Raw genomic sequence first — 56,731 nt, 5'->3', positions numbered from 1 at the left:
GCCGGCTGTTCGGCCGGACGCGGGGTACGAATGCTACGACGCGGCCTTGTGCGCAGACGGGAGCCGGCAGCGGTGAGCGGCGATGCGAATCGAGGGTCGCGGTGCATGCGCTTCGGCAAGCGCGACGCGGGTGGTCGTCTTGGCAGGTGGAGCGCCGGCTGTTCGGCCGGACGCGGGGTGCGAATGCGACGACGCGGCCTTGTGCGCAGAGGGGAGCCGGCAGCGGTGAGCGGCGATGCGTATCGAGGGTCGCGGTGCATGCGCTTCGGCAAGTGCGACGCGGATGGTCGTCTTGGCAGGTGGAGCGCCGGCTGTTCGGCCGGACGCGGGGTACGAATGCTACGACGCGGCCTTGTGCGCAGACGGGAGCCGGCAGCGGTGAGCCGCGATTCGATCCGTATCGAGGGACGCGGCCATGCGCTTTGGCAAGCGCGACGCGCATGGTCGTCTCGGCAGGTGGAGCGCCGGCTGTTCGGCCAGGCGCGGGGTGCGAACACTACGACGCGGCGTTGCGCGCGGGCGCCAGCCGGCGAAGGCGGGCAGCGACGCGCGGCGGATCGCGTCGCCGCTCGGACGCTTCAGCGCGCAAGCGCGAGCGGACGCGGCGCGCTCGTATCGGCAAGCGCGACGCGCTCGGCCGCCGATTCGATGATGCCGCCGCCGAGGCACACGTCGCCGTCGTACAACACGGCCGACTGGCCCGGCGTGACCGCCCATTGCGCGGCGTCGAAGCGCAGCGAGAACTGGCCGTCGCCGTCGGCGGGGCCGACCGTGCACGGCGCGTCGGCCTGCCGGTAGCGCGTCTTCGCGCCGCACGCGAGCCCTTCGGCGGGCGCCTCGCCGGCGACCCAGCTCGGATTGCCGGCGACGAGCGTGGGCGACAGCAGCCACGGATGGTCGTGGCCCTGCACCACGTACAGCGTGTTCGACGGAATGTCTTTGGCGGCGACGAACCACGGTTCGCCGCTGCCGTCCCGGCTGCCGCCGAGGCCGATGCCCTTGCGCTGCCCGAAGGTGTAGAACGCAAGCCCGATGTGCTCGCCGACGATCTTGCCGTCGGGCGTTTTCATCGGGCCGGGCCGGGTCGGCAGATAGCGGTTCAGGAAATCGCGGAACGGCCGCTCGCCGATGAAGCAGATGCCGGTCGAATCCTTCTTCTTCGCGTTCGGCAGGCCGATCTGCGCGGCGATCTCGCGCACCTGCGTCTTCGGGATCTCGCCGAGCGGGAACAGCGTCTTCGACAGCTGGGCCTGGTTCAGCCGGTGCAGGAAGTACGACTGATCCTTCGTGTGGTCGTGCGCCTTGAGCAGCTCGAAGCGGCCGTCGCGCTCGCGCACGCGTGCATAGTGGCCGGTCGCGATCGTTTCCGCGCCGAGCGACATCGCATGATCGAGGAACGCCTTGAACTTGATCTCGGCGTTGCACAGCACGTCCGGATTCGGCGTGCGGCCGGCCGAGTATTCGCGCAGGAATTCGGCGAACACGCGGTCCTTGTATTCGGCCGCGAAGTTCACCGCTTCCACGTCGATGCCGATCAGGTCCGCGACCGAGACGACGTCGATCCAGTCCTGCCGGGTCGAGCAGTATTCGCCGTCGTCGTCGTCCTCCCAGTTCTTCATGAACAGGCCGATCACCTCGTAGCCCTGCTGCTTCAGCAGCCACGCGGTCACCGACGAATCGACGCCGCCCGACATCCCCACCACCACGCGACGCCCGCTCATTTGGCCTCCATCGGATTCAACCCGACGACGTCCGCGCGCGGCGCGACCGAATGGGTGTGCAGGACGTCGAGCGGCACCCGGCGTCCGGCCAGGTAGTCGTCGACGCCGCGCAGCACCGCCGGCGAACGATGCCGGTCGACGCAGGCGCGCAGTTCGCCGGCGTCGAGCCACAGCGTGCGCACGATGCCGTCGTCGAGCCGGTGGCCGGGCAGCGGCTCGCCCGCCGTGCCGCAGAACGTGAAGCGCAGGTAGGTCGCGCCCGCGCTCGCGGGGCGGTCGTAGTGGGCCAGGTAGACGCCGACCAGCGCCGACGGCTCGAAGCGGCAGCCGGTTTCCTCGAGGGTTTCGCGGATCACGGCGTCGACGAGGGTTTCGCCGGCTTCGAGATGGCCGGCCGGCTGGTTGATGCGCAGGCCGGCGGAGGTGTGTTCTTCAATCACGAGAAAGCGCCCGTCGCGTTCGACGATCGCGGCGACCGTCACGTGCGGGGTCCAGATTTCGGGTTTCATAGCCGCGCATTTTACCGGTTGCGCGCGGGACCTGCCGGCCGCGTGCCGCCGCATTGCTCTGACCCCATGATGAACGACCCAGGCACGGACCGCGCGGTTTGTCCAGAGGGCTGTGGTGCATCAAAGGGTCGGACTCCGGCGCGGCGTACGCTTTCGGTTAAAGTGGCGCGTGAAGAAACCAGCCGTTGCCTCGAGCCGGTCAGTCCGCAGTTGCCGTTCCGGCTCGCTTTCGCAGTCGAATACGAGAAACAGGAGGATCGACGATGCATATCGGAGTGCCTGGCGAGACGCGGGCGAACGAGGCGCGCGTGGCCGCGACGCCTGAAACGGTCAAGAAATACGTGGCCGCCGGCCATCGCGTGACGGTCGAGCGCGGCGCGGGCGAGCGGGCCAGTTTTCCGGACGCGACCTACGAGGCGGCCGGGGCGGCGCTGGGCGATGCGGCGGCCGCGCTGGGCGCCGAGCTGGTGCTCAAGGTCCAGGCGCCCACCGACGCCGAACTGGCGCACGTGACCCGCGGCGCGACCCTGGTCGGCATGCTCGACCCGTTCAATGCCGAGCAGGCGGGGCGGCTCGCGGCGGCGGGCGTGACGGGCTTCGCGCTGGAGGCCGCGCCGCGCACGACGCGCGCGCAGAGCCTGGACGTGCTGTCGTCGCAGGCCAACATCGCGGGCTACAAGGCGGTGCTGGTCGCGGCGGCGCTCTATCCGCGCTTCCTGCCGATGCTGATGACGGCGGCGGGCACCGTGAAGGCGGCGCGCGTGCTGATCCTCGGCGCGGGCGTCGCGGGCCTGCAGGCGATCGCGACCGCGAAGCGGCTCGGCGCGGTGATCGAGGCGTCCGACGTGCGGCCGGCGGTGAAGGAGCAGATCGAGTCGCTCGGCGCGAAATTCCTCGACGTTCCCTACGAAACCCAGGAAGAGCGCGACGCGGCGGAAGGCGTGGGCGGCTACGCGCGGCCGATGCCGCCGTCGTGGCTCACGCGCCAGGCGGCGCTGGTCCACGAGCGCGCGAAGCAGGCGGACATCGTGATCACCACAGCGCTGATTCCGGGGCGGGCCGCGCCGACGCTGATCTCGGCGGAGACGGTGCAGGCGATGAAGCCCGGCTCGGTGCTGGTCGACCTCGCGGCCGGCCGCGGCCCCGAGACCGATGGCCGGCGCGGCGGCAACTGCCCGCTGACGGTGGCCGACGAGGTCACGCGCACGCACGGCGTGACGATCGCGGGCTACACGAATCTCGCCGCGATGGTGCCGGCCGACGCGTCGGCGCTGTACGCACGCAACCTCGTCGATTTCCTGAAGTTGATCATCACCCAGGACGGGGCGCTCCAGATCGATCTGAACGACGACATCGTCGCCGCGACGCTTGTGTGTCGCGACGGCGAGGTCGTGCGCAAATAACGGGGAGGCGGCGATGGAATTGATCAATCACACGGTGATCAACGTGATCATCTTCGTGCTGGCGGTGTATGTCGGCTACCACGTGGTGTGGAACGTGACGCCCGCGCTGCACACGCCGCTGATGGCGGTGACCAACGCGATCTCGGCGATCGTGATCGTCGGCGCGATGCTGGCCGCCGCGCTGACGGTCGGCACGACCGGCAAGGTGTTCGGGGTGCTCGCGGTGGCGCTCGCGGCGGTCAACGTGTTCGGCGGCTTCCTCGTCACGCGGCGCATGCTCGAGATGTTCCGCAAGAAGGAGCCGAAGGGCGGCAAGGAGGGCGCGCGATGAGCATGAACGTCGTCACGCTGCTGTACCTCGTCGCGTCGGTGTGCTTCATCCAGGCGCTCAAGGGCCTGTCGAATCCGAAGAGCGCTAGACGAGGGAATCTATTCGGCATGACCGGCATGGCGATCGCGATCCTCACGACCGTCGCGCTGATCGTCAAGCAGGCCGCCTGGCTCGGCGCGAACCTGCCGCTCGGGCTCGCGCTCGTGCTCGGCGCGCTGGTGGTCGGCGGCGCGGTGGGCGCGGTGGTCGCCGCGCGCGTCGAGATGACGAAGATGCCGGAGCTGGTCGCGGCGATGCACTCGCTGATCGGTCTCGCCGCGGTCTGCATCGCCTACGCGGTGGTGTCGGAGCCCGAGGCGTTCGGGCTCGTGCCGCAGGGCGCGGACGCCGCGAACTTCATCCCGTACGGCAACCGGATCGAGTTGTTCATCGGCACCTTCGTCGGCGCGATCACGTTCTCGGGCTCGGTGATCGCATTCGGCAAGCTGTCGGGCAAGTACAAGTTCCGGCTGTTCCAGGGCGCGCCCGTGGTGTACGCGGGCCAGCACCTGCTGAACCTGCTGCTCGCGCTCGCGATGCTCGGCTTCGGCATCCTGTTCATGCTGACCCAGTCGTGGCTGCCGTTCATCGTGATGACGGCGCTCGCGTTCGCGCTCGGCGTGCTGATCATCATCCCGATCGGCGGGGCCGACATGCCGGTCGTGGTGTCGATGCTGAACTCGTACTCGGGCTGGGCGGCGGCGGGCATCGGCTTCTCGCTGAACAACCCGATGCTGATCATCGCGGGCTCGCTGGTCGGCTCGTCGGGGGCGATCCTGTCGTACATCATGTGCCACGCGATGAACCGCTCGTTCTTCAACGTGCTGCTCGGCGGGTTCGGCGCGGAGCCCGGCGCGGCGGCGGCGAGCGGCGGGCAGGAGCAGCGGCCGGTGAAGTCGGGCTCGGCCGAGGACGCGTCGTTCATGCTCGGCAATGCGGAATCGGTGGTGATCGTGCCCGGCTACGGCCTCGCGGTCGCGCGCGCGCAGCATGCGCTCAAGGAACTGACCGACAAGCTGATCGAGAAGGGCATCGACGTGCGCTACGCGATCCACCCGGTCGCGGGCCGGATGCCGGGGCACATGAACGTGCTGCTCGCGGAAGCCGAGGTGCCGTACGAGATCGTGCACGAGATGGAGGACATCAACGGCGAGTTCGGCCAGGTCGACGTGGTGCTCGTGCTGGGCGCGAACGACGTGGTGAATCCGGCGGCGAAGAACGATCCGAAATCGCCGATCGCGGGGATGCCGATCATCGAGGCGTACAAGGCGCGCACGGTGATCGTCAACAAGCGCTCGATGGCGGCCGGCTACGCGGGGCTCGACAACGACCTGTTCTACATGGACAAGACGATGATGGTGTTCGGCGACGCGAAGAAGGTGATCGAGGACATGGTGAAATCGGTCGAGTGACGCTGGGCGCCCGGCTAGCCGCGACGGCTGGCCGGGCCGCGCAGCAGCAGCACGGCTGCGTATGCGAGCACGCACAGCCCGGGGAACACCCCGAGCGGATACAGCGGAATATCCTCGAGCGGCAGCGCGACGCGGATGCCGGTGTCGTTCGTGATGCCGGTGAAGGCCGTCGCGCGGGCGTGCAGCACCACGAAACACAGCGCGCTCGCGCCGCCCGCGATCAGCGCGAGCCCCAGGTAGGCGTAGAGCGCATCGCGCGCCGCCTGCGCGCGCCGCCGGCAGGCGACCAGCGCCGCGCCCACCGAGAAACCCAGGAATCCGAACGATGCCAGCGTGGCGGAGCGGTGCGCGAACACGCCGTTCGGCTCGTCGGTGATGAACGAGACGCTGCCCGCCTCGGCGTCGATGAGCGCGGCGAGCAGCCCGTCGTACATCAGGTTGCCCGCGAGCGGGAACAGCGCGGCGAGCGCGATCGGCACCAGGGGGGCGATGCTGGGATTCGATTGGGTCATGGCGACGTCGCGGCTTGGTTGGGTGGCGGAAGCGGGCTGCCGGCCGGGCCGCGCGCGCCCGACGCGCACGGCCGGCGCGGCCGGTCGGGAGGCGCGGGCGCGCCGAAGCCCGGCCGCCAGCATACCGTATGCGGAGGGCGGGATCGCGTTGTCGGGACGGGGCGGCAGGGTATGGCCATCGCGATGGGCGTTCGCAAAGGAGCTTTCCTTTTAGGCTCTTGCGCGATCGAGATAAATGGGACCGGTCTTAAATCGTCGCCCGCGCCGGCCGTGCGTGGCCGGTCCGCCGCGCGTGCTTCAGTGCATCGGCGGCGCGTCGGCGGCGCGCAGGAAGTCCGCGAGCCGGCGGCCGGGTTCGTCCGGGTAGGGCTCGTGCACGGTCACGTCGCCCATGCGCGCGACGTCGAAGTTGCGGAACGCCCCGCGCAGCTCGCACCACGCGCAGATGGTCCAGCGGCCGCCCCAGTACACGAGCCCGAGCGGCCAGACGCGCCGTTCCGTGTGGGCGCCGAGCCGGTCGCGATAGGGGAAGCTGACCACGCGGCGCCGGTCGACCGCCTCGTGGATCGCGTCGACCTTCTCCGAGAACGCGCGGTCGACGTGGAACGACGGTGCGAACACGGCGAGGCGATCGAGCGCGGCGCGCTTGTCGGCGGGCATCGCCGACGCGATCTTGGCGAGCGCGGACCGCGCGCCGCCCGCGAAGCGCGCGCCGCCCCAGGTTTCGAGCATGCGCGCGCCGGCCGCGAGCGCGGCCAGCTCCTCGGCGGTGAAGGTGAGGGGCGGCAGGCTCGCGGTGCGGTTCAGGCGGTAGCCGATGCCCGCCTCGCCTTCGATCGGCACGCCGGACAGCTGCAGATCCCGCACGTCGCGGTAGACGGTGCGCAGCGAGACCGACAGCCAGTCGGCGAGCTGCTGCGCGGTCGTCAGCCGGCGGCCGCGCAGCAGCTCGGCAATCTGGAACAGGCGGTCGGCGCGGCGCGTCATCGCAACGTCTCGGTGGGGGCGGCGGGGGAACTGCCGCGATGATAGCGCCCGGCGGCGGGGTTCAGCTGCATTTCGGCGCGTGCAGGCCGACGCGGTTGCCTTCCGTGTCGATCAGGTAGCCGATGTAGCCGTACTGGTTCGGCAGCTCGACCACCGCGCCCTGCACGAGGCCGCCCGCGCGCTTCGCGCGCTCGAGCGCGGGCGTGACCGCCGCGCCTGCGTTCAGGTAGATGATCGCGCCGTCCGCGCCGGGCTTGAAGTGCTGCGGGTCGTAGACGATCGAGCCGCCGGTCGTCGCCTCCTCGTGGCCGAACACCGCCATCGGCACGCCGCCGATCACCTCGCGCTGCAGCGTGGTCTGGAGCACGGTCTCGTAGAACCGGATCGCGCGATCGAAGTCGATCGACGGAATATCGAACCAGGCGATCGCGCGTTCGGGGGTGGCTGCTGTCATGGTGAACTCCTTGGAGGTGGGGCGCTCGCCCGGGAAACCCGCTTGGCACGGCGCCGGATGCGCAGTGTGCGTGGGGGCTGCTGACAGCGTGGTGTCAGCAGCATGCGGCCGCGCGTGGGCCGCCCGGACGCGTGGCGTCGACCGTCCGACGGGCGTATGCGACTAACGGGCTAGTGCCGAATCGACGGGATGGCGCTGCGCATGGATTGCAGCAAAGAAAGGCAGGTGTAAGCGAGCGAAAAGTCGCAGGCGGGGCGTGTCCTGGTCGTCGCGCATCGCGCGGCGTCGCGGCCCGGCAGGTGCGCGACGCGGCAAGCGGCGTGCGCTGTCCGGAGGGGGCCGGAGCGGCGGTTTCGCGCGAAACCGCCGCCGGGAGAAGGCGGGCTTGGCCGTGCGCCGCTCACGTCCCGAGGACGCGCGGCGCGCGCGCCGTTACGCCTCGCTGTCGGCCGCGGGCCGTTGGCGCACGCTGCCCGCGATCAGGTCGAAGCGGAACAGCCGGCATTCGAGCGCGCCGTTGAAGAGCGGCGTCTTCGCCGATTCGCGCAGGCGCAGCTGGCCCGGCAGCGTCCGGTCGGAGCTCAGCAGGAAGGCGCGCCAGCCCGTGAAGCGCTGCTTGAGCGCGTCGCCGAGCGCCTGGAAGAACTCGGCGTCGGGTTGTTCCTCGTGCGTGCGGCGGAACGCGTCGTCGCTGCCGCGATTGCGGCCGGTCTCGCGTGCATCGCCGCGCGGGCCGCGGCCGCGCACCTCGATCCGCTCGCCGTACGGCGGGTTCGCGATGATCAGGCCGGCGTCCGCGCACGGCGGCGTCATGCCGCGCGCATCGACCTGCTTGAGCCACAGCGACGGCACGCCGGCCCGCTCGATGTTCGCGCGCGCCTTCTCCAGCATGTCGCCCGAGATGTCGCTGCCGAAGATCGGCACGCTGTCGCGCCGTCCGCGCGCCGCGCGCTTGGCGTCCTGCGCGGCGACCTTGAGGCCCTGCCACGCGCCGATGTCGTACTGCTTGAGCTTCTCGAAGCCGAAGCGGCGCTCGACCCCCGGCGCGACATCGAGCGCGATCTGCGCCGCCTCGGCGAGGAAGGTGCCGCTGCCGCACATCGGGTCGTAGAGCGGCGTGTCGGGCGCCCAGCCCGCGATCCGCAGGATCCCGGCCGCGAGGTTCTCGCGCAGCGGCGCCGCACCCTTGTCGAGCCGCCAGCCGCGCTTGAACAGCGGCTCGCCCGAGGTGTCGAGGTACAGCGTGCACTCGGTCGCGGTCAGGAACGCGAACACGCGCACGTCGGGCTGCGCGGTGTCGATGCTCGGGCGCGCGCCGGTCTTCTCGCGCAGCCGGTCGCAGATCGCGTCCTTGACGCGCAGCGTGGCGAATTCGAGGCTCTTGAGCGGCGACTTGATCGCGGTGATGTCGACCCGCAGCGTCTGGGTGGCCGCGAACCAGCGCTCCCACGGCTGCTCGAGCGCGAGGCCATAGATGTCCTGTTCGCTCCGGTAGGGCCGGTGGGCGATCTTGAGCAGGACCCGGCTCGCGATCCGCGAATGCAGGTTGGCGGCCATTCCGGCCGCCCAGGTGCCGCGGAAATGGACGCCGCCCGGCACCTGGGCGCCCGCCTCGAACGGCGCGCCGCCGAGGCGGCGCGCGCCGATCTCGGCGATCTCGGCGGCAAGCACCGCTTCGAGCCCGCGCGGGCAGGGGGCGAAGAAATCGAACAGGGAAGGGGAGGACATAGGAGGGGACGGGACGGACAAAAGTACGCCATTGTACGCGGGGCGGCGGCCGTCCCCGCGCCGCCGCCCCGCCGCCCGCTCAATGCGAGCCGGATTCGCGCGCGGGCGCGCCGCGCGGGCCGGTCGGCCAGACGAGGCTCAGCGGATTCGCGAGCACGGCGCGGCCGACCGCGGCGACGAGCGCGCGCACCTTGGTCGGGCGCAGCGCGCGCGAACGCACGGCCATCGTGAAGGCGAGCGCGAAGCTCACCGCGACGTTCAGGATCGCCATGCTGAACACGCCGGCCACGGCCCACCACAGTTCGGCCGTGTGCAGCGTGTTCTTGCCGAGCACGCCGAGCGCGACGCCGATCGAGCCCGCGCTCAGCGTCACGTGGCGCACCTCGAACGAGAACGCGAAGGCGCTGATGATGGCCGGCACGAGGCCGAGCATCAGGCCGAGGCCGACGTTGCCGATCACGCCCGCGACGTTCGAGCGGCAGAAGTGCGCGAGCTTCGCCGCGCCCGCGACCCCGAGGGTCATGCGCAGGCGGCGGTTGTAGGTCAGCGCGTCGCCGACGCGGTGCAGCACGAACCAGTTGTCGGCCCAGCCGGCGAGCAGGCTCGACGCCCACAGCAGCACGCCGGTGAGCGCCGCGTAGATCGGCGTCGGGCCGAACAGCGAGAACGACTGCAGGGTCGCGTGCGCCTTCTGCGGCGAGATCACGTTCGCGTGCAGCACCGTGCTCGCGAACATCTGCACCGCGAAGCACACGGGCAGCACCACCAGCACGTTGCCCGAGATCGCGGCCGCCTGGGTGCGGATCAGCGCGACCACCGACGCGACGAACTGGCGGATCCCTTCCTCATGGCCGATGTCGTCGAGTTCGCGCGCGATCGTCGGCGCGGTCATCGCGGGCTGCTTGGTCGCGAGCGAGAAATGCAGGAAGTGCATGAGGATGAAGCTCGCCGCGTAGTTGATGCCGGCCAGCATGCCCTCGAGCATCGACTGCAGGTGCGCGCCCGTGATCCAGAACTTGATGCACACCGTCGCGACCGTCACGAGGCCGCCGCCCGCCGCCATGCGCAGCATCTTCAGGTACTCGTCGCGGCCGCGCGAGATGTAGTGTTCGCCCGTGTCGGCATTGGTCTCGACCAGCTTGCGCGCGAACAGCGAGAAATTGCTGCGCACCAGATGCGAGACGCTCTGGCTGTTCTGGTTCGCGTCGACCAGCTCCGCGGTCAGGTGCGCGAGCCCGCGCAGATCCTCGCGCGCCATCCACGCGTTGAGCAGCGATTCGGCGCGCTGGATCCGCATGCGCATGCGCTCGACCTGGAACACGATGTCGACCGACACGCCGTTGCGATACAGGTGCGCGAACACGTTGTCGACCGCGCGCCGGCAGTCGTCGAGCAGCACCCGCAGATAGTTCACCTCGTGCAGCAGCTTGCTCGCGTCGCCGCCTTCCTCGACGGTCGCATGCGCGGTCTCGACCGCGAGCATCGCGCGGGTCAGGCGGTAGAACGGCTGGGCTTCGAGCGGCGTCTGGTCGTCGTCGTCGGACAGCCGGCTGCGCACCGTCTGCGACAGCCCGGTCGAGCTGATCTGGCAGGTCAGGTTGTGCAGCGCGGTCAGCAGATCGCGCGAGAACGAGCCCGGCTGGTGGCGCTCCTTGTCGGTCACGTCGTGCTCGAACAGCTCGCGCAGGCGTGCGAGCAGGTCGTCGGGCAGCGCGTCGATCCACGCGGCGTCGTCGGGCGCGGGGAACATCAGCGTGAACAGCGCGGACAGCTCGCGCCGGTTCGGCGCGGGCGGGATCAGCGATGAGTCGATCCGCTCGAACAGCGCGCCGAAGAAGCCGGAATGCACGGGCATGCCGGCGTCGCACAGCAGCGCGATGCCGTCGCTTTCGCGCAGCGCCGCGCGAAGGATGCGCGCGACATTGCTCTTCCATTCGGGATTGCGGTCCAGCACGTGGAACACGTAGCGTAGCCGCGCGTGCGCGACGTAGCTGCGCTCGGCGTCGTCGCCGGCGCCGGACGCGGCGGACGGCGTGCCGCCGCTGCTGCGATGCAGCCAGTGCGCCAGCTCGATCAGCCATTCGCTGCGTTCCGCGTAGGCCGCGTCGGCGTTCGCGGTGGCGAGGAGCGCATCCAGCTGGTGGCCGGCATTGCGCGACGCGCGCCACTTCTTGATCAGGGTCGTCAGGGAACGAAACATAAACGGGAGAGGTCGGGGGCCCCGGAGGGCGGGATGCTTCGGACGTCGCGCCGGGCGTGGCCGGCGCGGTGGGGGGCGGCGTCGCGGCCCGGCCGGGGGCCGGATCGTGCGCGGGCGTCGACGGATTGTCGCCCCAAGGCGCGTAGGATCGTCAATCGCGCCGAAAAACGCAAGGCGACCGTTTGGCCGCGCATGCGTTCGGCGTCAGTCCGAAAAAATTGCAGAACATGGACGCCGGCGCGTCCGGGCGTCATTGCGGCGCGGCGGGGCCGCCTTCGGGCGCCGCCGGGCAAGCGGCGCGGGGCGCGGCCGAAGCGCCCTTCGCGGGCGTCGGCGCGGCCGCGAGCGTGCGCACTCCGAGCGCGATCTGCGCGGCCAGCGCGCCGAGCGCCTGCCGATGGCCGCCGACGAGCGCGTCGAAGCCCGGCTTCACCGGCTCGGCGAACACGCTGCGGCAGGTCATGACCGCCTGGCCGGGCAGCGCGCGCACGCTCCACACCGCATCGAGCACGGTCTGCTCGCCGGGCCACGATTCGAAGCGCTGCACGTCCACGCTGACGCGGTAGACCGGCACGCCGGGCGGGGCCGCCGAGCCGGCGACATCGATCGTGCCGAGCCGCGCGGTGAGCGCCGCCGACAGCGCGCGCCGGATCTCGTCGGCGGGCGGCGACGCCCAGCGTTCCTGTTCGAGCACGTCGACCTGCGCGACGCTCTTCTGCACCACGAACTGGCTGCGCGCCACCTGCTCGGGCACGTTGACGGCCGGCACCTGGATCAGGAGCGGCGGGTTCGCGGGCAGGCTGCGGCCCGCCGTGACGGTGTCGGGCGTCAGCGTATAGAAGCGCGCGGGCGGCGAGGAACAGGCCGACAGCGCCGCGCCGAGCGCGGCGGCGGCGAGGGCGCGCGCGGCGCCGCGGGCAAGCCGGTCAGGATGGCGGATCATTTCTTGTCTCCGGGTTTGCCTTGCAGCAACGATTCGGGGTGCCGTTCGAGGTAGTCGGACAGCGCGTTCAGCGATTGCAGCGTGCGCGTCAGCTCCTTCAGCGCGCCGCGCACGTCGGACTGCAACGGCGAATCCTGCTGCAGCGTCGCCTCGGCGGTCGCGAAGGTCTGCTTGGCGGCCGACAGCGTGTCGCGCGCCTCGGGCGCGACCTGCGTGTCGAGCTGCTTGAACAGCTTGTCGGCGTTCTTGAGCGTCTCGTTCAGGTTGTTGCCGATCTGGTCGAACGGCACCTTGTTGAGCTTCTTCGCGATGTCGGCGACCTGCAGCTGCAGCTCGTCGAGCGTGTTCGGCACGGTCGGCAGTTCGACCGGCTGGCGCGTCGGATCGATCTTCACGGGCGCGGCCTTCGGGAAGAAGTCGAGCGCCACGTACAGCTGGCTCGTCAGCAGGTTGCCGGTGCGCAGCTGCGCGCGCAGGCCGTGCTGGATCAGCCGCCTCAGGATCTCGCCGCGCTCCGCCTCGCCGCGCTTCTGGATCGCATCGCGGAAACGCTTGCCGAGCCGCTCCGGATAGAGATTGAGCGTGACCGGCATCATGAACGACCGGGTGGCCGGATCGAAGTCGATCCCGATGCTGGTCACCTGGCCGAGCTCGATACCGCGGAAGTCGACCGGCGCGCCCACCGCGAGCCCGCGCAGCGACTGGTTGAAGTTCAGCACCACCTGGACCGGCGCGCCGTCCGGGGCGCGCATCGCGTCCGCCTCGTCGGAGCCGAGCCGGAAGGTCGTGTTGTTCGGCGCGTTCGCGCCGGCCGTCTGGTCCGCGGGCGCCTGGAACGCGATGCCGCCGAGGATCACGGTCGCGAGCGACTGCGTGTTGAGCTTCAGGCCGCTCGAATCGAGCCGCAGGTCGACGCCGCTCGCCTGCCACCAGCGCGAGTTCAGGCCGACGTACTGATCGTACGGCGCGTTCACGAACACGTTGAAGGTCACGCCCGTGCCTTCCTTGTCGAGCGAGAAGCCGACCACCTGGCCGACCTGCACGCGCCGGTAGTAGACGGGCGAGCCGATGTCGATCGAGCCGAGCGAATCGCCGCGCAGCACATAGGAGGTGCCCTTCTGGTCGCCCGTGACGGCGGGCGGGGATTCGAGCCCGCTGAAGTTCTTCTCGGTGTCCTGCGAGCGGCCCGCGTCGACGCCGATGTAGGCGCCCGACAGCAGGGTGCTGAGACCCGACACGCCGCTCGCGCCGACCCGCGGCCGCACGACCCAGAAGCGCGAGCCCTTCACCGCGAAATCTTCCGACTCCTTCTTGAGCTGCACGTCGACGAGCACGTGCGACAGGTCTTTCGACAGCGTGATCGCCTTGACCATGCCGATCTCGACGTCCTTGTACTTGACCTGGGTCTTGCCGGGTTCGAGGCCCTCGGCGTTGCGGAAGCTGATCGTGATCTCGGGGCCGCGTTCGAGGACCGACTTGACGACGAGGCCGATGCCGATCAGCGCGGCGACGAGCGGCACGAGCCAGACGAGCGACGGCAGCCAGCCGGAGCGGTGCGTGATGACGGGCTCGGGCGGGGGCGTCGGTTGGCCGCCCCCCGCATTCGGCGCCTGGTGCGGGTCTTGCGGACTATTCATGATGATTCCCTGAGGTTTCGACGGGGTCCCAGATGAGGCGGGGATCGAACTGCATCGAGGCGAGCATGGTCAGGATCACGACCGCGCCGAAGGCGAGCGCGCCGGGGCCGGCGGTGATCACGGCGAGCGAACGGAAGTGGACCAGCGCGACGGTCATGGTGACGACGAAGACGTCGAGCATCGACCAGCGGCCGATGCGTTCGACGAGCCGGTACAGCTTGATGCGCTGCATCGGCCGCCACGCCGAGCGGCGCTGCGCGGTGGTCGCGAGGATCACGAGCACGCCGAGCTTGAGCATCGGCACGAGCACGCTCGCGACGAACACGATGACGGCGAGCGGCCACTCGCCGGACACCCAGAAATAGACGACGCCGCTCATGATCGTGTTGTCCTGCACGCCGACGATCGAGGTGGTGCGCATGATCGGCAGCAGGTTCGCGGGGATGTAGAGGATCACCGCGGCGAGCAGCAGCGCCCAGGTGCGGTTGATGCTGTTCGGGATCCGCAGGTGCAGCGCGGCGCCGCAGCGCGCGCAGGGCTCGCCGGCGGGGTTGCGCAGCTTTTGCACGTGGCCGCACGCATGGCAGCTCGCGTGGCCCGAGCGGGCGGCGCTCAGCGGGCTCACCGGACGGCTGCCTTGCCGCCGCCGGCGGCGGGCGCGGCGCGGCGCGCGTCGAGGTCGTCGGCGAGATCCCACAGGGTGCGCGGGTCGAACATCACGACGACGGCGAGCATCAGCGTCAGCGCGGCGAAAGCAAACAGCGCCGCTTCGGGGATCACGCGCGCGAGGCTCACCATCTTGACGATGGTGACGAGAACGCCGAGCATGAAGACCTCGATCATCCCCCACGGGCGGACGAGCTGGATCGCGCGCAGCACGCGGTTGAAGCCGGGCGGCACGTAGCCCGCGCGCAGCGGGAACAGCAGATAGAGCAGCGCGGCCAGCTCGATCAGCGGGAACAGCAGCGTCGAGCAGAACACCATCGCGGCGACGATCCGCATGTCCTGGTTCCACAGCGTCTCGAGCGCGCCCATCAGCGTGGTGCGCACGCGCATGCCGTTGAGATCCATCTCGAGAATCGGGAAAGCCTGCGCGATCAGGAAGGTGATCAGCGCGCCGAGCGTGAGCGCGCAGATCTTTTCGATCTGTGTCGAGGTGTTGCGGTAGAGCAGCCCGTCACAGCGCGGGCAGCGCGCGATCTGTTTGCCGCTCAGGCGCGGTTTGTGCAACAGTGCGTCGCATTCGTGACAGGCAATCAGGTCGTTTCTATCCATATGGAGCATGGTTGCGCGGTGTCGTGGGCGACGGGCGGGCAGGCTGGAACCCGCGCCAATCTTACCAAATGGCGCTTTTCGCGGGGCTGGAGGCGTGCTTCGGCCGCCCGCCCGGGCAGCGGCCTGGATGACAGAATCGTCATTTTTGCATGCCTGCTGCTGCCCGCAGGTTGAGGTAGCATGGCGGCCTTGACCTTGTGCGGCGCGGCTGCGCTCCGCCGGTCCGGCTTTTCGCTCACCTGAGGAACCCATGGCATCGAGTCCCGTCCCCGCGCCGACATCGTACACGCGCACCGCGATCGCGCTGCACTGGCTGATCGCGCTCCTGATCGTCTGCGGCTTCGCGCTCGGCTGGGTGATGACGGACATTCCCGGCTTCACGCCGACCAAGCTCAAGTACTACTCGTGGCACAAGTGGCTCGGCGTGACGGTGTTCGCGCTCGCGATCCTGCGGCTGCTGTGGCGCGCGACCCATGTGCCGCCGCCGCTCGCGAACACCATCCCGGCGCTGCAGCGGTTCGGCGCGCATGCCGTGCACGTCCTGCTGTACCTGCTGATGTTCGCGATCCCGCTGAGCGGCTACCTGTACAGCTCGGCGTCGAACATCCCGGTGGTGTACCTCGGCATCGTCCCGCTGCCGCGCCTGATCGACCCGGATCCGGCGCTCAAGGAACTGCTGAAGACGCTGCACGTGACGCTCAACTACGGCCTGCTGGCGCTCGTCGCGCTGCACGCGGCGGCGGCCGTCAAGCACCAGTGGCTCGATCGCGACGGCGTGCTGTCGCGCATGCTTCCCTTTCTCAAGTAAGGATCGTCCATGAAAACTCCGTTCGTCCGCCCCCTGGCCGCGCTGTTCGTCACCGCCGCGCTCGTCGCCTCCGCCTCCGCGCTCGCGCAGGTCGACCTGGCGAAGAGCAAGGTTTCCGCCGTGTCGAAGCAGATGAACGTGCCGACCGAAGGCGTGTTCAAGAAGTTCAGCGCGCAGATCAAGTTCGACCCGGCCAAGGCCGCGCAGGGCAGCGCGCAGGTGACGATCGACGTCGCGAGCTATGATCTCGGCGACAAGATGTACAACGATCAGGTCGCGGGCAAGGAGTGGTTCGACGCGAAGACGTACCCGCAGGCGACCTTCGCGTCGTCCGCGATCGCGCCCGCGGGCGGCAACAAGTACAACGTCACGGGCAAGCTGACCATCAAGGGTCACGCCGGGACGATCACGGTGCCCGTGACCGTCACGCAGAACGGCGCGACGCAGACCTTCGACGGCGTGCTGCCGATCAAGCGCTCGGCGTACGCGATCGGGACGGGCGAATGGAAGGACACGTCGGTCGTCGCCGACGAGGTGCAGATCAAGTTCCACATCGTTGCCGCGAAGTAATCGCGCGGCGCGCATTTGCAGCAACCGTTGCGCCGTTCGAGAGGCGGCGCCGTCACAAGGAGAGAGAGTTGAAGAAACATCTGATGATCGCGGCCGGTGCGCTCGCCGCTGCGCTGTCGTGCTCGGCGTTCGCTGAATCGGCCACCTACCAGTTCGATCCGAGCCATACGTATCCGAGCTTCGAGGCCGATCACTTCGGCGGCCTGTCGGTGTGGCGCGGCAAGTTCGACATCTCGAGCGGCACCGTGACGCTCGATCGCGCGGCGAAGACGGGCACCGTCGAGGTGACGACCAAGATCGCCTCGATCCATACCGGCAGCGCCAAGCTCGACGAGCATCTGCAGACCGCGGACTTCTTCGATGCCGCGAAGTACCCGGACGCGGTCTACAAAGGCACGATCAAGTTCGAGGGCGACAAGCCGTCGAAGGTGGTCGGCAACCTGACGCTGCACGGCGTGACCAAGCCGCTCACGCTCGACATCGAGTCGTTCAAGTGCATGCCGCATCCGATGCTCAAGCGTGAAGTGTGCGGCGTCGACGCGGAAGGCGAATTCAACCGCGACGACTTCGGTCTCGATTACGGCAAGCAGTACGGCTTCAAGATGAAGACGAAGCTGCTGATCACGGCCGAGGCGGTCAAGCAGTAAGCCGCATCGCGCCCGCCCAGCGCCGCCGCGTCCGGATCCGGACGCGGCGGTTTGCTTTTGGGGCGCGGAATATTGCCGCTCGGCCGGCGTGGGGCGCCCTTATAATTTTTGCGCGGCGCGATCCGCCACGACACACCCAACGACACACCCATACACGATCCAGGAGACCCGCATGCGCGTCACGCCCGTCGCTGTCCCATCCGTCGTTGCCGTTTCGCCGCGCGTGTGGCGCGCCGTCGTGGCCGCGTCGATCGGCAATGCGCTCGAATGGTTCGATCTCGTCGTGTACGGTTTCTTCGCCGTCACGATCGCGAAGCTGTTCTTCCCGACGGGCGACGACACCGTATCGCTGCTGCTGACGCTCGGCACCTTCGGCGCGTCGTTCGTGATGCGCCCGCTCGGCGCGATCGTGCTCGGCGCCTACGCGGACCGCGTGGGCCGCAAGGCGGCGCTCACGCTGTCGATCCAGCTGATGATGGCGGGCACCCTGATCATCGCGGTGCTGCCGACCTACGCGACGATCGGCATCGCCGCGCCCCTGATCCTGGTGTGCGCGCGGCTCTTGCAAGGCTTCTCCGCCGGCGGCGAGTTCGGCAGCGCGACCGCGTTCCTCGCCGAACACGTGCCGGGGCGGCGCGGCTTCTTCGCCAGCTGGCAGATCGCGAGCCAGGGCCTGACGACGCTCCTGGCCGCGCTGTTCGGCACCTTCCTCAACGCCGGGCTGTCGGGCGCGCAGATGATGGCGTGGGGCTGGCGGGTGCCGTTCTGCTTCGGGCTGCTGCTCGGGCCGGTCGCGTACTACCTGCGCAGGCGGGTCGACGAGACGCCGGAATTCCTCGCGGCGGCCGGCAGCGCGCGGCCGCTGCGCGATACGCTGGCGTCGCACAAGGCGCGGCTCGCGACGGCGGTCGGCGTGATCGTGCTCGGCACCGTGGCGACCTACCTCGTGCTGTTCATGCCGACCTACGGCGTCAAGGAGCTGAAGCTCGCGCCGTCCGCCGCGTTCGCGGCGATTCTCGTCGTCGGCGTGATCCAGACCGTGCTCGCGCCGCTCGTCGGCCACTGGTCGGATCGGCACGGCGCCGTGACCGTGATGCTCGCGCCCGCGTGCGCGCTCCTCGTGCTGATCTATCCGGCGTTCGCGTGGCTCGTCGCGCGGCCGTCGTTCGCCACGCTGATCGCGGTGCAGGCGGGGTTCGCGGTGCTGATGACCGGCTATTTCTCCGCGCTGCCGGGGCTGCTGTCCGAACTGTTCCCGGTCGAGACGCGCACCACCGGGATGTCGCTCGCGTACAACCTCGCGGTCACGCTGTTCGGCGGCTTCGGGCCGTTCATCATCGCCTGGCTGATCGGCGCGACGGGCCTGCCGACCGCGCCGAGCTTCTACCTGATGTTCGCGGCGGTCATCAGCATCGCGGCGCTCGCGGTGCTGCGCAGGCGCTTCGGCATGCGTTGAGCGCGGGGCGGGCCAAAGAAAAAGGCCGGTTCGCATCGAACCGGCCTTCGGGGACCCGGGTGGGGGCGGCGCTTAAACCTGCGCGCCCGCGTTCGGATCGTTCGGATCGTGCGCGGACTTCCTGTCCTTCACGAGATCCTCGCGGCGGATGCCGAGCCACATCGCGAGCGAGCCCGCGACGAACACCGACGAGTAGATGCCGAACATGATGCCGACCGTCAGCGCGAGCGCGAAGTAGTGCAGCGTCGGGCCGCCGAAGAAGAACATCGACAGCACCATCATTTCCGTCGAGGTGTGCGTGATGATGGTGCGCGACATCGTGCTCGTGATCGCGTGGTTGATCACTTCCGGGACCGTCATCTTGCGCTCGCGGCGGAAGGTCTCGCGGATCCGGTCGAAGATGACGACCGACTCGTTGACCGAGTAGCCGAGCACCGCGAGGATCGCGGCCAGCACCGACAGCGAGAACTCCCACTGGAAGAACGCGAAGAAGCCGAGAATGATCACCACGTCGTGCAGGTTCGCGATGATGCCGGCGACCGCGTACTTCCATTCGAAGCGGAACGACAGGTAGATCACGATGCCGATCACGACGCAGAGCAGCGCGAGCATGCCGTCGGTCGCCAGCTCCTTGCCGACCTGCGGGCCGACGAACTCGACGCGCTGCAGCTGCACGTCGGCGTTCTGCGCCTTCAGGCCCGCCATCACCTGATCGCTCTGCTGCGCGGACGTGAGCCCCTGCTTGAGCGGCAGGCGGATCAGTACGTTGCGCGAGGTGCCGAAGTTCTGCACCTGCGCGTCCGGGTAGCCGAGCGAGCCGAGCGTCGCGCGCACCGGTTCGAGCTGCGCGGTCTGCTGGTACTGCACTTCGATCACGGTGCCGCCCGTGAACTCCACGGACAGGTGCAGGCCGCGATGGAACAGGAAGAACACGGCGGCCAGGAACGTCACGAGCGAAACCACGTTGAAGACCAACGCGTGCCGCATGAACGGAATGTCTTTACGGATGCGGAAAAATTCCATGTGCGTCTCCGGCGCTTATTGGGGCGAACCCGGTTTCTTCGGCGGCAGGCCGGCCTCGGTGCGGCGCCGGGCGACCGGCTTGCCGGCGCGCGGCGCGCTCTTGCGGGCGGCGTCGGCGAGCGCGTTCACCGCCTCGGCGGCGTCGCTGTTCGCGTCCTGGCCGAGATAGGGGGCGGCGCCCGCCGCGTCGGCCGGCTTCCACACCTGGCCGATCGCGAGCGACTTGAGCTTCTTGCGGCCGCCGTACCAGAGGTTCACGAGGCCGCGCGAGAAGAACACCGCGGAGAACATCGAGGTCAGGATGCCGAGGCAGTGCACGATCGCGAACGCGCGGACCGGGCCCGAACCGAACGCGAGCAGCGCGAGGCCGGCGATCAGCGTCGTGACGTTCGAGTCGAGAATGGTCGCCCACGCGTGCGCGTAGCCCTGCTGGATCGCGATCTGCGGCGATGCGCCGGCGCGCAGCTCCTCGCGGATCCGCTCGTTGATCAGCACGTTCGAGTCGATCGCCATGCCGAGCGCGAGCGCGATGGCGGCGATGCCGGGCAGCGTGAGCGTGGCCTGCATCATCGACAGCACCGCGATCAGCAGCAGCAGGTTCACCGACAGGCCGATCACCGACACGATGCCGAACAGCATGTAGTAGGCGGCCATGAACACGGCGATCGCGACGAAGCCCCAGATCACCGAATGGACGCCCATCTTGATGTTGTCGGCGCCGAGGCTCGGGCCGATCGTGCGTTCCTCGATGATCTCCATCGGCGCGGCGAGCGAACCGGCGCGCAGCAGCAGCGCGAGGTCGGCCGCGGCCTGCGGGGTCGGCTGGCCGGTGATCTGGAAGCGGTCGCCGAGTTCGGACTGGATCGTCGCGACCGTCAGCACCTCGCCCTTGCCCTTCTCGAACAGCACCATCGCCATCGGCTTGCCGATGTTGTCGCGCGAGGTCGAGCGCACCGAGCGGCCGCCCGCCGCGTCGAGGCGGATGTTGACGGCGGGGCGCTGGTGATCGTCGAAGCCGGCCGACGCGTCGATGATGCGGTCGCCGGTGAAGATCACCTGCTTGCGCAGCAGCACGGGCGTCTGGCCGTTCTGCATGAACAGCTCGTCGCCCGGCGGGACCGGATCGGTCGCGCTCTTCGGATAGGTGTTGAACGGATCGGCGAGGCGCGCCTCGAGGGTCGCGGTACGGCCGATGATGTCCTTCGCCTTCGCGGTGTCCTGCACGCCCGGCAGCTCGACCACGATGCGGTCGGCGCCTTGCTGCTGCAGGATCGGCTCGGACACGCCGAGTTCGTTCACGCGGTTGTGCAGCGTGGTCAGGTTCTGCTTGAGCGCGGCGTCTTCGACCGCCTTCTGCACCGCCGGCGCGAAGGTGCCGACCACCTGGTAGCTGCCGTTGCCCGAGCGGGTCGCCCATTGCAGTTCGCTGACCGACGAGGCGAGCAGCTTGCGCGCGTCCTCGGCCGTGTCCTGGTCGGCGAAGTTCGCGACCACCGACTGATCGACGCGGTTCACGCCGCCGTCGCGCAGGCCCTTGTCGCGCAGCAGCGTGCGGGCGTCGGAGGCGTCGGAGTCGAGCTTCTTGGTGAGCGCGCCGGTCATGTCGACCTGGAGCAGGAAGTGGACGCCGCCGCGCAGGTCGAGGCCGAGATACATCGGCAGCGCGTGCAGGGCGGTCAGCCAGCGCGGCGACGCGCTTTGCAGGTTCAGCGCGACGACGTATTGCGGATCGCTGGGATCGGCATTGAGCGTCTTTTGCAGCAGATCCTTCACGCGCAGCTGGGTATCGGTGTCCTTGAGCCGCACGCGGATGTTCGCGTTGCTCGAGCTCGTGTCGAACGTGATGTCGTCGGGGGTGACCTGGTTGGCCTGAAGCGCCGCTTCAACCTGGGCGAGCGTGCCCGCGTCGAGCTTGATCGTGGCCTTGCCGCTCGACACCTGCACCGCCGGCGCTTCGCCGTAGAAATTGGGCAATGTGTACAGAAGGCCGATGGCGAGCGCCACGACCATCACGACAAATTTCCAGAGTGGGTAACGATTCATGAGGGACCCGGACGGGATGTTGGCTGGAAAGCATCGCGTCCGGCGCCGCGGCGCCCGGTGGGGCGGCGCGAGGGCCGGACGCTCGGGAAGGGCTTACAGCGCCTTGATCGTGCCCTTCGGCAGGATGGTCGTGACCGCGGCCTTCTGCACCGTGATCTCGGTGCCTTCGGCGATCTCGACGCCGATATATGCGTCGGTGACCTTCGTCACCTTGCCGACCAGGCCGCCGCTCGTCACGACTTCATCGCCCTTGGCCATCGCGGAGAGCATGTTGCGATGCTCCTTCTGACGCTTCATCTGCGGGCGGATCATGATGAAGTAGAGCACCGCGAACATCAGGATGAGCGGCAGGAAGCTCATCAGGCTCGATTCGGCGCCGCTTGCGGCGCCTTGCGCGTAGGCGTTGGAAATGAACGACAAGGACACGTTGGTCTCTCCGTTAGGGAAGATCTGAAAAATAAGCCGATTATTCTACCACCGGCCCCTACCGCGACGAACCCGCAAATGGGCTTGCGGATCAAGCTGTTAATGCCTCGAACGCCGCAGTAAGTGCTTGCGTGGAAAGCATATTGTAATATTCGGCCGGGTCGGCGGTGGAAGGTATCCCATCAAAAATAGTACAAGTCTGAAATTTCAATGGGATGGCGGGCGGGACGGCATGCGCGAGGGGCGCGGCGCCTCGGATGCCGCGGGCGGGGCGGCTACGGTCCGGGGTCAAGGTCGATTCAGGGGGAACGGGGCGAAGCGTCGCGGGCCGCCCGCGCGGCGGGTGATCGAGGCCGTTGAAGTGGAATTCCCGCGCCGTCGCTTCGGGCGGTCGATGCGGCCGGGCCCGGCTTGACGGCCGCGCATCCCGAGCAACAGGAACGGAACAGTCTCGAAACCCGGAAGGGGCATGCCCCTCCGTCTCCCGCGCGAGGCGTCCGGGCCCCGTCAGTCGACCCCTCTCGCCCGATCCTCCGCGAAGCGCCGGCGGAACGCGTCGAACGTGTGCGTCTCGATCGCCTCGCGCATCTCGCGCATCAGTTCGAGGTAGTAGTGCAGGTTGTGGATCGTGTTCAGCTGCGCGCCGAGGATCTCGCCGACCCGGTGCAGGTGATGCAGGTAGCCGCGCGAGAAGTTGCGGCACGTGTAGCAGCCGCAGGTCGCGTCGAGCGGCTTCAGCGAATTCTTGTGCGTCGCGTTGCGGATCTTCACGTCGCCGAAGCGCGTGAACAGCCAGCCGTTGCGCGCGTTGCGGGTCGGCATCACGCAGTCGAACATGTCGACCCCGGCCGCGACGCCCGCGACCAGATCCTCCGGCGTACCCACGCCCATCAGGTAGTGCGGCTTGTCGGCGGGCAGCTTCGGCGCGACGTGCTGCAGCACGCGCATCATGTCCTCCTTCGGCTCGCCGACCGAGAGCCCGCCGATCGCGAGGCCGTGGAAGCCCAGCTCGGACAGCCCCGCCAGCGATTCGTCGCGCAGGTCCTCGAACATCCCGCCCTGCACGATGCCGAACAGCGCGTTCGGATTGCCGAGGCGCTCGAACTCGTCGAGCGAGCGCTTGGCCCAGCGCAGCGACATCCGCATCGAATCGGCCGCTTCCTGGTGCGTGGTCGGCACGCCGTCGGTCGCGTAGGGCGTGCACTCGTCGAACTGCATCACGACGTCCGAGTTCAGCACCTTCTGGATCTGCATCGACACTTCCGGCGACAGGAACAGCCGGTCGCCGTTGATCGGCGACGCGAAAGTCACGCCGTCCTCGGTGATCTTGCGCAGGTCGCCGAGCGAGAACACCTGGAAGCCGCCCGAATCGGTCAGGATCGGCCGGTTCCAGCCCATGAAGCGATGCAGGCCGCCGTGCGCCTCGATGGTTTCGAGGCCCGGACGCAGCCACAGGTGGAACGTGTTGCCGAGGATGATCTGCGCATGCATCTCTTCCAGTTCGCGCGGCTGGGTCGCCTTCACCGTGCCGTAGGTGCCGACCGGCATGAAGATCGGCGTCTCGACCACGCCGTGATTGAGCGTGACGCGGCCGCGGCGCGCGTGGCCGTCGGTCGTCAGCAGTTCGAACTTGAGGCCGTTGTGCGGACGGATGTCCGCGGACGTATCGTGGGATGAACCTTCGGTCATCGCTGGAACTCCTTGCCACCGGAAGATGCTTTGCATGGGACCGGAGTATGCGCTGAAGCGCCCACTCCGGATCGACACGTCCGGCGCAGTTTGAGGAACGCCGCCGGTGGACCGGCGGCGGGGAAAGCGGGAGGGATCGGGCGACGCGCGACACGCGCCGTCCGGCCCCGGATATCAGGCCGGCTCCGCGCGCGTGAGCAGCATCGCGTCGCCGTAGCTGAAGAAGCGGTAGCGCTCGGCGATCGCGTGGCGATACGCCGCGCGGATCGTCTCGACGCCCGCGAACGCGGACACCAGCATCATCAGCGTCGACTTCGGCAGGTGGAAATTCGTCACGAGCCGGTCGACCACGCGGAACCGGTAGCCGGGCGTGATGAAGATGTCGGTCTCGGCGCGCACCGGCGCGAGCGGCCGGCCGGCCGCCTCGGCGTCGCGCGCGGCCGATTCGAGCGCGCGCATCGAGGTGGTGCCGACCGCGATCACCTTGCCGCCGCGCGCGCGCGTGGCGGCGAGGCGGTCGACGAGCGGCTGGCCCAGCTCGTACCACTCGCTGTGCATCTTGTGCTCGGCGATGTTGTCGACGCGCACCGGCTGGAACGTGCCCGCGCCGACGTGCAGCGTCAGCGTCGCGTGCTCGACGCCCAGCGCGTCGAGCCGTTCGAGCAGCGCGGCGTCGAAGTGCAGGCCGGCGGTGGGCGCGGCGACCGCGCCCGGCTGGCTCGCGAACACCGTCTGGTAGCGCGTCTCGTCGGTCGCGTCCGGGTCGTGCTCGATGTAGGGCGGCAGCGGCAGCCGGCCGTGGCGCTCGATCAGGGTCAGACAGTCCTCGGGGAAGTGCAGCGTGAAGAACGGCTCGACCCGCTCGCCGACCGTCACGTCGAACGCGTCGGCGAGCCGCAGCGTGGTGCCGGCGGCCGGGCTCTTGCTCGCGCGGATCTGCGCGAGCGCCGTGCGAGCGCCGGTGATGCGCTCGACCAGCACCTCGATCCGGCCGCCGCTCGCCTTGTGGCCGAAGAAGCGCGCTTTCAGCACCTTGGTGTCGTTGAACACGAGCAGGTCGCCCGGCGCGAGGCACGACGGCAGCTCGGTGAAACGGCGGTCGACGAGGCGCGGGGGCGCCACCTCCAGCAGGCGGCTGGCGCTGCGCTCGGGCAGCGCGGTCTGGGCGATCAGCTCGGGCGGCAGATCGAAATCGAAATCGGAAAGCGTGAACATACGGACTGGTTCGAGGCGGCCGGGCGCGCCGCGCATGGGGCGGGCGCCGCGCGAGCCGCTATGATGGCGGGGTTGCGCGGTTTGCCGGCGTCGCTCGTTCGGACGACGGGAAAGCCGCTATTGTACTTGCAAGCGATCTGCCCGATGCCCGTATCCGCCCGCCGTTCCGCCACCGCTGTCGATGCCGCCGATGCCGTCGCGCCCGCCGAGGCCGACGGACCCGCCGACCTGGCCGGGTCCGCGGCGACGGATCCGCCCGCCGCGCCCGCGCCCGCGCCGCGCCGCCGGCGCACCGCCGACGGCCGCCTGGAGCCCGCCGCCGCAGCCGTTCCCGCGAAGAAGGCGAAGAAGGCGGCCCCCGCCAAGCCGGTGCGCACCGCCGACAAGCTCGCCAAGCTCGGGCTCACGCGCTCGATCGACCTCGTGCTGCACCTGCCGATGCGCTACGAGGACGAGACCACGCTCACGCCGATCGGCGAGCTGCTGCCGGGCGAGATCGCCCAGGCGGAAGGCGTCGTGGTCGACAACGAGATCACCTACCGGCCGCGTCGCCAGCTGGTCGTGAAGCTGCGCGACGACGCGGGCGTGGAACTGGCGCTGCGCTTCCTGAATTTCTACGGCTCCCAGGTCAAGCAGATGGCGGTCGGCCAGCGGCTGCGCGTGCGCGGCGACGTGCGCGGCGGCTTCTTCGGGCTCGAGATCGTGCATCCGGCGGTGCGCGTCGTCGACGAGGACGCGCCGCTGCCGCAGGCGCTCACGCCCGTCTATCCGAGCACGGCGGGGGTGTCGCAGGCGTATCTGCGCAAGGCGATCGACAACGCGCTCGACCACACGCCGCTGCCCGAGCTGCTGCCCGCCGCGGTCGCCGACGCGTACCTGAAGCCGCTCGCGGTGCCGCCGCTCGCGGACGCGGTGCGGATGCTGCACCACCCGGGCGTGGACGCCGACGAGACCGCGCTCATCGACGGCACCCACCCGGCCTGGGTGCGGATCAAGTTCGACGAGCTGCTCGCGCAGCAGCTGTCGCTCAAGCGCGCGCACGAGGAGCGCCGCACGCGCGCGGCGCCGGCGATGCCGACGCGCGCGCGCGACGACGCGGCGTCGCTGAGCGCGCGCCTGTACGCGGCGCTGCCGTTCTCGCTGACGAACGCGCAGGAGCGCGTGGTCGCGGAGATCGGGCGGGACTTGACCGAGCCGCATCCGATGCAGCGGCTGCTGCAGGGCGACGTCGGCAGCGGCAAGACCGTGGTCGCGGCGCTCGCGGCGGCGCAGGCGATCGACGCGGGCTACCAGGCCGCGCTGATGGCGCCGACCGAGATCCTCGCGGAACAGCACGCGCGCAAGCTGCGCGCGTGGCTCGAACCGCTCGGCGTGTCGGTCGCGTGGCTCGCGGGCAGCCTCAAGGCGCGCGACAAGCGCGCGGCGATCGAGGCGGCCGCGCTCGGCACGGCGCAGCTCGTGATCGGCACCCACGCGATCATCCAGGACAGCGTGACGTTCGCGCGGCTCGGCCTCGTGATCGTCGATGAGCAGCATCGCTTCGGCGTCGAGCAGCGCCTCGCGCTGCGGGCCAAGGCGGCCGGCGCGGCCGACGGCGCGCAGGGCTTCCAGCCGCACCAGCTGATGATGTCGGCGACGCCGATCCCGCGCACGCTCGCGATGACCTATTACGCGGATCTCGAGGTCTCGACGATCGACGAGCTGCCGCCCGGCCGCACGCCGATCATGACCCGGCTCGTCGGCGACGCGCGCCGCGAGGAGGTGATCGGCCGGGTGCGCGAGGCGGCGCTGGCGGGCCGCCAGGTGTACTGGGTGTGCCCGTTGATCGAGGAAAGCGAGACCCTGCAGCTGCAAACCGCGGTCGAGACCTTCGAGACGCTCGTCGCGGCGCTGCCCGAGCTGCGCGTCGGCCTCGTGCACGGGCGGCTGCCGCCCGCCGAGAAGGCGGCGGTGATGGACGCGTTCTCGCGCAACGAGGTGCAATTGCTGGTCGCGACCACGGTGATCGAGGTCGGCGTCGACGTGCCGAACGCCTCGCTGATGGTGATCGAGCACGCCGAGCGCTTCGGCCTCGCGCAGCTGCACCAGCTGCGCGGGCGGGTCGGGCGCGGCACCGCCGCGTCGGTGTGCGTGCTGATGTACAGCGGCCCCTTGTCGCTCGCCGGCCGCGCGCGGCTGAAGACGATGCGCGAGACCACCGACGGCTTCGAGATCGCGCGGCGCGACCTCGAAATCCGCGGCCCGGGCGAATTCCTCGGCGCGCGCCAGTCGGGCGCGGCGATGCTGCGTTTCGCCGACCTGGAGCAGGACGGCTGGCTGATCGAGCCGGCCCGCGAGGCGGCGGCGCGGCTGATCGCCGCTCATCCCGAGGTCGTCATCCAGCACCTCGCGCGTTGGCTCGGCGCGCGCGAACAGTACCTGAAGGCCTGATCGGCATGCGCGCCGCAACAGCGCTTTTCGTCGTGGAAGGTTGGCGAATCGGCTCAACCGGTGTATAAATTAAATCTATCGCTCGTTTATTATTGATTGACCCACAATGACGCTTACTGAATTGAAGTACATCGTCGCGGTTGCGCGCGAGCGGCATTTCGGCCGCGCGGCCGAGGCCTGCTTTGTCAGCCAGCCGACACTGTCGGTGGCGATCAAGAAGCTCGAGGACGAGCTCAATGTGCAGATCTTCGAGCGCGGCGCCAGCGAGGTCAGCGTCACGCCGATCGGCGACCAGATCGTCACCCAGGCGCAGCGCGTGCTCGAGCAGACCTTCGCGATCAAGGAGATCGCGAAGCAGGGCAAGGACCCGCTCGTCGGCCCGTTCCGGCTCGGCGTGATCTATACGATCGGGCCCTATCTGCTGCCGACGCTCGTCAAGCAGATGATCCACAGCGTGCCGCAGATGCCCTTGATGCTGCAGGAGAACTACACGCTGAAGCTGCTCGAACTGCTCAAGCAGGGCGAGATCGACGCGGCGATCATGGCGCTGCCGTTCCCCGAGACCGGCCTGATGGTGCGGCCGCTGTACGACGAGCCGTTCGTCGTCGCGCTGCCGTCCGGGCATCCGTGGGAAAAGCGCCATACCATCGACGCAGCCGATCTGAAGCAGGAAACCATGCTGCTGCTCGGCAACGGGCACTGCTTCCGCGACCACGTGCTCGGCGTCTGCCCCGAGTTGATGCGCTTCTCGCAGACGGCCGACGGGATCCAGAAGACCTTCGAGGGCTCGTCGCTGGAAACCATCCGCCACATGGTCGCGAGCGGCGTCGGGATCACCGTGCTGCCGCGCATGTCGGTCGCCGAGGTGCGCCCGCATACCCGCGCGCAGGATGCCGACCTGCTGTCCTACGTGCCGTTCGACGAGCCCGCGCCGGACCGGCGCGTCGTGCTGGTCTGGCGCAAGAGCTTCACGCGCATGCCGGCGATCGACGCGATCAGCGATGCGATCGTCGCGTGCGGGCTGCCGGGCGTGACGAAACTCGACATGCCCGCGACGCTCAACTGAGCGCGTCTTGCGACCGGGGTCCGCCCCGGTTTTATTTTGCCTATTTGATAGATAAATTTTATAGATTTGTATGTATCGATAGTTTTATATAAGATGCCTGACATGTTCCAACCCACGGCGACCGGCAGCGAAGGCCGCCCGACCACGACAGAGAGGAGGGGTGCCATGACCGACATCATGACCTGGGCCGCGCGGCGGAACCCTTGGCCGCGTTCGACGCTCGTCATCCAGGCGAAGCGCGCGATGCGGGGCTGGGAGCCGATCGCCTGCGCCTTCCTCGCGGATCGCGCGCTGGCCCACTGAGCCCGCGCACCGCCGCGCTCCCCGATACCGTTTGCCCATTGAGCCTCATGAAAGGAGTACCAGGATGACCGACAACAAGACCCTCACGAGCGCCGCGGGCGCCCCCGTTGCCGACAACCAGAACTCGCTGACGGCGGGCCCGCGCGGCCCGGTTGCGCTGCAGGACGTATGGCTGCTCGAAAAGCTCGCCCACTTCGACCGCGAGGTGATTCCGGAGCGGCGCGTGCACGCGAAGGGCTCGGGCGCGTTCGGCACGCTGCGCGTCGAGCACGACATCTCGAAGTACACGAAGGCGAAGCTGTTCGCGCAGGTCGGCAAGGAAACGCCGCTGTTCATGCGCTTCTCGACCGTCGCGGGCGAGCGCGGCGCGGCCGACGCCGAGCGCGACGTGCGCGGCTTCTCGATCAAGTTCTACACGGAAGAGGGCAACTGGGACGTGGTCGGCAACAACACGCCGGTGTTCTTCATCCGCGATCCGCTCAAGTTCCCGGACTTCATCCACACGCAGAAGCGCGATCCGTACACGAACCTGCGCAGCAACGTGGCGGCGTGGGACTTCTGGTCGCGCCATCCGGAAGCGCTGCACCAGATCACGATCCTGATGAGCGATCGCGGCATCCCGAAGAACTACCGGCAGATGCACGGCTTCGGCTCGCACACGTTCTCGTTCTACAACGCGGACAACCAGCGTTTCTGGGTGAAGTTCCATTTCAAGTCGCTGAACGGCATCGAGAACTACACCGACGCCGAGGCCGCCCAGGTGGTCGCGGGCGACCGCGAGAGCGCGCAGCGCGACCTGATCGATTCGATCGACGCGGGCCGCTTCCCGAAGTGGGCGTTCCGGATCCAGGTGATGCCCGAAGCCGACGCGGCGAAGCTGGCGTACAACCCGTTCGACATCACCAAGGTGTGGCCGCACAAGGCGTACCCGCTGATCGACGTCGGCACGATCGAACTGAACCGCAACGCGGCGAACTATTTCGCGGACGTCGAGCAGGCCGCGTTCACGCCGGCCAACGTGGTGCCGGGCATCGGCTTCTCGCCGGACCGCCTGCTGCAGGGCCGCCTGTTCTCGTACGGCGACACGCAGCGCTACCGGCTCGGCGTGAACCATCACCAGATCCCGGTGAACGCGCCGCGCTGCCCGTTCCACGCGTCGCACCGCGACGGCGCGATGCGCACCGACGGCAACCTCGGCGGCACGGTGAACTACGAGCCGAATCGCTTCGGGCAGTTCGCGCAGGATCGCAACGCACTGGAGCCGGCGCTCGCCGCGGGCGCGGTCGATCACTACGACCACCGCGAGGACGGCGATTACCACAGCCAGCCGGGCGCGCTGTTCCGTCTGTTCGACGCCGCGCAGCGCGAGCGCCTGTTCGGCAACATCGCCCGCCACATCAACGGCGTGCCGGCCGAGATCATCGAGCGGCAGCTCGAACACTTCGCGAAGGCCGACCCGGCCTACGCGGCGGGCGTGAAGGCCGCGCTCGCGAAGCTGGCGAAATAAGCGCCGCGCGGCGGGGCCGCATGGCGACGCGGCGCGGCCCCGCCGCGCAGCCTGACGGAGAAACGACCATGACTGAACTGATACTCGAACGCCGCGCGCTCGCCGCGCAAGCCCTGCCGGCCGTCGCGCTGCGTCGCCTGGTCGGCTTCGCGGTGGTCGGCGGCGGCGCGGTGGTGCTGCTCGCGCAACTGGCCCGGCTGCTGGCGGGCGGCTGAGCGCGGCAGCGTGCCGCACGCCGCCGCATCCGGCGGCGCGGCGCGCGCACGCTACACTGCGCAGGCTCGCGACGCGCGCCCGCCGGCCGCGTCCGAGGCGTGTTCCCTGGTTCAACCGATTGCTCAAGGAGTCCGGAAGATGGCCAAGAAAGGCACCGCAACGCAGATCAACATCGGCATCAGCGACAAGGATCGCAAGAAGATCGCGGACGGTTTGTCGCATCTGCTCGCCGACACGTACACGCTCTATATGAAGACGCACAACTTCCACTGGAACGTGACGGGCCCGATGTTCAACTCGCTGCATCTGATGTTCGAGACGCAGTACAACGAACTGTGGCTCGCGGTCGACCAGGTGGCCGAACGGATCCGCACGCTGGGCGTGGCCGCGCCGGGCACCTATCGCGAGTTCGCGAAGCTGTCGTCGATACCCGAGGCGGAGGGCGTGCCGGCCGCGGAAGACATGATCCGCCAACTGGTCGAGGGCCACGAGGCGGTGGTGCGCACCGCGCGCGCGATCTTCCCGACCGCCGACGCCGCCAGCGACGAGCCGACCGCCGACCTGCTCACGCAGCGTCTGCAGATTCACGAGAAGACCGCCTGGATGCTGCGCTCGCTGCTCGCGTGACGCGCGGATTCCCACGCCACGCCTCCCGCGTTCCGGGAGGCGTTTTTGCAGGTCGCGACGCGCGCGCCTTGGCGTCGCGCTTCGACAGTTTTAAAATGCAACCGATATGGGCGCGTGGTCCGGCCCGTCCCGGCCGGCTGCGACCCGACCGCATCCCTTCGACGAGCGAAACCGGTATGGCACAACGTAGAGACATGAGCGGCGAAACCTGTCCGGTGGCGCGCACCGTGGACGTGGTGGGCGACCGCTGGTCGCTGCTGATCCTGCGCGATGCGTTCGACGGGGTACGCCGCTTCGGCGAATTCCAGCGCAATCTCGGCATCGCGCGCAACATGCTGACCGACCGGCTGCGGATGCTGGTCGATGCGGGCGTGCTCGCGGTCGCGCCCGCCTCCGACGGCTCGGCGTACCAGGAGTACGTGCTGACGGCGAAGGGCGGCGAGCTGTTCCCGATGATCGTCGCGATGCAGCAATGGGGCGAGGCGCACCTGTTCGGGCCCGGCGAAGCGCATTCGACCCTGGTCGAGCGGCGCAGCGGCCGGCAGGTAGGCGCGATGACGCCGCGCACCCACGGCGGCCGGCCGTTGCGACACGAGGACACGGCCGTGCGGAAAATCGGGTCGGACGATCTCGGGGGCTGAGCGGCCGCCGATTTTGCCGGCGGCGGCGCGCGGTTCTACAATGCCGGGGTTATCCGTTCCCGCGCGAACTCTCGCCCGTTTCCATGCTCGCCCGTTTCCCTCTCTACTGGCGGCTCGTCCGGATGGACAAGCCGATCGGCACGCTGCTGCTGCTGTGGCCCACGCTCAACGCCCTGTGGATCGCGTCGGACGGCCATCCGCCGCCCGCGTATGTGTTCATCTTCGCGCTCGGCACGCTGCTGATGCGCTCGGCCGGCTGCGCGATCAACGACTACGCGGACCGCGACTTCGACCGCCACGTGAAGCGCACGGCCGACCGGCCGCTGACCTCGGGCAGGATTCGCGGCTGGGAGGCGCTCGCGATCGCGGTGGGCCTCGCGCTCGTGTCGTTCCTGCTGATCCTGCCGTTCAACGGGCTCACGAAGGCGCTGTCGGTGGTCGCGGTGTTCGTCGCCGCGAGCTATCCGTTCATGAAGCGTTTCTTCGCGATTCCGCAGGCGTATCTCGGCATCGCGTTCGGCTTCGGCATCCCGATGGCGTTCGCCGCGGTGCAGGACACAGTGCCGCCGCTCGCCTGGGTGATGCTGGTCGCGAACATATTCTGGTCGGTGGCGTACGACACCGCGTACGCGATGGTCGATCGCGACGACGACCTGAAGATCGGCATGCGCACCTCGGCGATCACGTTCGGCCGCTATGACGTGCTGGCGATCATGCTGTGTTATGCCGCGATGTTCGCGATCTACGCCTGGCTCGGCGTGCGGCTCGGCTTCGGGGCGCTGTACTGGCTCGGCTGGGCGGGCGCGGTGGGTTGCTCGATCTACCACTACACGTTGATCAAGGACCGCGAGCGCATGCCGTGCTTCGCGGCGTTCCGCCACAACAACTGGCTGGGCGGCGTGCTGTTCGCGGGGATCGCCGCGCATTACTACGCGGCGGCGTCGTTCTGATCCGCGCCCGGCGCTGACGCCGGTCACGCACCCCGGCAGGCCGCGCGCCTCCCGGGGTGTTTTTTTGCATCGGGCATCGGGCATCGTGACGTCGGGCGTTTCCACGCCGGGCGTCGCTATGCCCGGCGTCATGCCGCACGCGTCACGCCGCGCCCAGTTCGTCGCCCATTTCCTGCGCGCGCGTGCGCGCCGCGAGTACGCCGCGCACGATCGCTTCCTGCACGTGCTGCGCGTCGAACGACGCGAGCGCGGCGGCCGTGGTGCCGCCCTTCGAGGTCACGCGCTCGCGCAGCACGCCGGCCGGTTCGCCCGACTGCGCCGCCAGTTGCGCGGCGCCGGTGAAGGTCGCGACCGCGAGCGCGCGGCCCTGCGCCTCGTCCATCCCGAGCTGGCGCGCGGCTTCCTGCAGCGCTTCGATGAAATAGAACACATAGGCGGGCCCGCTGCCCGAGATCGCGGTGACCGCGTCGAGCTGCGCCTCGTCGTCGAACCAGACGATCTCGCCCACCGCGCCGAGCACCTGCCCGGCCAGCGAGCGGCCGGCCGCGTCGACGCCCGCGAGCGCGGCGAGGCCGGTCACGCCCATGCCGACGAGCGCCGGCGTGTTCGGCATGGCGCGCGCCACGCGCGGATAGCCGCCGAGCCAACGCGACAGGTCCGCGCCGCGGATGCCGGCCGCGATGCTGATCACGAGCTGCCCGGACAGATGCGGCGCGAGCGCCTGCGCGACGTCCTTCAGCACCTGCGGCTTCACCGCGAGCACGAGCGCGTCGTAGCCCGCCAGCGTCGCGTCGATCGCGGCGCCGGTGCGTGCGCCCAGCTCGGCCGCGAGGCGCGCGCGCGCCGCTTCGTTGGGGTCGACGGCGTACAGGTCGTGGGCCGCGACGCCGCGCTTGACGAGGCCGCCGAGCAAGGCGGCCGCCATGTTGCCGCCGCCGATGAATGCGATTTTCATGATGAAGGTCGGAAGTGGAAGAGATCGGGAAAAGAGGGGCTCAGTGCGCGTAGTCGCGCGCGCCGAAGATCGCGGTGCCGATGCGCACGATCGTCGCGCCTTCGTGGACCGCGGCCTCGAGGTCGGCCGACATGCCCATCGACAGCGTGTCGAGCGCGAGACCGTCCGCGCGCAGCTGCTCGAACAGCGCGCGCAATGCGCGATGCGGCGCGCGCTGCGCGTCGGCGCCGCCGGCGGGCTCGGGGATCGCCATCAGCCCGCGCAGCCGCAGCGTGGGCAGCGCGGCGACCGCGTGTGCGACCTCGGCAAGCCGGCCCGGCGCGACGCCGCTCTTCGAGGCCTCGCCGCTGATGTTGACCTGCACGCACACGTTGAGCGGCGGCAGGTGGGCGGGGCGCTGCTCGGCGAGCCGTTGCGCGATCTTCAGGCGGTCGACCGAATGCACCCAGTCGAAGCGCTCGGCGACCGGGCGCGTCTTGTTCGATTGCAGCGGGCCGATGAAATGCCATTCGAGCGACGCGCGCAGATCGGCGAGCGCGTCGATCTTGTCGAGCGATTCCTGCACGTAGTTTTCGCCGAACGCGCGCTGGCCTGCCGCATGGGCGGCGCGCACGTCGTCGGCCGGGAAGGTCTTGGAGACGGCCAGCAGCGCGACCGTGTCCGGCGCGCGGCCGGCCGCGCGCGCGGCGGCGTCGATGCGTTGATGGACGGAGGCGAGGCGGGCGGCGAGATCGGGCATGGCAGGCGGAAACGGAAGCGCCGCGCGCGGGCGGCGGATCGTTTGGATTATACGGACCGCGCGCGGCGGCTGTCGCGCGCTCAGCCGTACAGCAGATGCTCGACGAGCTGGATCCAGTGCGCGACGGGCACTGCCGCGCCGCTTTGCAGATGAGCGATGCAGCCGACGTTGCCCGACACGATCATCTGCGGTTCGAGCGCCTGCAGCTGCGCGAGCTTCTGCTTGCGGAGCCGGTACGACAGCGACGGCTGGGTCAGCGAGTAGGTGCCCGCCGAGCCGCAGCACAGGTGGCTGTCGACGGGCAGGTGCACCTCGATGCCGAGCGTCTCCAGCAACTGCTCGACCTTGCCGCGCGACTGCTGGCCGTGCTGCAGCGTGCAGGGCGGATGGTAGGCGACGGTATGCACCGCGCGCCGCCGCGCGAGCGCGGCCAGCTCGCGCTCGAAACCCGTGAGCAGATCCGACAGGTCGCGCGTGAGCGCGACGATGCGGCGCGCCTTGTCGGCATAGGCGGGATCGTCGCGCAGCAGGTGCGCGTATTCGAGCACGGTCGCGCCGCAGCCGGTGGCGTTCATCACGATCGCCTCGGCGCCCTGTTCGATGTGCGGCCACCAGGCGTCGATGTTGCGGCGCGCGTCGTCGAGCGCGTCCGCGTGATAGTTCAGGTGCAGCCGGATCGCGCCGCAACAGCCGGCCTCGGGCGCGATCACGGCCTGCACGCCGAGCGCGTCGAGCACCCGCGCGGTCGCGATGTTGACGTTGGGCAGCATCGACGGCTGCACGCAGCCGGCCAGCATCAGCATCTTGCGCGGATGCTGCGCGGTCGGCCACGCGAGCGGCCGGGTCTTGGCGGGCACCTTGTCGCGCAGCCGCTTCGGCAGCAGCGGGCGCACCTGCTGGCCGAGCCGCATCACGGGCGAGAACAACGTGGCGTTCGGCACGAGGCTCGCGAGCGCGCGGCGCATCAGGCGCTGCGACGCGGGGCGCGGCACCTTCGCGTCGACGTGGCGGCGGCCGATCTCGACGAGCCGCCCGTACTGCACGCCGGACGGGCAGGTGGTCTCGCAGCTGCGGCAGGTCAGGCAGCGGTCGAGGTGCTGCTGGGTGCTGCGCGTGACGGGCGCGCCCTCGACCATCTGCTTGATCAGGTAGATCCGGCCGCGCGGGCCGTCGAGCTCGTCGCCGAGCAGCTGGTAGGTCGGACAGGTGGCCGTGCAGAAGCCGCAGTGCACGCACTTGCGCAGGATCGCGTCGGCTTCGTCGCCGTCGGGGGTGCCGCGGATGAAATCAGCGAGATTGGTCTGCATCGCGCATTCAGAGATCGAGATAGAGCCGGCCGCGGTTGAAGATGCGCGCGGGATCGAAGGCCGCCTTCAGGCCGCGGTGGATTTTCATCTGCGGCGCGGACAGCGGCGTGAACACGCCCGCGCTGCGATCGTAGCCGTGATCGGCGCGGAACAGCGTCGCATGGCCGCCCGCCTGCTTCGCGCTCATGCGCACGGTTTGCGCGTCGGCGTCGGTGATCCACCAGCGCTGCGCGCCGCCCCATTCCATCATCTGGCTGCCGGGCAGCAGCAGCGGCTCGGTGATCGACGGCATCGACAGGCGCCACAGCGCATGGCCCGCCGGGATCGCGGAGAAGAACGGATCGTTCTGCTCGCGCACGCCGGCCCAGAAGCGCTCGGCCTCGACCGCGTCGACCACCTCGCCGCCGAGCACCATCTTCGCGCTCTTGATCGCGGCCTCGGCGCCCGACACGCGCAGCACCAGCGTGCCGTTGCGCCACGCGCTCGCGCTCACGGGCAGGGGCCGGCCCGCCCATTCGTTGAGCTTGCGCACCGCGTCGGTCGCGCTCATGTCGAAGCGCAGCGTGATCTCGGCGACGGGGCGCGGCAGCACCTTCACCGACAGCGACAGGATCAGTCCGAGCGTGCCGAGCGAGCCGGCCAGGAGGCGCGACACGTCGTAGCCGGCGACATTCTTCACCACCTGCCCGCCGAAGCGCAGCACTTCGCCGCGGCCGTTCATCACGGTGGCGCCGAGCACGAAGTCGCGCGGCGCGCCGGCGCTCGCGCGGCGCGGGCCGGCGAGGCCGGCCGCGAGCGCGCCGCCGAAGGTGGCGTCGCGTCCGAAGTGGGGCGGTTCGAACGGCAGCATCTGGCCGCACTCGGCGAGCGCCGCCTCGACCTGCGCGAGCGGCGTGCCGGCGCGCGCGGTCACGACCAGCTCGGCCGGATCATAGGAGGCGATGCCCTGATAGGCGCGCGTATCGAGGATCTCGCCTTCCAGCGCCTGGCCGTACCAGTCCTTCGTGCCGCCGCCGCGGATCCGCAGGGCGCGGCCGTCCGCGCTGGCCTCGCGGATCCGTTCGGCCCAACCGGCGACGATGTCGTCCTCTTCCATGCGTTCTGTCTCGTTGTGTTTTTCTGTCCGGTCGATTGTACCGGCGCGGCGGCGCCGCACATCCCCGGCTATCCCTAGGATTGGCTTACAGCAGGGACGCGAATCGCGCATTCATGCCGGGGAAATGCCCGAAATCGCCCGCATGGCGGCGGCGCGCGCCGTTTGTCCGGCCCGGCGGCGCGCCGAGCCGGGTGCTCCGCGCCCCCGCAGGAAGGCGCTCGGAGGCGCGCCGTGCCGGGCCGGGCCTTCGCAGGCGCGTTCCATAGGTAAACAGCGTCCGGGCCGCGCGCCTCAGAAGCGCGGCAGGTCGGGGTGCGGCAGCAGGCCGCCGCGCACGTGCAGGCGGCCGTATTCGGCGCAGCGCGCGCGGGTCGGGATGCCCTTGTCGGGATTGAGGAGCCCGGGCGGATCGAAGGCCCGCTTGACCGCGAAGAACGCATCGCGCTCCTGCGGCGAGAACTGCACGCACATCGAGTTCAGCTTTTCCGTGCCGACGCCGTGCTCGCCCGTCACCGTGCCGCCGAATTCGACGCAGGTCTCCAGGATGTCCGCGCCGAACAGCTCGGCGCGGTGCAGCTCGTCGGGATCGTTGGCGTTGAACAGGATCAGCGGGTGCATGTTGCCGTCGCCCGCATGGAACACGTTGATGCACCGCAGCCCGTAGCGCCCCTCCAGCTGCTCGATGCGCGCGAGCAGCGGCCCGATCGCGCGGCGCGGCACGGTGCCGTCCATGCAGTAGTAGTCGGGCGAGATCCGGCCCGCCGCCGGGAACGCGTTCTTGCGCCCGGACCAGAAGCGCAGCCGCTCGGCCTCGGTGCGCGACACCTGGATCCGCGTCGCGCCGTGCTCGCGCAGCACCGCGGTCACGCGCACGACCTCCTCCGCGACCTCCTCGGGCGTGCCGTCCGATTCGCACAGCAGGAGCGCCGCCGCGTCGAGGTCGTAGCCCGCGTGCGTGAACGACTCGACCGCCTGTGTCGCGGGCTTGTCCATCATCTCGAGGCCGGCCGGGATGATGCCGGCCGCGATGATCGCGGCGACCGCCTCGCCACCCTTCACGACGTCGTCGAAGCTCGCCATCACGAGCTGGGCGGTCTGCGGCTTCGGGATCAGGCGCACCGTGACCTCGGTGATGATCGCGAACATGCCTTCGCTGCCGATCGTCACGGCGAGCAGGTCGAGGCCGGGCGTGTCGAGCGCGAGCGAGCCGAACTCGACGATCTCGCCGTCGATCGTCACCGCGCGCACGCGCAGCACGTTGTGGACGGTCAGCCCGTACTTGAGGCAATGGACGCCGCCCGAATTCTCCGCGACATTGCCGCCGATCGTGCAGGCGATCTGCGACGAGGGATCGGGCGCGTAGTAGAGGCCGTAGGGTGCGGCGGCCTCGGAGATCGACAGGTTGCGCACGCCGGGCTGCACGGTGGCCGTGCGCGCGTACGGGTCGACCTCGACGATCCGCTTGAAGCGCGCGAGCGACAGCACGACGCCGAGCGCGATCGGCAGCGCGCCGCCCGACAGGCTCGTGCCCGCGCCGCGCGGCACGATCGGCACGTCCATGCGCCGGCAGATCTGCACGATCCGCTGCACCTGCGATTCGGTTTCGGGCAGCGCGACCGCGAGCGGCAGGCGGCGGTAGGCCGACAGTGCGTCGCATTCATAGGCGGCGGTGTCCTCGTCGCGGTACAGCAGACAGTGCGTCGGCAGCACCGCCATCAGGGCCTGCACGACTTCGCGCTGGCGCTGGGCGCGCGCGTCGGCCGGCAATGCGTCGGGGGCGTTCATGTCTCCTCCTGGGTGGGCGCGGCGCGGGCCGCGGCCCGTCATGCGTCGGTCGTGAAGATCTTGCCGGGGTTCATCAGGTTGTGCGGATCGAGCGCGAGCTTGATCGCGCGCATCGCGTCGAGCGCGTTCTCGCCGTGCTCGAGCGCGAGGAAGCGCATCTTGTGCAGCCCGACGCCGTGCTCGCCGGTGCAGGTGCCGCCCATCCGCAGCGCGCGCTCGACGATCCGCTGGTTGAGCGCCTCCGCCTCGGCCAGTTCCTCGGGCCGCGCGGGATCGATCAGGATCGCGACATGAAAATTGCCGTCGCCGACGTGACCGACGATCGGGCACGGCAGCGACGAGGCGCGCAGGTCGAGTTCGGTTTCCTCGACGCAGGCGGCGAGCTGCGAGATCGGCACGCAGACGTCGGTGGTCACGGCGCGGCAGCCGGGCTTCAGTTGCAGCATCGCGAAGAACGCGTTGTGGCGCGCGGCCCAGAGCCGGCTGCGCTCCTCGGGGCGCGTCGCCCAGGCGAAATCGCGGCCGTCGTGCTGGGCGGCGAGCGTCTGCACGGTCTCGGCCTGCTCCTTGACGCCGGCCTCGGTGCCGTGGAATTCGAAGAACAGCGTGGGCGCCTCGGCGAGCGACAGGTGCGCGTGGCGATTGATCGAGCGGACCGCGAGCGCATCGATGAATTCGACGCGCGCGATCGGCACGCCGAGCTGGATGGTTTCGATCACGGTGCGCACCGCCGCGCCCATCGACGGGAACGCGCAGACCGCGGCCGATACGGCTTCGGGCAGCGGGTGCAGGCGCAGCGTGATCTCGGTGATCACGCCGAGCGTGCCCTCGGAGCCGACGAACAGGCGCGTCAGGTCGTAGCCGGCCGACGACTTGCGCGCGCGCGTGCCGGTTCGCACCACGCGGCCGTCGGCGAGCACCGCGGTGAGCCCGAGCACGTTTTCACGCATGGTGCCGTAGCGCACGGCGTTGGTGCCGGACGCGCGGGTCGCGGTCATGCCGCCGATGCTCGCGTCCGCGCCCGGATCGATCGGGAAGAACAGGCCGGTGTCGCGCAGCGCGTCGTTGAGGGTCTTGCGGGAAATGCCGGGCTCGACGGTGACGGTCAGGTCCTCCGCGTCGATCGACAGCACCCGGTCCATGCCGGACACGTCGAGCGACACGCCGCCGCGCACCGCGAGCAGGTGGCCTTCGAGCGACGAGCCCGCGCCGTACGGAATCACCGGCACGCCGTGCCGCGCGCACAGCCGCACCACCTCGCGGACCTCGTCGGCGCTGCGGGCGAACGCGACGGCGTCGGGCGGCACCGGATCGAACGGCGATTCGTCGCGGCCGTGCTGGGTGCGCACCGCCTCGGCGGTCGACACGCGTTCGCCGAGCGTCGCGACGAGCGCGTCGAGGAGGGCGGGCGGGAACGGAGGGCGGGGCCGGGCCGGGGGGGCGGGGTGATTCAATCGAGTCTCCTGTCCAGCTTGTAGGCGTGCACCGCGGCGAGGCGGCCGGGTCATTCTACGCCGGAAAGCCGCGCGCCCGTCGCGCCGCGGGCTGCGATAATCGGCGTCTGCCGCGCCCGCGCATCGCGCGCCGCGGCCATCTGCAGCCATGCTTACCAAGGGGACAGGGATGGGCAACCGCCTGAGCAAGATCGCCACCCGCACCGGCGACGACGGCACCACCGGCCTCGGCGACGGTCGCCGGGTGCGCAAGAGCGACGCGCGGATCGCCGCGATCGGCGACGTCGACGAGTTGAACTCGCAGCTCGGCGTGCTGCTCGCGGAGCCGCTGCCGGACGACGTGCGCGCGGCGCTGGAGACGATCCAGCACGACCTGTTCGACCTGGGTGGCGAGCTGTGCATCCCCGGCCACCGGGTCGTCGGCGATACGCATCTCGCGCGCCTCGACGCCTGGCTGGCCGACTACAACGGCCGGCTGCCGCCGCTCAAGGAGTTCATCCTGCCGGGCGGCGCGCGCGCGGCGGGGCTCGCGCACGTGTGCCGCACCGTGTGCCGGCGCGCCGAGCGCGCGATCGTTACGCTCGGCGAGACCGAGGCGCTCGACGCCGCGCCGCGCCGCTACGTGAACCGGCTGTCGGACCTGCTGTTCGTGCTGGCCCGGATCCTGAACCGCTCGGCGGGCGGGACCGACGTGCTGTGGGTGCGCGGCCGCGCCGATTAGGCGCGCGGCGGACCGGGGTCCGCCATTATTTTGAGATGCGACAATTTGCCCGGGACAAGCCACGCCTTTAAACATGTACTGTGTGTGCATCTTTAAAGGAGAAAGAATCATGACGCAGATCACGGCAGAGCAGATGGCGCGGGTGAAGGCGACCGCACCGGTTCTCGCGGAGCACGGCGCGACCATCACGCGGCATTTCTACCAGCGCATGTTCGAGCGGCATCCCGAGCTGAAGAACCTGTTCAACCAGACCCACCAGAAGACCGGCAGCCAGCCGGAGACGCTCGCGAAGGCGGTGTATGCCTACGCGGCGAACATCGACAACCTGGGCGTGCTGGGCGGCGCGGTGACGCGGATCGCGCACAAGCACGCGAGCCTGAACATCCGGCCCGAGCACTATCCGATCGTGGGCGAGAACCTGCTCGCCTCGATCGTCGAGGTGCTCGGCGACGTGGTCGATCCGGAGACGCTCGAAGCGTGGCGGGTGGCCTACGGGCAGCTCGCGCAGCTGCTGATCGGCGTCGAGGCCAATCTCTACGAAGGGGCGGCGTGGAGCGGCTACCGGCCGTTCCGGGTCGCGCGCAAGGTGCGCGAGAGCGACGTGATCACGTCGTTCTACCTGAGCCCGGCGGACGGCGGCGCGGCGCCCGACTTCGAGCCGGGCCAGTACGTGACGGTCAAGCGTTTCGTCGGCGAGCTGGGCGTCGATCAGCCGCGCCAGTACAGCCTGTCCGACGCGCCGCACGGCCGCTGGCTGCGGATCTCGGTGAAGCGCGAGGCGGGGCAGGGCGAGGCGATTCCGGCGGGGCGGGTGTCGACGCTGCTGCACGACGGCGTCGAGGAAGGCGCGATCGTCGAGGTGACCGCGCCGATGGGCGACTTCACGCTGGCGCGCGACCGCGCGACGCCGGTCGTGCTGATCTCGGCGGGGGTGGGGATCACGCCGATGGTGTCGATGGCGCAGACGCTCGCGGACGAGGGCAGCGCGCGCGAGGTCCGCTTCATCCACGCGTGCCGCTCGGGGCGCATGCATGCATTCCGCGACTGGCTCAACGCGCTGGCCGCTGCGCATCCGAACGTCACGCGCACGGTGTTCTACGAGCTGGTCGGGCCGGACGACCGCGCGGGCGTCGAGCACGACGCGGAAGGGCGGCTCACGCTGGCGCGGCTCGAGCGGCATGCGCTCGTGGCGGACGCCGATTACTACATCTGCGGGCCGGTGGGATTCATGAAGATGCAGCGCGATGCGCTCGTCGCGCTCGGCGTGGCGCCGGCACGCGTGCATACCGAGATCTTCGGCTCGGGCGCGCTGGAGTGAGAGGGTGGGCGACGGCTCAGGGGCGCGCCCCGCGCCGTCGCCAGCGCGTGGCCAGGCCGACGGCCAGCGTCGCGAGGGCCAGGGCGATCACGAAGCTGAGCAGCAGCCAGACCGTGGTGATGATGTCTTCGTGCTGCTCGCCGCCGACCGAGTTCAGGGCGCGAAACAGCGGCTGGAACGCGGCGTAGGATGCGTTGCTGGCAGACCAGGCGCGCACCGGCTCGCTCGTGACGAGCAAGAGATAGACGGGGACGGTCATCAGGAGCCCCAGCAGCAGGCACGCCCATGTTTTCTTCATCGTACGATCACCCGACCGTAGTATCGGATCGAGGTGCCTGGAACCGTGCCGGTAGTCTGAGCCTTCAGGTCAGTCCGCAGCCGGGAGAATTGGACGTGGCTCGGCGGAGTGATGCAACCCTCACTGACGCTCTGGTCCCGGTTGGGTGAAGGCGAAACGCGCCTTGCTTTACCCCGTTGATAAAGGTGTGATCATCTATTTTTCCATCGATTCGATAGAGTGCGAACCATTCCGCGCGATGCGTGCCGGCACGCACATCTTTGAAGAAATCCCAGAGCATGCCGAGATGCCCGCCACTTTGGCGATCCACGATGTAATAAGTCCCATGGGGAATGGGACCTTTGTCTACAACTGAAACTGCAGATGGGTCGTTTTTGTAGGGGTGGCTGCCAGAAAATGCAGGGACACTACCGAATCCCGGGCAAATGAACGATGAAATGCTACGCCTGTTTAACGTATAGGTGCACTCTACTGGCAAGATAACCTCCGGGGAAATAATCCGCCGTGGTTTTCAATAACGCAGACATTGAAATGTCTGGTGAAAGACTTTCTGCGGAGACGGAGTGGGGCTATCGATGCAACGAGATCCCTGTATATGAGAATGGTCTCAAATGAAAACAGACTCTTTTTCGGGATGAAGGACGGATGACCCGTCCTTCATTTTTGCGTGAGTCAATTCGTGACCCGCTCGAACGCACAAAGCGTGTTCCAACTTGCCGGCTCCGGCGCACGGACATCGTCTCGATCGACGACCTCCGTGCGCATCGCCCGCCCCCGTGTCAGTTCCCGCTGCCGCGCGCGATGCGGCGCGCCTTCACCGCTTCCGCGAGGCCTTCGAGCACCTTCACGCTCTCGTCCCAGTCGATGCAGGCGTCGGTGATGCTCTGGCCGTAGGTCAGCGTGCAGCCTTCCTGCAGGTCTTGGCGGCCGGCCACCAGATGCGACTCCACCATCACGCCGACGATCCGCTCGTCGCCGGCCGCGAGCTGGCGGCCGATGTCCGCGCACACGGGAATCTGGTTCTCGTGCCGCTTCGAGCTGTTCGCGTGGCTCGCATCGATCATCAGGCGCGCGGCGAGGCCCGCCTTGCCGATGTCGCCGCACGCGGCGTTCACGCTGTCCGCATCGTAGTTCGGGGTCTTGCCGCCGCGCAGGATCACGTGGCAATCCTCGTTGCCCGCCGTCGACACGATCGCTGAATGGCCGCCCTTCGTCACCGACAGGAAATGGTGCGGCTGCGACGCCGCCTTGATCGCGTCGACCGCGATCTTCACGTTGCCGTCGGTGCCGTTCTTGAAGCCGACCGGGCACGACAGCCCCGACGCCAGCTCGCGATGCACCTGCGACTCGGTGGTGCGCGCGCCGATCGCGCCCCACGAGATCAGGTCCGCGATGTATTGCGGGCTGATCATGTCGAGGTATTCGGTGCCGGCGGGCAGGCCCATCTCGTTGATGTGCATCAGCAGCTCGCGCGCGATGCGCAGGCCGTCGTTGATCTTGAAGCTGTTGTCGAGGTGCGGATCGTTGATGAGCCCCTTCCAGCCGACCGTGGTGCGCGGTTTCTCGAAGTACACGCGCATCACGATCTCCAACTCGCCCGCGAAGCGCTGGCGTTCCTTGGCGAGCCGGCCCGCGTATTCGAGCGCCGCCTGGGTGTCGTGGATCGAGCACGGCCCGATGATCACGATCAGGCGGTCGTCCATGCCGTGCAGGATCCGGTGCAGCGATTGACGCGCGTTGTAGATCAGCTCGGACGCGGCCTCGCTGCACGCGAACTCGCGGATCAGGTGGGCGGGCGGCGTCAGTTCCTTCAGTTCGCGGATACGGACGTCATCGGTATTGTGCGGGGGCATGCTAGTTCTCCAGGACGGGGCGCCACGGGGGCGGCTATCGATCAGTTCTGCAATTCGGGTTGCGTCAATTCGGTTGTGCGGGCGGCCGGTTCGTCGGGGCAAAAAAAAACCGCCGGGTTTGCCGGCGGTTTTTCAGGAATTTCGTGTGCGCTTGGTGCGCCATCACTCCTCTCGATCCGCCAGGGGTCTGAGATGCCAGAAAAAGTAAAAGTAAAACTTGGCGGACATGACGGAGAGGTTCGGTGCGTTGAAAACGTGATTGCGATTTATACCCCGACCTGGCGCGCTTGGCAATCCGGCTGGGTCAAAAATGCGGACAATCCGCATATCTCGATGAAGATGTGCAGACTATCCGCGTAACTATCTCAATGACCATGCACTCAGACGGTGCCGCCGACGGTCATCCTGTCGATCCGCAGGGTCGGCTGGCCGACGCCCACCGGCACGCTCTGGCCTTCCTTGCCGCAGACTCCGACGCCGCTGTCGAGGCGCATGTCGTTGCCGATCATGCTCACGTACTTGAGCGATTCCGGGCCGCTGCCGATCAGCGTCGCGCCCTTGACCGGGTAGGTGATCTTGCCGTCCTCGATCATGTAGGCCTCGGACGCCGAGAACACGAACTTGCCGTTCGTGATGTCGACCTGGCCGCCGCCGAAGTTCACCGCGTACAGCCCGTGCTTGACCGATTCGATGATCTCGCGCGGATCCTTGTCGCCGTTCAGCATGTAGGTGTTGGTCATGCGCGGCATCGGCAGCGCCGCGTACGATTCGCGGCGCGCGTTGCCGGTGACGGGCATTTTCATCAGGCGCGCGTTCAGCGTGTCCTGGATGTAGCCCTTCAACACGCCGTCCTCGATCAGCGTCGTGCACTGGGTCGGGTTGCCTTCGTCGTCGATGTTGAGCGAGCCGCGGCGGTTCGGCAGCGTGCCGTCGTCGACCACCGTCACGCCCTTGGCCGCGACCCGCTCGCCGATCCGCCCGGCGAACGCCGACGAACCCTTGCGGTTGAAGTCGCCCTCGAGCCCGTGGCCGATCGCCTCGTGCAGCAGCACGCCCGGCCAGCCCGAGCCGAGCACGACGGTCATCGCGCCCGCCGGCGCGGGGCGCGCGTCGAGGTTGACGAGCGCCGCGTGCACCGCGTCGTCGACATAGCGCGCGAGCACTTCGTCGGTGAAGTAGCCGTAGTCGAAGCGGCCGCCGCCGCCGCCCGAGCCGATCTCGCGGCGGCCGTTCTGCTCGGCGATCACCGTGACGGACACGCGCACGAGCGGGCGGATGTCGGCCGCGAGCGCGCCGTCGCTGCGCGCGACCAGCACGACGTCGTATTCGCCCGCGAGGCCCGCCATCACCTGCGTGATGCGCGGATCGCGGCCGCGCGCCATCTGCTCGACGCGTTCGAGCAGCTTGACCTTGGCGGTCGCGTCGAGCGACGCGAGCGGATCGGCGGGCAGGTACAGGTCGCGGCCCGAGATGCCCTTCAGCGTCGAGGCGACCTGCACCTTGTGCTTGCCGCCGCCCGCGCGGGCGATCGCCTTGGTCGCGGCCGCGGCCTGCGCGATCGCTTCCGGCGACAGGTCATCGGAGTACGCGAACGCGGTGCGTTCGCCCGCCACGGCGCGCACGCCGACGCCCTGGTCGATGCTGAAGCTGCCCGACTTGACGATGCCTTCCTCGAGGCTCCAGGCTTCGCTGCGGGTGGCCTGGAAATACAGGTCGGCGTAGTCGACCCGGTGCGTGAAGATATCGGCGAGCGTGCGCGTCAGCAGGGTTTCGTCCAGGCCGTACGGCGTGAGCAGGATGTCTTTCGCGAGCGCGAGGTTGCGGATGCCGGGTTCGATGATGTTCATTCAGGTATCGGGGAATCTCTAAAAAGCGGTTAGCGAACGCGCGTGACAGGGTATCCGGTCAAATTCAGATGGTGGGCGGCGGGCCGGTTTTCAAGCGGGCGGGCTCAGGCCAGCACGCGGTGGCGCCAGGCGGGCAGGCTCTCGCGCACCTCGGCGAGCCGGGCGGGATCGAGCGCGCCGCTCACGACCCCGGCGCCCTCGTCGCGCACCGCGACGATCTCGCCCCACGGGTCGATCAGCATGCTGTGTCCCCAGGTGCGGCGGCCGTTGCCGTGCTTGCCGCCCTGCGCGGCGGCGAGCACATAGCACTGATTCTCGACCGCCCGCGCGCGCAGCAGCGTTTCCCAGTGCGCGCGGCCCGTCGTATACGTAAACGCCGACGGCACGACGATCAGCGCGCAATCGCCCATCCGCCGGTACAGCTCCGGAAAGCGCAGATCGTAGCAGACCGACAGCCCGACGCGCCCGAACGGCGCCTCGAAGGTGCGCACGGCATCGCCGGGGCGGATCGTGCGCGACTCGTCGAACGACTCCTCGCCCTTCTCGAAGCTGAACAGGTGGATCTTGTCGTAGCGCGCGGCCTCGCGGCCCTGCGGATCGAACACGAGCGTGGTGTTCAGCACGCGCGACGGCTCCGGCGCGCGCAGCGGCAGCGTGCCGCCGATCACCCAGACGCCGTGACGCCGCGCGGCGTCCGCGAGGAAGCGCTGCAGCGGGCCGTCCTGGTGCGGTTCGGCGAGCGCGAGCTTGTCGGTGTCCTTGAAACCCATGAAGCAGAAGTACTCGGGCAGCAGCACGAGGCGGGCGCCGTCGGCGGCCGCCTCGGCGATCAGCCGGTCGGCCTCGGCGAGGTTGGCGGCGACGTCGGGCGCGCTCACCATCTGCAGCGCGGCGACCCGGAAGGGGGAGGCGGAAGCGGATCGGTCGGTCATCGCAAGTCCGGTTGCCTGGAAAAAGGGTGCGGGCCCATCGGCGGCCGAATCAGTGACCGGCCGCATCGGCGGGCGCGTGGATCATCTTACCGCGATCGCCGCGCACCCGCTCGATGTGGGGATGCGCCCACGAACCGGTGATCGCGTAGTCGACCGCGAACGCGCGCGAGAGGGTCTGCGACAGCGCGACGTCGGCGGCCAGCACGCCCAGGCCGAGCAGCGGATTGATCACGGCGGCCGCGATCGCGGCCGCGCCGGCGCTGACCTTGGGCGCGACGTGCGCGTGCAGGTCCTGGGTCTCGTGCGCGAGATCGACCGCGCCCGCGAGCGTGACCCGGGCCGGCGCGGTGACCATCTCGAAGTCGCCGAGGCGGGCGATGCCGTTCGCGATCTGGCCGTTGCCGCTGATCTTCTCGAACGGCAGGCCCTTGCCGATCACGTCGCGGAAATCGAGCGTCAGGAAGCGCGCGAGGCTTTGCAGGCTCAGCACGCCGAGCAGCTTCGCCGCACCCGGGTCGACCTTCAGGATCTGGCCGTGCTGCAGGTCGAGCGACAGGACGCCGCCGAGCGTCGGGTAGTCGATCGCGGTCGGGCCGCCGCGCCAGCCGACCTTGCCGGTCAGCGTGCCTTTGCCGTCCGCGATGGTGCGCGGCAGCCCGACCCGGTCGAGCAGGGCGCCGGCATTGTCGATGTCGAGCCGGAAGTCGAACACGGTGCGGCGCGGCGCGTCGTCCTCGTCGACGCCGCGCGCGAGCGCGCGGCGCGAGGTGCGCCAGTTCGCGGTCGCGGTCAGCTTGGCCGCCGGGTTCGCGAGTTCGAGCTTGTCGAGCTGCCAGACCGGCACGCCGTTCTCGTCGAGGTTGCGCGCGTTGACTTCGAGCCGGCCGATGTCGTGGCCGCGCGCCACCACCTGATCGACCACCAGGTCGATGGCCGGCATCGCGTGGTCGGCGGGCGTCGGCAGGTCCATCGCGCGGCCGACCAGGTCGTGCTCGGCGCTGTCCGGGATCACGAGCTTCGCGAGCCGCGCGTTGAGCACGCCGGCCGCGTGGGCGCCGCTGCCCGGCGCCCACGACAGGTAGCCCGACACCTGGTTCGAGGCGATGTTCGCCTGCCACAGGTCGTCGACGTGCGAGGCGCCGACGATCACGTTTTCCCAGTTGCGCTTGAGCAGCTTGAGCGTGCCGAAGTGCAGCGCGAAGCGCTTCGGCGCGAAGCTCGCGAGGTCGACCCGCGGTTGCGCCTGCGGGGCCGGCGCGCTCGAACCGGTGCGCAGCGTCTTGGCGAACGCGAGCCACGCGTCGGCGTCGAGTTCCGGCACGTCGACGGCGGCCGTCACGCCGTCGTGCGGCAGGTCGGGCATGCGGTTCATGCCGAGCGCGCCGCGCACCGCGCTGACCGGCTGGTCGCGCGTGAGGTCGAGCACGTAGCGCGCGCCGATCGGCCCGAGCTTCAGGTCCGCGCGCACGCGCTGGCGGTCGCCCGGCTCCGCCTCGGGCGCGAGCGTGAAGTCGAACGGCAGCGGCTCGCCCGCGGGCTTCGCGAACGGCGCGGGAAAGTGCAGCGCGACATCGGTCAGGTCGGCGTGCGCGGTGATCTCGGGCGGGCCGTCCTTCTTCATGCCGCGCACCGTGATCTGGTAAGGCGCGTCGCCCACCACCCGGCCGAGCAGGGTCGCCGCCGCGCCGCGCAGGCCCAGGTTGCGCGCGGCGTCGAGCGCGATCCGGCCATCGACGTCGAACGCGTAGCGGCCGTCCGCCTCGAGCCCGCCGCGCGCGCTCAGGTCGCCGCCGAGGAAGCGGCCGGTCAGCCGCTCGGCGGCGAGCGTGTGCTGGGTGAAGCGCAGCTGGCCGTGCAGGCGCGACAGCGGCGGCAGGCCGTCGGTTTCGAGCGTGTTGCCGGCGAGCCCGATCGTGCCTTCGACATCGGTGTGCGGATGCGCGACGTGCTGCGGGATCGTCAGTTTCAGCGCGAGCGTCGCCGGGCCTTGCGCGCGGAGCCGTTCGCCGAGGCGGCCGGTCATCCCGCCGACCGCGCTGCGGTTCGCGTAGTCGAGCAGGTCGGCGAGCGGGCCGCGCGCGCGGCCCTCGATCACGAGCGGCGAATGCAGCGGGTTGCCGAGGTCGGCGATGTGGCCGCGGACCGGATCGAGCACGACCCCCTTGTAGTGCGCGCGGCCGATGTCGAAGCGCAGCTTGTTCTGTTCGATCTCGAACACGCCGTCGATGCCGTCGAGCGCCGGCCACACGTTCGGCGTGCCGTTCGCGAGCGTGTGCAGCGGCTGCGGCGTGGGTTCGAAGCGCCCGCCCGTGAACGGCGCGACGATGTGGAACACGCCCGCTTTCGGATCGTGCTCGTACGGGAAGGTCTCGAGCGGCCCGCGCGCGACGATCGTCGCGCCGCGCTTGACCTGGCCCGCCTGCAGCGCGTGGCCCAGGTACAGGCGCAGGTGATCGGACAGGCTGGTCGGCAGGTAGCGGACGATCCGGGCGACCGCGGCGCGCTCGAAGTCGGCCTTCAGGTCGAGTTCGCCGCGGCCGTGCCCCGGGTTCGTATAGCGGCCCGCGACCGTGATCGACGCGTCCGGATTGTCGACGTGGAACTCGGGCACCGCGACCTCCACGCGCGCGTGCGGCGTGCCCGCGGCTGGCGTGATGGTCCAGTTCGCGCGGCCGCGCAGCCGGTCGAACGCGAGGCGCGGCTCGTCGAACACGCCGGGCACGGTCACGGCCGCGTTCACTGTGTCGAGGCTCGCCGTGCCCTGGCGCTCGTTGGCGTCGACGTGGCCCCACAGGTTCTCGACGCCGGGAATCCCGGCGCGCGGATGGCCGTGCACGGACAGGCCGGGCGGCGGCTCCTGCGCCTCGATGCTGATGCCTTGCAGGTCGCCCTGGAAGCGGTAGCGGATGATCGGCGCGGCGCCGTTCTGGCGTTCCTCGTCGGCGAGTTCGTTGCTTGCCGGGCGCGCGCGCTCGACTTCCATCGCGTAGTTGGCGACGAGCCCGCGCGGATCGAAGCGCACCAGTTCGTTGCGCAGCCGCGCGGGCAGCGGCAGCCCGCGGATGAATTCCGCGAGGATGCCGAGGTCGACGCGGTCGCCCGCGACGCTCAGCAGCTGGCCGTGCTCGAGGGTCGGCACGCGGTAGCGGGCGGTCAGGGTCGAGAACGCGAGCGAGCGCGACAGCGGCGTGCCGTCGTCGAGCGGCGGCTGGCCCAGCTCGGCGTGCAGGCGCGTGAGGTGCAGCGTGTAGTCGCGCTTCGGCTCGATCGCGAGGTCCCAGCCGAAGCGCGCGACGGGGATGTCGAGGCGCGGCTGGGTCGGGCGCACCCGCAGCGCGACGTCGTAGCCGTGCAGGCTGCCGCGCGCGCCGGTCAGGTGGCCGTCGCGGAAGTTCGCCCAGATCGCATTGTCGATGCGGCCCGCGTAGGCGGTCAGCGGGATGTTGGTGTAGCGCGCGAGGGTTGGCAGGTCGACGGGGCCGGTCGACACGTAGGCGTCGCCGCTCCAGTTGGCGGGCTTGCCGATCGCCACGAGCGGCTTGTGGGTGAAGCGGGCGCGGAAATCGAGCGGGCCGAGGAACAGCGTGCCGTTCGCGGGCGCCTGCAGCGCGAGCCGGTGGCTGGCGCCGTCGTTGAGCACGGCGACCCGGATCCCGGTCAGCGCGAGTTCGGGCGCCGCGCGCTGCGCGTCGCGCCAGCGCAGCGTGCCGCCGCGCAGCACGATCGCCTCCTGCTTGAGCAGCCAGGTGCTGAAGGTGTCGTCGCCGCCGCGGCGGGTGGTCGGCACCGCCACGCCCGCCACCGACAGCGAGCCGTCCGCGTGACGCTCGGCGAGCAGATCCGGCTCGTCGACGATCAGGCTCGACAGCGTGGGGGACAGCCTGAGCAGCGAGCGCCACGACAGCGCGGCGCTCGCGTGCGGCACCGACAGCGCAAGCCGGCCGTCGCGGCCGCGGATCGTCAGGCGGCTGACCTCGACGCCCGGCTGCAGCCCGGACCACGAGGGCGCGAGCCGGCCGATCCGGACGTCGGCGTGCAATTTTTGAGATACGAAGGTTTCGACGCGCGGGCGGAATTCGTCGACGCGCGGCAGCAGGAGATAGCGCAGGCCGAGGAACAGGATGGCCGCGATGAAATACGCGGCGATGCCGAGCACCAGGACCGCCTTGAACACGCGACGCAGGACCGGGTGATCGTGATGCGGAGGCCCGGCTTCGTGCGGCGCGGCGGATTCCTGGCGGTCGGACATGCGGCGAAGGGGCGGCGATATGGTAGTTTTGCGAACTGACGTTGAAATGTATCACAGGGGGTCGCGCGGGCGGCCGCCGGGCGGCCCGCGCGGGCCGCCCGGCCGGCTCCGCACCCGCGCCGCGCGACCCGCCCCTTCCCATTGCGCAGCGCTTGCCATGACCGACGCTTCCCCGCTCCTCAGCACGTCCTATTCCCACTACCTCGCGCGCGCGGTGGCCGCGCGCCCGGCGCTGGCCGGGCAGATCGCCGCCTGGGCGGACGCGCCCGTCACGCGTGCGCGGCTCGATGCGCGCCTGTCGGCGCTGCTCGAGGCCGCCGCGTCCGGGGCCGCCGCGCCGTCCGAGGACGCGCTCAAGCGGGCGCTGCGGCAGCTGCGCGCCGAGGCCTTCGGCGCGGTCGCGGAGCGCGATCTCGCGGGCCGCGCCGACGTCGCGGAGGTCACGGGCACGATGACCGATCTGGCCGAGCTGGCCGTGCAGCGCGCGCTCGCGCTGCTGTCGGCCGACCTGGAGGCGCTCTACGGCGAGCCGCGCGGCCCGTCCGGCGAGCGGCTCGCGCTCGGCGTGGTCGGCATGGGCAAGCTGGGCGGCCGCGAACTCAACGTGTCGTCCGACATCGACCTGATCTTCGTCTACGAGGACGACGGCGATACCGCGGGCGGCAGCCGCGCGGCGATCACCAACCAGGAATTCTTCACGCGGCTCGGCAAGCGCCTGATCGGCGTGCTGTCGGAGGTGACGGGCGACGGCTATGTGTTTCGCGTCGATATGCGGCTGCGCCCGAACGGCGATTCGGGGCCGCTCGTCTGCAGCCTCGGGATGCTCGAGGAATACTTCTACGTGCAGGGCCGCGAGTGGGAGCGCTATGCGTGGATCAAGGGGCGGCTCGTGTCCGAGCCCGACAGCGAGGCGGCGGGCCGGCTCGCGAAGCAGCTCGACGCGCTCGTCAAGCCGTTCGTCTACCGGCGCTACCTCGATTTCGGCGTGATCGGGGCGATCCGCGCGCTGCACCTGCAGATCCGCCAGGAGGCGCAGCGCCGCGCGATGATGCGGCCGGACAAGGCCGACGACATCAAGCTCGGGCGCGGCGGGATCCGCGAGATCGAGTTCAGCGCGCAGGTGTTCCAGCTGATCCGGGGCGGCCAGGACGCCGGGTTCCGGATCCGGCCGACGCTCGCGGTGCTCGCGCACGCGCAGGCGGGCGGGTTGATCGCGGACGAGGTCCGGGCCGGGCTGGCCGACGCCTATCGCTTCCTGCGCGTGCTGGAGCACCGCCTGCAGTACCGCAACGACGCGCAGACCCACGCGATGCCGGTGGATCCGGTCGAGCGCGCGGCGCTCGCGGCGTCGCTCGGCTACGCCGACTACGCGGCGCTGCTGGCCGAGCTGGACCGGCATCGCGGCTTTGTCGAGGCGCAGTTCGACCAGATCTTCGCGGACAAGGAAGGCGCCGAGCCGGGCTGCGGCGCGGCGGACGACGGCGCGGCGGCCTGGATCTGGAGCAGCGCGCTGGCCGACGACGGCGCGGACGACGCGCTGGCCGCGCGGCTCGCGGGCCTCGGCTTCGCCGATCCGGCTGCGATGCGCGCGCGGCTGCGCGCGATCTGGCAGTCGTCGCGCTACGGCGGGCTGCCGGAGAAGAGCCGGCAGCGCTTCGACCGGGTCGCGCAGCGCGCGCTCGAGGCGGCGCCGACGCTCGACGCCGCGCAGCGCGACGAGACCATCGCGCGCTGTTTCGACCTGCTGGAGACGGTGAGCCGCCGCGGCGTGTACCTCGCGCTGCTGACCGAGTACCCGGCCGCGCTCGAACGGGTGCTGTCGGTGCTCGGCGCGACCCGCTGGGGCGGCGGCTACCTGATCCGCCATCCGCAGCTGCTCGACGAGCTGCTCGACGACGAGGCGATCGCGAGCCCGTTCGACTGGCCCGCGTTCAAGGCGGGGCTGCGCGCGCGGCTCGCGGCGGCGGACGGCGCGGAGCAGCAGATGGACCTGCTGCGCCACGCGCAGCACGCGGAGGTGTTCCGGATCCTGCTGATCGACCTCGCGGGCACGCTGTCGGTCGAGCATGTGAGCGACCGGCTCTCGGAGCTGGCCGACGCGGTGCTCGACGTGACGATCGAGGTCGTGTGGTCGCAGCTCGCGAAGCGGCACCGCGACACGCCGTGCTTCGCGGCGATCGCGTACGGCAAGCTCGGCGGCAAGGAGCTGGGCTATGCGTCCGATCTCGACCTGATCTTCCTGTACGACGATCCCGACGAACGCGCGGCCGATGTCTACACGACTTTCACGCGGCGCCTGATCACCTGGCTCACGACCGCGACCGGCGCGGGCGCGCTGTTCGACCTCGACCTCCGGCTGCGGCCGAACGGCGAGGCGGGGCTGCTCGTCACCGATCTCGACGCGTTCCGCCGCTATCAGCTGCGGGAGGGCGACGCGGCGAACACGGCCTGGGTCTGGGAGCATCAGGCGCTGACGCGGGCGCGCTACAGCGCGGGCGACGTGCGGATCGGCGAGGCGTTCGAGGCAATCCGCGTGCAGGTGCTGGCCACGCCGCGCGACGCGGCGCTGCTTGCCCCGGAAATCGTCGGGATGCGCGACAAGGTGTTCGCCGGCCATCCGAACCACACGGCGCTGTTCGATCTCAAGCACGATCGCGGCGGAATGGTCGACATCGAATTCCTGGTTCAGTACTGGGTGCTGCTGCACGCGCCGCATCACCCGGCGCTGATCCGCAACACCGGCAACATCGCGCTGCTGCGCGAGGTCGCGCGGCTCGGGCCCGTGAGCGACGCGGAGGCCGAGACGGTCGGCGCCGCGTATCGCACCTACCGGCGCTTGCAGCATCGGGCGCGTCTCGATGGGATGGAGAAGGCGCGCGTCGAGCCTGGGCGGATCGAGGCCGAGCGCGCGGCGGTCAGCGCGCTATGGGCGCGGGTGTTCGGCTGAGCGGGACGGGCGGGGGCCTGGACCGGACGCCCGCCGCGTATTGAGAATCGATTGAGATTGTTTGAACGGAACCGCGCGTCTCGCAAGAATGCGGGCATCCGTTCACCAGGCGTCGCTGTGCGCCGCAACCGATCTCGAGCCCATCTTGACGTCCACCCGACACTCGCTTTCCACGACCGCGCTGGCTGCCGCCGTCATGGGACTGTTCTCCCTGGCCGCGCCGGCGGCGTCCCAAGCAGCGCCGACTCCTCTCAAGAATGTTCTGCACGGCAATGACCGGTGCCTCGCGTGGCAGCCGGGTGGCGAAACGGTGACGTTTGCCGCGTGCGACGGCGGCGCGGCGCAGGACTGGGTGTTCCAGAAGCAGAATGACGGCACGCATCTGATCCGTAACCGGGCGGCCATCGAGCAGGGCGCGGAGCGCTGCCTGCGCACGCACCCGGACGGCAGTACCGGCCGCGTGGCGCTGGGGACCTGCAAGGGAGACGGCTATACCTCGATGCGCAGCTGGCGCGTCAACGCCGGCCTCGGCGACCAGCTCGCGTTGAGCAACAAGTATCGCGCCGACGCCGGCCGCACCGAGTTGCTGAGCGCCTCGACCGATGCGCCCGGGGTGACGATGCGCGCCGATGCGGGGGGCACGGCTGCCGCCACCTTCACCTATCCGCTGCCGCTGCCCCTGCCCGATCGGCCGTATGCCGGCGACAAGTCGGCCCTGCTGCTGGTGGCGCATTTCTCGGATTCGAAGCCGGCCGACGCCGAGACGGTGCGCAAGGCCGTATTCGGCGACGGCGACGAGTATGCGTCGCTGCGCCGCTATCTCGAGGTGGCGTCGCACGGCAAGCTCAGGCTGCGCGGCGAGACACTCGACAGTGTCGATCTCGGCAAGCGGCCCGCGACCTGCGATTCGAGTGCGATTCTGGCCGCCGCGCGCGACGCGGCCCGCATCCGCGGGGTGAACCCGGACAAGTTCGACCATCTGTTCGTCGACCTGCCGAAGATGAGCAATTGCGGCTGGGCGGGGCTCGCGGCGACGCCGGGCAACTGGATCCTGTCGAACAACAGCGGCTCCGGTTACTGGATGTGGACGCACGAGTTCGGGCATAACCTCGGCGCGAACCACCCGGTTTCGCTGATCGACTGCCCGACGCCGGGCGGCACGGTCGAGGTCGGCGCCGCATGTCGCGTGGGCAAGGTCGATGACCCGTCCGATACGATGGGCGGCGGCGGCCGGCGCTTGTATCCGGGCAGCTACCAGTTGTTCACCGGTTGGCTCGGGGCGAACGACGTGCCGGAGATTCGCGATGCCGGTGCGTATACGCTTGCGCCGTTGTTCGGCGACCGGCCGGGCGCGCGCGGTTACCGGATCAAGCGTAGCGACGGCACGCTGCTGTGGCTCGAGTTCCGCCAGCCGCTGCGGGGTTTCGACGACTGGAAGGCGAACGATCCGTTCGTCAACGGTGTGATCGTGCGGATCGTCGAGCACAAGAGCGGCAAGGTGCTCAACACGCTGGTCGACGCGACACCGGGCAGCGCCAACGGAATGAAGGACGCACCGCTGATGCCGGGCCACTCGTTGCACGATACGCTGTCGGGCAAGATCATCACGGTGAGCTCGCTCGGACCGGATGGCGCTGTGGTGGAGGTGAGGAACGATGGCTTGTTGCTGCCGGAGGCGTCGATCACGGGCCCGCAGCAGGCCGATGCGAACGCGACGGTCACGCTGTCCGGCGCGGCGTCGGTGGGCGAGCGGCTGCAATACCAATGGCGCGCGCCGGTGGGCATCACGTTGAAGCCGGCTGGCAGCAGCGCGAGCTTCGTCGCGCCGGCGGCCGACAAGGAGCGCGACTACGCGTTCGGATTGACCGTGACCAATGACAAGGGCTATGCGGCCAACGCGACACATGTGGTCAAGGTGAAGGCGCAGGAGACGGTCGCGCCGCCGCGCGCGGCGATCAGCGGGCCGGCGAACGCCGCGGGCGGCGAGCGTGTGACGCTGTCGGGCGCGCAGTCGACCGGCAAGGGGCTGGGCTATGCATGGACCAGCCTGTCGGGCGTCGCGCTGACGCAGAACGGCGCAAACGCGAGCTTTGTCGCGCCGAAGGCCGAGGTCGAGCGCAACCACGATTTCCGCCTGACGGTGACCGATGAGCTGAACCGCAAGTCGGAAGCGGTACACCGCGTGACGGTGCGGGCCGATGCCGGGCAGGCCGTGCCCGCGTGGGAGGCGAAGCGGACCTACGCGACGCCGTGCGAGAAGGTTGCGTATGGCGGCAAGACCTGGATGAACGGCTGGTGGGTGCTCGGCGACGTGCCTGGCCAGGGCGGCGAATGGGGCCCATGGCGTGAGTTGGGCGTGGCCAACATGCACGGGCAATGCAAGGGTAAGTAAGGATGCGCTGAAGACGCGACGCGACGGGGCGGGGCGGGGCGGGGCGGGGCGGGGCGGGGCGGGGCGGGGC

The 56,731-nt window shown here is 69.7% G+C and carries 45 protein-coding genes and 2 pseudogenes; 19 read left to right on the top strand and 28 right to left on the bottom strand.

Annotation, left to right across the window (positions count from 1 at the left end; all coding sequences use genetic code 11):
* Positions 1-578: 578 nt before the first annotated feature.
* Together mnmA and AC1RQF_RS25885 are read right to left on the bottom strand one after the other, a co-directional pair.
* The gene (gene mnmA / locus AC1RQF_RS25890; protein ID WP_492873262.1) at positions 579-1,721 is read right to left on the bottom strand and encodes a tRNA 2-thiouridine(34) synthase MnmA; all 1,143 of its coding nucleotides are present in this window, start codon (positions 1,719-1,721) and stop codon (positions 579-581) included.
* Complete coding sequence (locus AC1RQF_RS25885) at positions 1,718-2,230, bottom strand: NUDIX hydrolase (protein ID WP_274001208.1); 513 nt, start codon at positions 2,228-2,230, stop codon at positions 1,718-1,720. The genes mnmA and AC1RQF_RS25885 overlap by 4 nt, the downstream gene beginning before the upstream one ends.
* Before the next feature lie 263 nt (positions 2,231-2,493).
* Between AC1RQF_RS25885 and AC1RQF_RS25880 the strand changes: the two genes are divergently transcribed.
* The 3 genes from AC1RQF_RS25880 to AC1RQF_RS25870 are packed head-to-tail and all read left to right on the top strand — an operon-like array spanning position 2,494 to position 5,415.
* Positions 2,494-3,633 (top strand): Re/Si-specific NAD(P)(+) transhydrogenase subunit alpha, encoded by a 1,140-nt coding sequence (locus AC1RQF_RS25880; RefSeq protein WP_492873261.1) that lies wholly within the window; start codon positions 2,494-2,496, stop codon positions 3,631-3,633.
* Between the two features lie 13 nt (positions 3,634-3,646).
* Complete coding sequence (locus tag AC1RQF_RS25875) at positions 3,647-3,964, top strand: NAD(P) transhydrogenase subunit alpha part 2 (protein WP_274001212.1); 318 nt, start codon at positions 3,647-3,649, stop codon at positions 3,962-3,964.
* A complete protein-coding gene (locus AC1RQF_RS25870) occupies positions 3,961-5,415 on the top strand; it encodes an NAD(P)(+) transhydrogenase (Re/Si-specific) subunit beta (protein WP_492873260.1) in 1,455 nt (484 codons plus the stop codon). Before AC1RQF_RS25875 ends, AC1RQF_RS25870 begins: the two co-directional genes overlap by 4 nt.
* 14 nt (positions 5,416-5,429) lie before the next feature.
* Here the strand turns inward: AC1RQF_RS25870 and AC1RQF_RS25865 are convergent, their stop codons facing one another.
* From AC1RQF_RS25865 to AC1RQF_RS25825, 9 genes and pseudogenes are all read right to left on the bottom strand, one after another.
* Positions 5,430-5,927, bottom strand: coding sequence for a hypothetical protein (locus AC1RQF_RS25865; protein ID WP_274001215.1), 498 nt, complete (start codon positions 5,925-5,927; stop codon positions 5,430-5,432).
* A 297-nt stretch (positions 5,928-6,224) separates the two neighbouring features.
* Positions 6,225-6,986 (bottom strand): annotated as a pseudogene (locus AC1RQF_RS25860) (helix-turn-helix transcriptional regulator); the annotation flags it as partial.
* Complete coding sequence (locus AC1RQF_RS25855) at positions 6,976-7,368, bottom strand: VOC family protein (RefSeq protein WP_274001219.1); 393 nt, start codon at positions 7,366-7,368, stop codon at positions 6,976-6,978. The gene AC1RQF_RS25855 and the pseudogene AC1RQF_RS25860, both read right to left, overlap by 11 nt.
* Positions 7,369-7,800: 432 nt before the next feature.
* The gene (locus AC1RQF_RS25850; protein ID WP_492873259.1) at positions 7,801-9,096 is read right to left on the bottom strand and encodes a THUMP domain-containing class I SAM-dependent RNA methyltransferase; all 1,296 of its coding nucleotides are present in this window, start codon (positions 9,094-9,096) and stop codon (positions 7,801-7,803) included.
* Positions 9,097-9,175: 79 nt separating this feature from the next.
* Positions 9,176-11,296 carry a site-specific recombinase gene (locus AC1RQF_RS25845; protein ID WP_274001223.1) on the bottom strand — a complete coding sequence of 707 codons (2,121 nt, stop codon included), beginning with the start codon at positions 11,294-11,296 and terminating at the stop codon, positions 9,176-9,178.
* 250 nt (positions 11,297-11,546) lie between these two features.
* Positions 11,547-12,239, bottom strand: coding sequence for a PqiC family protein (locus AC1RQF_RS25840; RefSeq protein ID WP_492873258.1), 693 nt, complete (start codon positions 12,237-12,239; stop codon positions 11,547-11,549).
* Positions 12,236-13,876, bottom strand: a complete 1,641-nt coding sequence (locus AC1RQF_RS25835) for a PqiB family protein (protein ID WP_274001228.1) — start codon at positions 13,874-13,876, stop codon at positions 12,236-12,238. The genes AC1RQF_RS25840 and AC1RQF_RS25835 overlap by 4 nt, the downstream gene beginning before the upstream one ends.
* Positions 13,869-14,501 (bottom strand): paraquat-inducible protein A, encoded by a 633-nt coding sequence (locus AC1RQF_RS25830; RefSeq protein ID WP_274001229.1) that lies wholly within the window; start codon positions 14,499-14,501, stop codon positions 13,869-13,871. Before AC1RQF_RS25830 ends, AC1RQF_RS25835 begins: the two co-directional genes overlap by 8 nt.
* Entirely contained in the window at positions 14,498-15,151 is a 654-nt protein-coding gene (locus AC1RQF_RS25825; RefSeq protein ID WP_274001230.1) for a paraquat-inducible protein A, read from the bottom strand. The genes AC1RQF_RS25830 and AC1RQF_RS25825 overlap by 4 nt, the downstream gene beginning before the upstream one ends.
* A gap of 250 nt (positions 15,152-15,401) precedes the next feature.
* Here AC1RQF_RS25825 and AC1RQF_RS25820 point away from each other — a divergent pair, with 250 nt between their 5' ends.
* The 4 genes from AC1RQF_RS25820 to AC1RQF_RS25805 all read left to right on the top strand — a co-directional run bounded on the left by AC1RQF_RS25820 (position 15,402) and on the right by AC1RQF_RS25805 (position 18,632).
* Positions 15,402-15,959 (top strand): cytochrome b, encoded by a 558-nt coding sequence (locus tag AC1RQF_RS25820; protein WP_274001231.1) that lies wholly within the window; start codon positions 15,402-15,404, stop codon positions 15,957-15,959.
* 9 nt (positions 15,960-15,968) lie between these two features.
* Positions 15,969-16,529, top strand: coding sequence for a YceI family protein (locus tag AC1RQF_RS25815; protein WP_492873257.1), 561 nt, complete (start codon positions 15,969-15,971; stop codon positions 16,527-16,529).
* 68 nt (positions 16,530-16,597) lie between these two features.
* The gene (locus AC1RQF_RS25810; RefSeq protein ID WP_492873256.1) at positions 16,598-17,176 is read left to right on the top strand and encodes a YceI family protein; all 579 of its coding nucleotides are present in this window, start codon (positions 16,598-16,600) and stop codon (positions 17,174-17,176) included.
* Between the two features lie 172 nt (positions 17,177-17,348).
* A complete protein-coding gene (locus tag AC1RQF_RS25805) occupies positions 17,349-18,632 on the top strand; it encodes an MFS transporter (RefSeq protein WP_274001235.1) in 1,284 nt (427 codons plus the stop codon).
* A gap of 72 nt (positions 18,633-18,704) precedes the next feature.
* Here AC1RQF_RS25805 and secF read toward each other — a convergent pair whose 3' ends face one another.
* From secF to queA, 5 genes are all read right to left on the bottom strand, one after another.
* Positions 18,705-19,655 (bottom strand): protein translocase subunit SecF, encoded by a 951-nt coding sequence (gene secF, locus AC1RQF_RS25800; RefSeq protein WP_274001237.1) that lies wholly within the window; start codon positions 19,653-19,655, stop codon positions 18,705-18,707.
* Positions 19,656-19,670: 15 nt separating this feature from the next.
* The gene (gene secD, locus AC1RQF_RS25795; RefSeq protein WP_274001240.1) at positions 19,671-21,698 is read right to left on the bottom strand and encodes a protein translocase subunit SecD; all 2,028 of its coding nucleotides are present in this window, start codon (positions 21,696-21,698) and stop codon (positions 19,671-19,673) included.
* 93 nt (positions 21,699-21,791) lie between these two features.
* Complete coding sequence (gene yajC, locus AC1RQF_RS25790; protein WP_492873266.1) at positions 21,792-22,118, bottom strand: preprotein translocase subunit YajC; 327 nt, start codon at positions 22,116-22,118, stop codon at positions 21,792-21,794.
* Positions 22,119-22,631: 513 nt separating this feature from the next.
* The gene (gene tgt, locus AC1RQF_RS25785; RefSeq protein WP_274001241.1) at positions 22,632-23,813 is read right to left on the bottom strand and encodes a tRNA guanosine(34) transglycosylase Tgt; all 1,182 of its coding nucleotides are present in this window, start codon (positions 23,811-23,813) and stop codon (positions 22,632-22,634) included.
* Between the two features lie 174 nt (positions 23,814-23,987).
* Positions 23,988-25,028 carry a tRNA preQ1(34) S-adenosylmethionine ribosyltransferase-isomerase QueA gene (gene queA / locus AC1RQF_RS25780; RefSeq protein ID WP_274001242.1) on the bottom strand — a complete coding sequence of 347 codons (1,041 nt, stop codon included), beginning with the start codon at positions 25,026-25,028 and terminating at the stop codon, positions 23,988-23,990.
* 144 nt (positions 25,029-25,172) lie between these two features.
* Here queA and recG point away from each other — a divergent pair, with 144 nt between their 5' ends.
* The 8 genes from recG to ubiA all read left to right on the top strand — a co-directional run bounded on the left by recG (position 25,173) and on the right by ubiA (position 32,768).
* Entirely contained in the window at positions 25,173-27,458 is a 2,286-nt protein-coding gene (recG, locus tag AC1RQF_RS25775; RefSeq protein ID WP_492873255.1) for an ATP-dependent DNA helicase RecG, read from the top strand.
* A 106-nt stretch (positions 27,459-27,564) separates the two neighbouring features.
* Complete coding sequence (locus AC1RQF_RS25770) at positions 27,565-28,524, top strand: hydrogen peroxide-inducible genes activator (protein WP_274001244.1); 960 nt, start codon at positions 27,565-27,567, stop codon at positions 28,522-28,524.
* Between the two features lie 165 nt (positions 28,525-28,689).
* The gene (locus tag AC1RQF_RS25765) at positions 28,690-28,827 is read left to right on the top strand and encodes a hypothetical protein (protein WP_274001245.1); all 138 of its coding nucleotides are present in this window, start codon (positions 28,690-28,692) and stop codon (positions 28,825-28,827) included.
* A 64-nt stretch (positions 28,828-28,891) separates the two neighbouring features.
* Positions 28,892-30,334 carry a catalase gene (locus tag AC1RQF_RS25760; RefSeq protein WP_274001247.1) on the top strand — a complete coding sequence of 481 codons (1,443 nt, stop codon included), beginning with the start codon at positions 28,892-28,894 and terminating at the stop codon, positions 30,332-30,334.
* A gap of 68 nt (positions 30,335-30,402) precedes the next feature.
* Positions 30,403-30,549 carry a hypothetical protein gene (locus tag AC1RQF_RS25755; protein ID WP_274001249.1) on the top strand — a complete coding sequence of 49 codons (147 nt, stop codon included), beginning with the start codon at positions 30,403-30,405 and terminating at the stop codon, positions 30,547-30,549.
* A gap of 139 nt (positions 30,550-30,688) precedes the next feature.
* Positions 30,689-31,177: a non-specific DNA-binding protein DpsA gene (gene dpsA / locus AC1RQF_RS25750; RefSeq protein ID WP_274001250.1), complete on the top strand. Its 489-nt coding sequence runs from the start codon at positions 30,689-30,691 to the stop codon at positions 31,175-31,177.
* A 176-nt stretch (positions 31,178-31,353) separates the two neighbouring features.
* Positions 31,354-31,818, top strand: a complete 465-nt coding sequence (locus tag AC1RQF_RS25745) for a winged helix-turn-helix transcriptional regulator (protein ID WP_274001253.1) — start codon at positions 31,354-31,356, stop codon at positions 31,816-31,818.
* A gap of 83 nt (positions 31,819-31,901) precedes the next feature.
* Positions 31,902-32,768, top strand: coding sequence for a 4-hydroxybenzoate octaprenyltransferase (gene ubiA, locus AC1RQF_RS25740; protein ID WP_274001254.1), 867 nt, complete (start codon positions 31,902-31,904; stop codon positions 32,766-32,768).
* Between the two features lie 142 nt (positions 32,769-32,910).
* Here the strand turns inward: ubiA and proC are convergent, their stop codons facing one another.
* The 6 genes from proC to AC1RQF_RS25710 all read right to left on the bottom strand — a co-directional run bounded on the left by proC (position 32,911) and on the right by AC1RQF_RS25710 (position 40,104).
* The gene (proC, locus tag AC1RQF_RS25735; RefSeq protein ID WP_274001255.1) at positions 32,911-33,723 is read right to left on the bottom strand and encodes a pyrroline-5-carboxylate reductase; all 813 of its coding nucleotides are present in this window, start codon (positions 33,721-33,723) and stop codon (positions 32,911-32,913) included.
* Between the two features lie 40 nt (positions 33,724-33,763).
* Positions 33,764-34,462: a YggS family pyridoxal phosphate-dependent enzyme gene (locus AC1RQF_RS25730; RefSeq protein ID WP_274001257.1), complete on the bottom strand. Its 699-nt coding sequence runs from the start codon at positions 34,460-34,462 to the stop codon at positions 33,764-33,766.
* 80 nt (positions 34,463-34,542) lie between these two features.
* Positions 34,543-35,769: a glycolate oxidase subunit GlcF gene (glcF, locus tag AC1RQF_RS25725; RefSeq protein ID WP_274001260.1), complete on the bottom strand. Its 1,227-nt coding sequence runs from the start codon at positions 35,767-35,769 to the stop codon at positions 34,543-34,545.
* 7 nt (positions 35,770-35,776) lie between these two features.
* Positions 35,777-36,865 carry a glycolate oxidase subunit GlcE gene (glcE, locus tag AC1RQF_RS25720; protein ID WP_492873254.1) on the bottom strand — a complete coding sequence of 363 codons (1,089 nt, stop codon included), beginning with the start codon at positions 36,863-36,865 and terminating at the stop codon, positions 35,777-35,779.
* A gap of 291 nt (positions 36,866-37,156) precedes the next feature.
* A complete protein-coding gene (locus AC1RQF_RS25715) occupies positions 37,157-38,650 on the bottom strand; it encodes an FAD-linked oxidase C-terminal domain-containing protein (protein ID WP_274001265.1) in 1,494 nt (497 codons plus the stop codon).
* A gap of 38 nt (positions 38,651-38,688) precedes the next feature.
* The gene (locus tag AC1RQF_RS25710) at positions 38,689-40,104 is read right to left on the bottom strand and encodes an FAD-binding oxidoreductase (protein ID WP_492873253.1); all 1,416 of its coding nucleotides are present in this window, start codon (positions 40,102-40,104) and stop codon (positions 38,689-38,691) included.
* Between the two features lie 169 nt (positions 40,105-40,273).
* Between AC1RQF_RS25710 and AC1RQF_RS25705 the strand changes: the two genes are divergently transcribed.
* Both AC1RQF_RS25705 and hmpA read left to right on the top strand, forming a co-directional pair.
* Entirely contained in the window at positions 40,274-40,825 is a 552-nt protein-coding gene (locus tag AC1RQF_RS25705; protein ID WP_492873252.1) for a cob(I)yrinic acid a,c-diamide adenosyltransferase, read from the top strand.
* 109 nt (positions 40,826-40,934) lie between these two features.
* Positions 40,935-42,143, top strand: coding sequence for an NO-inducible flavohemoprotein (hmpA, locus tag AC1RQF_RS25700; protein WP_492873251.1), 1,209 nt, complete (start codon positions 40,935-40,937; stop codon positions 42,141-42,143).
* Between the two features lie 16 nt (positions 42,144-42,159).
* Here hmpA and AC1RQF_RS25695 read toward each other — a convergent pair whose 3' ends face one another.
* The 6 genes and pseudogenes from AC1RQF_RS25695 to AC1RQF_RS25670 form a co-directional block, all read right to left on the bottom strand.
* The gene (locus AC1RQF_RS25695; RefSeq protein ID WP_492873250.1) at positions 42,160-42,441 is read right to left on the bottom strand and encodes a hypothetical protein; all 282 of its coding nucleotides are present in this window, start codon (positions 42,439-42,441) and stop codon (positions 42,160-42,162) included.
* Positions 42,438-42,919: pseudogene (locus AC1RQF_RS25690) on the bottom strand (DUF2778 domain-containing protein). Before AC1RQF_RS25690 ends, AC1RQF_RS25695 begins: the two are co-directional and overlap by 4 nt.
* A 301-nt stretch (positions 42,920-43,220) precedes the next feature.
* A complete protein-coding gene (gene aroG, locus AC1RQF_RS25685; protein WP_492873249.1) occupies positions 43,221-44,294 on the bottom strand; it encodes a 3-deoxy-7-phosphoheptulonate synthase AroG in 1,074 nt (357 codons plus the stop codon).
* A gap of 380 nt (positions 44,295-44,674) precedes the next feature.
* The gene (gene tldD, locus AC1RQF_RS25680) at positions 44,675-46,141 is read right to left on the bottom strand and encodes a metalloprotease TldD (protein WP_274001272.1); all 1,467 of its coding nucleotides are present in this window, start codon (positions 46,139-46,141) and stop codon (positions 44,675-44,677) included.
* Between the two features lie 104 nt (positions 46,142-46,245).
* Positions 46,246-47,073 carry a carbon-nitrogen hydrolase family protein gene (locus AC1RQF_RS25675; protein WP_274001273.1) on the bottom strand — a complete coding sequence of 276 codons (828 nt, stop codon included), beginning with the start codon at positions 47,071-47,073 and terminating at the stop codon, positions 46,246-46,248.
* Between the two features lie 49 nt (positions 47,074-47,122).
* On the bottom strand, positions 47,123-51,322 hold the full coding sequence (locus AC1RQF_RS25670) for a YhdP family protein (protein ID WP_492873248.1): 4,200 nt from the start codon (positions 51,320-51,322) through the stop codon (positions 47,123-47,125).
* A gap of 157 nt (positions 51,323-51,479) precedes the next feature.
* Here AC1RQF_RS25670 and glnE point away from each other — a divergent pair, with 157 nt between their 5' ends.
* Together glnE and AC1RQF_RS25660 are read left to right on the top strand one after the other, a co-directional pair.
* A complete protein-coding gene (gene glnE / locus AC1RQF_RS25665) occupies positions 51,480-54,269 on the top strand; it encodes a bifunctional [glutamate--ammonia ligase]-adenylyl-L-tyrosine phosphorylase/[glutamate--ammonia-ligase] adenylyltransferase (protein WP_274001276.1) in 2,790 nt (929 codons plus the stop codon).
* A gap of 145 nt (positions 54,270-54,414) precedes the next feature.
* Positions 54,415-56,661, top strand: coding sequence for a carbohydrate-binding protein (locus AC1RQF_RS25660; RefSeq protein WP_274001279.1), 2,247 nt, complete (start codon positions 54,415-54,417; stop codon positions 56,659-56,661).
* Positions 56,662-56,731: the final 70 nt, after the last annotated feature.

The organism is Burkholderia sp. GW821-FHT14F03 (assembly GCF_058803765.1).
Note: the sequence above shows the minus strand (reverse complement) of the source record. Positions and strands in the feature narration are given on the sequence as shown.

Excerpts from the sequence above, each read along its gene's own strand:
- mnmA (WP_492873262.1), bottom strand. The coding sequence starts at position 1,721 with ATGAGCGGGCGTCGCGTGGTGGTGGGGATGTCGGGCGGCGTCGATTCG.
- AC1RQF_RS25885 (WP_274001208.1), bottom strand. The coding sequence starts at position 2,230 with ATGAAACCCGAAATCTGGACCCCGCACGTGACGGTCGCCGCGATCGTC.
- AC1RQF_RS25880 (WP_492873261.1), top strand. The coding sequence starts at position 2,494 with ATGCATATCGGAGTGCCTGGCGAGACGCGGGCGAACGAGGCGCGCGTG.
- AC1RQF_RS25875 (WP_274001212.1), top strand. The coding sequence starts at position 3,647 with ATGGAATTGATCAATCACACGGTGATCAACGTGATCATCTTCGTGCTG.
- AC1RQF_RS25870 (WP_492873260.1), top strand. The coding sequence starts at position 3,961 with ATGAGCATGAACGTCGTCACGCTGCTGTACCTCGTCGCGTCGGTGTGC.
- AC1RQF_RS25865 (WP_274001215.1), bottom strand. The coding sequence starts at position 5,927 with ATGACCCAATCGAATCCCAGCATCGCCCCCCTGGTGCCGATCGCGCTC.
- AC1RQF_RS25855 (WP_274001219.1), bottom strand. The coding sequence starts at position 7,368 with ATGACAGCAGCCACCCCCGAACGCGCGATCGCCTGGTTCGATATTCCG.
- AC1RQF_RS25850 (WP_492873259.1), bottom strand. The coding sequence starts at position 9,096 with ATGTCCTCCCCTTCCCTGTTCGATTTCTTCGCCCCCTGCCCGCGCGGG.
- AC1RQF_RS25845 (WP_274001223.1), bottom strand. The coding sequence starts at position 11,296 with ATGTTTCGTTCCCTGACGACCCTGATCAAGAAGTGGCGCGCGTCGCGC.
- AC1RQF_RS25840 (WP_492873258.1), bottom strand. The coding sequence starts at position 12,239 with ATGATCCGCCATCCTGACCGGCTTGCCCGCGGCGCCGCGCGCGCCCTC.
- AC1RQF_RS25835 (WP_274001228.1), bottom strand. The coding sequence starts at position 13,876 with ATGAATAGTCCGCAAGACCCGCACCAGGCGCCGAATGCGGGGGGCGGC.
- AC1RQF_RS25825 (WP_274001230.1), bottom strand. The coding sequence starts at position 15,151 with ATGGATAGAAACGACCTGATTGCCTGTCACGAATGCGACGCACTGTTG.
- AC1RQF_RS25820 (WP_274001231.1), top strand. The coding sequence starts at position 15,402 with ATGGCATCGAGTCCCGTCCCCGCGCCGACATCGTACACGCGCACCGCG.
- AC1RQF_RS25815 (WP_492873257.1), top strand. The coding sequence starts at position 15,969 with ATGAAAACTCCGTTCGTCCGCCCCCTGGCCGCGCTGTTCGTCACCGCC.
- AC1RQF_RS25805 (WP_274001235.1), top strand. The coding sequence starts at position 17,349 with ATGCGCGTCACGCCCGTCGCTGTCCCATCCGTCGTTGCCGTTTCGCCG.
- secF (WP_274001237.1), bottom strand. The coding sequence starts at position 19,655 with ATGGAATTTTTCCGCATCCGTAAAGACATTCCGTTCATGCGGCACGCG.
- secD (WP_274001240.1), bottom strand. The coding sequence starts at position 21,698 with ATGAATCGTTACCCACTCTGGAAATTTGTCGTGATGGTCGTGGCGCTC.
- tgt (WP_274001241.1), bottom strand. The coding sequence starts at position 23,813 with ATGACCGAAGGTTCATCCCACGATACGTCCGCGGACATCCGTCCGCAC.
- queA (WP_274001242.1), bottom strand. The coding sequence starts at position 25,028 with ATGTTCACGCTTTCCGATTTCGATTTCGATCTGCCGCCCGAGCTGATC.
- recG (WP_492873255.1), top strand. The coding sequence starts at position 25,173 with ATGCCCGTATCCGCCCGCCGTTCCGCCACCGCTGTCGATGCCGCCGAT.
- AC1RQF_RS25770 (WP_274001244.1), top strand. The coding sequence starts at position 27,565 with ATGACGCTTACTGAATTGAAGTACATCGTCGCGGTTGCGCGCGAGCGG.
- AC1RQF_RS25765 (WP_274001245.1), top strand. The coding sequence starts at position 28,690 with ATGACCGACATCATGACCTGGGCCGCGCGGCGGAACCCTTGGCCGCGT.
- AC1RQF_RS25760 (WP_274001247.1), top strand. The coding sequence starts at position 28,892 with ATGACCGACAACAAGACCCTCACGAGCGCCGCGGGCGCCCCCGTTGCC.
- AC1RQF_RS25755 (WP_274001249.1), top strand. The coding sequence starts at position 30,403 with ATGACTGAACTGATACTCGAACGCCGCGCGCTCGCCGCGCAAGCCCTG.
- dpsA (WP_274001250.1), top strand. The coding sequence starts at position 30,689 with ATGGCCAAGAAAGGCACCGCAACGCAGATCAACATCGGCATCAGCGAC.
- AC1RQF_RS25745 (WP_274001253.1), top strand. The coding sequence starts at position 31,354 with ATGGCACAACGTAGAGACATGAGCGGCGAAACCTGTCCGGTGGCGCGC.
- ubiA (WP_274001254.1), top strand. The coding sequence starts at position 31,902 with ATGCTCGCCCGTTTCCCTCTCTACTGGCGGCTCGTCCGGATGGACAAG.
- proC (WP_274001255.1), bottom strand. The coding sequence starts at position 33,723 with ATGAAAATCGCATTCATCGGCGGCGGCAACATGGCGGCCGCCTTGCTC.
- AC1RQF_RS25730 (WP_274001257.1), bottom strand. The coding sequence starts at position 34,462 with ATGCCCGATCTCGCCGCCCGCCTCGCCTCCGTCCATCAACGCATCGAC.
- glcF (WP_274001260.1), bottom strand. The coding sequence starts at position 35,769 with ATGCAGACCAATCTCGCTGATTTCATCCGCGGCACCCCCGACGGCGAC.
- glcE (WP_492873254.1), bottom strand. The coding sequence starts at position 36,865 with ATGGAAGAGGACGACATCGTCGCCGGTTGGGCCGAACGGATCCGCGAG.
- AC1RQF_RS25715 (WP_274001265.1), bottom strand. The coding sequence starts at position 38,650 with ATGAACGCCCCCGACGCATTGCCGGCCGACGCGCGCGCCCAGCGCCAG.
- AC1RQF_RS25705 (WP_492873252.1), top strand. The coding sequence starts at position 40,274 with ATGGGCAACCGCCTGAGCAAGATCGCCACCCGCACCGGCGACGACGGC.
- hmpA (WP_492873251.1), top strand. The coding sequence starts at position 40,935 with ATGACGCAGATCACGGCAGAGCAGATGGCGCGGGTGAAGGCGACCGCA.
- AC1RQF_RS25695 (WP_492873250.1), bottom strand. The coding sequence starts at position 42,441 with ATGAAGAAAACATGGGCGTGCCTGCTGCTGGGGCTCCTGATGACCGTC.
- aroG (WP_492873249.1), bottom strand. The coding sequence starts at position 44,294 with ATGCCCCCGCACAATACCGATGACGTCCGTATCCGCGAACTGAAGGAA.
- tldD (WP_274001272.1), bottom strand. The coding sequence starts at position 46,141 with ATGAACATCATCGAACCCGGCATCCGCAACCTCGCGCTCGCGAAAGAC.
- AC1RQF_RS25675 (WP_274001273.1), bottom strand. The coding sequence starts at position 47,073 with ATGACCGACCGATCCGCTTCCGCCTCCCCCTTCCGGGTCGCCGCGCTG.
- AC1RQF_RS25670 (WP_492873248.1), bottom strand. The coding sequence starts at position 51,322 with ATGTCCGACCGCCAGGAATCCGCCGCGCCGCACGAAGCCGGGCCTCCG.
- glnE (WP_274001276.1), top strand. The coding sequence starts at position 51,480 with ATGACCGACGCTTCCCCGCTCCTCAGCACGTCCTATTCCCACTACCTC.